Raw genomic sequence first — 56702 nt, forward strand, 5'->3', positions numbered from 1 at the left:
GAACCTGTTATGACGAAGCGAAATATTTGCTGGCTCTCGAAGCGAGACACTCGCCCTTACTGAAGCCATAAAAAGCTTGTCGAATGTCTCAGGGCGTGATATAGTCGCGCAGGCGTCTTTTTATTTTACCCGGTTCATGATCTCTTCGCCCTTCGTCCGGCGGGCAATTTCTTTGGCCGTCTCTTCAATGCCTGGGTAGATAGTGCTGGGCTTGATGTTGAGTCGGCTGAGCTCCTGCAGGATCGCCTTCTTGTTACTGACATAAATGCGATCCACTTTAAGGCCACTGTGGCCGGTATCTGGCAGGACAGCCTCATGTCCGAACAACAGAAACGCGCCGGACTGGGAGGAGATCCTCTGGTTAGCAATTCTGCCGCGAACAAACAGGATGCGGCTTAAGTCTCCCTGACAAATTGCGTTTTCGAAGTATGGTTTTTCCGCCCGGATAAAATGAATCAGCTTCTTCATCTCTGGCGTTTCTTCACCGCGTTCATCTAAAGGAACGTCAGTTTCAGAAATGAGTTTATTTTTATCTTCCATATCAAGCAGGGACAGGTTGGAGATGCAACTGACGGTGTCAGAATTATAAAATTTGATGTCATCTCCCTGGACGTAAAAAATCTTTACATCCCCGATTTTCTCTTCTTCTTCGTTTTTATCAAGCATGTCTGCGCAGCAGAAATAGAGGGCAACCAGCGGATTGGCCGTGACGTCCAGTAGGCGCGTGGGCAGACCGTAGTGCTGCATGCGAACCAGTTTATCTATCATGAACTGATCCTGATAGAACTCGGCCGGATGAGCCGTCAGGATCTCGTTGATCATGTTCCTTTCTTTATGCCTATATAGCGGCACAGCCTTTTCTTCGCGGAACAGGGAGGGCTCCAGCTTATACCGGTAGTCGCTGTGCCCCCGGTAAAATACTTCATAACCATCCTCTGCCTGAAACTCGTTAATTTTCTGCAGAAACGCCTCAACCGACGTCACGCTCTGCTCGGATTCTATCATCCCGGGTGGTGGCGGGGGGGGCGGGGGTGGGATCAGAGCAGGCCCAGGCAGGGGGGGAGCCGGAATAGTTAACCCAAAAGTAGTCATCACTTCAGCAAGGCTGACGTCTTTAATAGCCCAGTGGGTTCTCTGTGCTTCAAATTGATGAAAGAAGAAGCGTTCGGCCAGTGCTCTGTAGTTATCAACTATTACTCTTCCAAAGTCGTAGTATATGCGCGCCGCATATTCTAAATTTTTTCCTCTAACTTTAATGCTTTCAATCATGGCTACCCGGACATTAGAATAGAGGCGCGAACGCCCATCCAAGTGCTTCTCATTCTCAAACTCGGTCATCAGTACGCAGGGAATGAGTTTCAGGTCTTCGAGAACCTTCTTGTTCACTTCCCTGAAGATGACCGAGAGGCTGTCACTGGTGTATTCCAGATAACGACTCAGCGGCATCGAGCTGTAGGCAAGTTCGCCCAAGGGAACCTTCCAGTCTTCATCACTCACTTTCATTATCAGATTTATCACGGGCTTCCCTTCAGGTTCATCAATGAGTAAATGTTGAGATAACTTTATCCCTTTACCGGTATCAGATAAACATAATTTTCTTTACTGGGCTTCCTTTTACCATGAATTATATTTCTGGCCAGTGCCTTACTTTCAAGCTATGGCCAGAGCCTGTTGTAGCTCATAATAAATTCATTAAACAGCCAATAAACAATCAAAAGATAACTAAAGAGATGTTATTTTAATATTAAACTGTGAATTTGACCCTAACTCGAAAACGTCTTCTAAAGTTTGCTGTTTCAGAATAAGCTTTTACTCTGTGATACATTTCATACTTTGCATGGAATTTTATGCAAAGCACGCAAAGTACGAGAGAACCTTCTATTTGCAATCGAGTTGCCCGCCCTGTGCGGTTTTTTTTTGCCCTCGGCCCAGATTTGGGATTAAAGGGAGCTCAACGAATTACCTAGATCGCTGTCCTCCAGTCTGCTTCTGGCTCAGAGTGCACTGGCAAAGTTCCTCTAAGCATGCAGGCGCAGTGGGATCCGAAACTTGCTCGGCGGCTTGTGGAAGGTCGACAGTGTCAGCGGCATAGAGCACCACGACGCGATGTTAACACGATACCTGATACAGATTATGAGATTGCAGAAGGATTCCGGGGGTGGTGAGAGCGACAGAAGTCATGGTGCATTTAGTACGCTATGAGTGAAAATCGAACATCAATCCATTAACTATATTAAAGGTTAAAGGAGTTTGTGAAGATTAAGAGCAGTTTTATCCTATAATTTAATAACTGCTCTAAGAATTTTTTTGGTGTTTTATGATCAACTGTTGTGCATTTGTAAAGCTACTCATGCTCTTTAAGAGCTATCACAACCGGACGAAGCCAATTTCCAACATCTGCAGTAAAATCCATCCATTGTGGATGCTTAGCGGCAATGTCAATAATTCGAGTTAAACCTATAGAGCGCTTAAGCCCTAATTCAAGGATAATTTGTCCCAAATAATCATGTGAATCTTCCCTGAAATGAATGGAACGAGCTATACTTATTATCTCTAACGATTCATCATCGTGATCAGTTTCATCCGATTGTATAAGCATTGTATGTAAATATTTTTCAGGATTATCCCCTTCTGGAAGTCTAAATTGAATAATTTTCTCTAAAGCCTCTTCACGTAATCTTATAGCTGTAAGATCATCTCCAGTTAACACCTTATTAATAGCTCGAATTTTTTCTGCTGGAGTCTTTATTACATCTCCATCTAAAATAAAAATGCTATTTCTCAGATTATCTCCTCTAAGCAATGTGCCTCCTAAAATGGTAAAAGCATTCACAGCCGCACCATACTTTATAACACGGGTATGCTTTGTTGCTTTTAATGAAGCACATAATTTTTTAATTATAGCTTCAGCAACATCATCTTCTACATAAACCTCAATTGAGGTGACTCTTTCGCCTGTTAGTCTATTTATAGCGTCAGGTTTAGTGTTCTCAAAACAGAAGGTTCTTTCAGCCATGTTTAAAACATGACGGATGTTAACCTTGCCTGATAGATTTATCACGGACTCCCTATGTGTCGTGAATATTATTTGCAAATTTTTTTCGTTTGCTCGGTCATAAATAACGTTGATAAGATTTTTCAAGGCTATGTCATGAAGTAAAAGATCAAGCTCATCAATGAGGATGAGTGAGTTCTTATCAGCTTTCAATATAACCTCAAGGATCATAAAAACTTTTTGCTCGCCAGCGCTCATGCTTAATGAAGAATAGCGCACACCTGAAGCTTCAACACCGATAAAAAACTTACCATTAGGTTGCCTATGATGATTAAAAGAAGTATATGTTTTATTAAGTACGTGAGAAGCCTTGATTAATAAAAGGTTTATAAATTCACTTGAAACATTAGAAGTTTCATACTTAATGTTATTCTTTTTCTCAGACTCAATCATAGGAACGCATTTTTCTATCCCTAAATAATATATTTCCCGAAGTGGTCTGCGAGCATAAATTTGAATCCATCGTGAACCTAAAGCATCTGCTTTTCCATATAACTTTTTGTCATTCTCGATTAATTCTTGCCCTTTACGGTAAGTATGAGTTATCTCAAATTCGCTACCATTCCATTCAGCATCGGGACTACGCGGGAAAAACTCCATTAGTTTATGATCTTCACCAGGCTGTCCATCTTCTGGTTTATAGATACCTGCAATAGCATGTAAGATGGTCGATTTTCCACTTCCGTTTGGCCCTAATATTGCCGTTAGTGGATGAGGGGTGAATGTCATGGGGTTCATATGGTTAATACATTTAAGCTTGAAAATCTTTATCGAGCTTAAAATTTGTCCCGTAACGCTTTTCTCTCTAACCTGTCTAGCCATTTAATACTCCCTTTATCGAGCTTATGCTGGTAAGCCCAACAAATTTTAAGATTTATTACATATACTCTGATTGCCGAGTAAATTTAGGAAGAAATTATTGTAGATAAAACCACTTCTTCATATGAATTTTTAATTTGGCTATGTTTTAACATTATGTCTGGCGGGCATTGTGCTAACAAAGTCACATGATGTAAGCAATGTCCGCTTTTGGCACATATCGACCATTATAAGGGATTAAAAAATTAGAGTTTTTAACTGTTAAGGTTTGAATAAGTAAGCCCTATTATTGGAGGAGGTATTGAACACCGCAATATCTAAATCAAAAACAATCCGCGCAAGCCGCGCAGTCTTCAATATAACATTCTCTACACTTTCTAAAAAAAGAAATAGTTTGTTAAAATGGTCCCGATAATGTCTTCTAACAATGTATTCCATCTGTGAATAAATCCCCTCCCAAGTATCTTTGTGATACTTTAAAAAAACATCATTATTCATTAGATCATTTAAATGCTGTTGAAATTTAAGTTTCATTAAACTTATGTTATTTTCGATCAGTTTTGGATTGGAACAAAAATAAATAAGGGATGAATCTTTATTAAAGCAAATGGAGTGCTCTTCGTTGTCAGGAAGAATGCCTATCTGTTTTGGGGTGATGCAAATAGAACTCTCTCCAATTGTTGAGTTGAAATAATTATCATGAAGTTCAATGTTTGTGTGAAATTTAGGGGCTATATAAAATACTGGATTTCCAGAATTTTCAAGGTGAAGCAACAGTTCGTGCTGCATAGAATATTTTTGAGCGTGCAAATAAAATTGATAATAGGGATTATTAAAAGCCTTATAGTATTTAGAATGTGGCCGGCTCAGGAAATTTGATTTTTTAAACTGAAAGAAAAAAGGAATGCCTTGTATTTTTAACCCAGCGTCATATCCTCCACCAACTCGCCCTTCTTCAACCAGTGAAGGGAAAATTGGTACGGAAGTGAAGTTGTATTTTCGAGAAAATTCCTCGATCAGTGCATATCCATATGTAAACTCTGAAAATTGAGGTTTCATCACACACCTTTAGGTCAGTCTGAATATTCTATTTTGAGTTAATGCGTAAGTTTTTAACTTAAGCAAGTTTTATAAACGGGCTACTATGGCTTCGTATTTTAATTTATCCCCACGTATATAGAGATCGGCTTTCTAGACTTATGATTCCAACATAAAAATGAAATAATAAAATCATGCATGAAATACAGTGCTTCGTTTTAAGTGAGCTTCCTGCCATTTTATCTCGTCGGTGTAATTATACTTTTGCCTTAACTCACTAATTTTAAGAAAAAATCACCCTGCCGTAATATTTCATCCATAAATTGCCAAAACCATAGAATCGCTGTCCATCGATTCCTGACTGATCGCATGCTACATGCCATATCAGTTTTCCAGGATTTTTCATTTAGCTATTACCTGCAGGGGGAATTTTGCACATCCTTAAACTATTAAATCATAAATTTAGCTGATTGATGAGGGCCGTTTATTGTAAATCCCTGCATTTATGATAAATACAAAAAAAGTGCTTTCTTAAGATCTATTGGTGGGATTTTATAATGTTAATTGTGGCTTTATCAATTTTTAATGCTAGTCCAAGTGAGGCTAATTCATTAATGGTTATCATAGATCAAGGACATCGCCAATCAGTTTTTAAATGACAGGCAATCTCTCTATCTACTGGTCTGGGCAAAACTGGCAGGTATCTTAGCGGCGGACCTTAGGGTCAGCGAGTATGTGCTTATTGCTAGATGCATTGAGCTCCAGATCCTGCGTCCCTTAGCCAGTTACTGACGAGCTGTAGTTGAACGTATCTGTTCCGAACTTCTTTTCAAAGATGCTCACCTTAAGATGTGTTCTGGGGCGGCTTATCCTCTAAACCTGATCTACTTGACCTTAAATCTGCGCAACTCTGATTTTCTCAGGTAACCTCTATCAATGAAACGTATAATCGTTTTCCTGGATTCGGTTCAGGTAAGATGGAGACCAGATCGATGCGTGATATTCAAATGGTTCTTGAACGATGGGGTGCATGGGTTGCAAATAACCCGGAAAAAATCTCGTGGTACAGTGTTGCCGCTGGATTCACAGGGCTTTTCCCAAATAAAGTGACGACACGCCCTCAGTGTTGTGATGAGGATGGACTGATTGTCAGCCGTTGTGTCGCTAAGCTTTATTCCAAAAATGCAGACCTGCATGAGCTACTGGTGGACTACTACATTCTCGGTTATACCTTCATGTCACTGGCAAGAAAACATCACTGTTCAGATGGCCACATCGGGAAGAAACTTCAGAAGGCCGAAGGCATTATTGAAGGAATGCTTGTTATACTCGATGCGTCACTTGAAATGGACAGGTTTGTGCAACGCACACCTCACCCATATTTATGTGAAACCACTTTACGTACGTAAAAGTCTGCGTATTCTGTCAGAATCATTTTATTGGGTTCAATATATGTACCTGGCTCAATTTATAAGGCAATTGCGGACCATCATGCTGCGAGCGTCGGCACTGTCGTACCGACGTCCCATACAGCTCAGCGATGATTAACTGAGCGTTAAATACTTGAAATCTTTTCCTCGCATGTCGTTGTACTTATCTGTCATACGCTGATATTTGTGGCCCAGCAGTGTGCGAGTATCTATGCCCTGTGTTCGGTAAAGCCGCTCAGCCAGTGAACGCTGTTCACGGAACGGCGGCGCCGTACAGCCCTGCGGAACTGATAGCTCGCAGCATTCGCGACAAACTCTAAACCAGTGCGACAACGACCAGGTATGGATGCACCTCCCTGAGTCCGTTTGCAGCATCAGGCCATTTGAAGGGCAAATATCGATGACTTCAGCGAGCGAGGTGGATACAGCATCCAGGCGCAGGCTAAGCGGCAGGGCTACCCTTTCTCCCGTTTTAAACTGCGTGATGTAGAGATAACCGTCTCTCACATCGCGAGAGTGCATTCTGACTAAATCCGAGGAGCGCTGGCCGGTCACCAGTGCCAGCAGCATCGCGTTCTGAAAATAAACAGGGGCCCGGTATTTGGCGCACTTAAAAATTTGTATCCACTCGCTTAAGCTCAGTCGCGCCGCTGCAACCGCTGTTATGGGCGGCCGGGATAAAAGGGCGGGGTTATGTCCCATTGGTACAACGCCCGCTCGTTGCGCCTCTTTGAACAGATCGGACAGATTTATGCGCAGCCGGCGAGCTGCGTATGGGGTTTCCTGGGCTTTTTCATTGATGATCCGGCTGATCTCATAAGCCGAGATGCTCATCAGCTGACGATCGCCCCATACTCTGCAACAGAACCGCGCAAGCCTTATATAGTCCTGTACTGTTTTCGCTTTTATTTCGCCGCTGGCGTGTCTTGCCTGCACTGCAAGTGAATAGCTTTCAACCCATTTACCTACTGTTAATGACATGATTTTCTACTCATCTGTAATTAAGGAGCTGCCTGCGCGGCAGTGAGATGAGTGATGGAGATTATTCCTGCGCTGAATGCAGTCCTTGCATATCTCTGCGAGGACTGCAGAGCCTGTTATTAACGATGAATCTAAATAAATTGTACCTACAAAGCTCGCTTCGGCGGGCTTTTTTTATACTCAAAGTCGCCTCTGGTTCCCACCGCGCACCCTGCGCACGCCGACGCGCGGCTTTTTTCTTCTATTCCATTGTTGCCCACACCAGAAAGGGCTGAGCATGCATCGTATGGACTCTTCATCTCATCAAATGCCGTACTGGTGGTCTGCGTGTCTGGCGTTCTTCTCAACGCTCAGCCTCTATGACTACGTTTTCTGCGTCGGTGCAGCAATCTCCGCGTTCTTCACAATCAAAACCTATTACGCCTCGCGACGCGAAAGGCGACAGCAGCTGGAGGAGGAGCGCAAGCGAACAGGGATGCTCAGAGCCTATCTGGGCAGCGTCATCGCTAAGCCGGAAAGCGATCGTCCGACAGTTGCTGAGGTTGTGGCTAAGGTAACAGAAAGAGAGGAGAGGATCGATGCCGACATTTAACAGAAAAGCCAGCGCAGCGGGCGCAGTATGTGCTGTTGGCGTCATCGTGGCAATCGTGCTTTCGCATGGGCAGATACGTACAAATCAGCGTGGACTGGAACTTATCGGTAATGCAGAGGGATGCCGGCGTGAGCCATACACATGTCCAGCAGGTATTATCACCGACGGGATAGGCAATACACACGATGCTCAACCAGGTAAACGTAAGACTGACGAGCAGATAGCCGCAGACTGGCAACAAAACATTCTGGACGCCGAAGCATGCGTAAATTACTACGCCGCTGGCGCCCGACTGCCGGATAACACATTTTCCGCTGCTGTCTCGATTGCATTCAATGTTGGCTGCTCAAAAATGCAGAAATCGACGATGTTCCGCTATTTCCGTCATGGGCAGCTGGTGGAAGGATGCAATGAATTCCCCCGGTGGGTTTTCGGTGGAGGTCTAGAGCTGCCTGGACTGGTGAAACGTCGCGAGGAAGAAAGGAAGCTGTGCCTGGAGGGCGTGAAGTGATGCGGTATTTGCTGCTGTGCTTCTGCCTGGTTGCGCTGGGAGCCGGACTACTCGCCAGCCATTATCACGATAAAGCCATGGAATGGCGCGCGGCAGCACATCAGACGCAACAGCTGGCGAGGCAGCAGGAAGCTACTCTCAGCGAAATGCAGAGGCGACAGCGTGAGGTTGCCGCGCTTGATGCAAAATATACAAAGGAGTTAGCCAATGCTCAGGCGACTATTGAGCAGCTTCACCATGACGTTATTGCTGGTCGCAAGCGGCTGTACCTCAAAACCCGCCGTTCAGCCATGCCCGAGGGTAAAACCCCCGGCACCACCAGCGTGGATGATGCAGCCCGCGCCCGACCTGATAACTCCACTGAACAGGCTTATTTCACTCTCAGACGTCGAATCGAGCTCGCCGGCAAGCAAATAGCCGGCCTGCAGCAATACATCAAAGAGCAGTGTCTGAAGTGAGTATTAAAGGGCGCTGCGATTGTGCGATGAGAAGTTTATAACTCTGAATCAGCAAGCTTGATAAAATCTGGGCTACTTAATACTTCATATGCCATTTGTCGAAGAGCAACATGATTGGCATTTGTGATTGGTTTGCTGCTGATAATCCCATTACAATCATTCATTATCTTAAAAGTTCCGAGGGAGCCCTCTTCTGCAAGTGAAGCGTATAAGGGTTCAAGTGATTCATCAACATGTGCTCCGCCATCTTTATCAGCAGCCGATTTCATAATTACGAAACGGGTTATAAGCTTGCCATGTTCTAATACATAAACGCATTCATGCCACCAATCTTTCAAAGGTAAATACTTATTGTTGAAAGGAGAGCCATCGCCCAGTGAAGGTCTGTATTCTGATTCTTCACTATTAGATAACTGGAAGAGTCCCAGCCCATAATATTGAGAGAGCTTTTGCGCCTTCTCTTTAGGCATGCCTCCTGTACTAAGTAAACTGATGTTTTCTGCTTTCATGTGTTTTAAGATCGACGTGCAGTTATTATTACTTGAATAAAAAATTATACGCAAGCTAATAGCTATTCTTAGTGCTTCGTGAGTGTGGCCTTTATCGTATCTCTCGCACGAACTTTCAAGGAAAGAAATTTGCTCAATCAATTTTTTCTTGAATCTATCCATAAAATATTACTCGTGGCAGGGATAATATGGCATTCACCGACAAATAAGGAATGTTCTGTCGCGAGTACCTCTTTGGTTTTAAAAGCTGTGTTCGAAACTGTATCAGCAATGGCTAAAATGTTTCAATAAAATTTAGAAGTCTTTGGAAGTGATGAGCTCTGAATTTGCGGGTCCTCCCGGAGGGGTGCCCTGTCCACGAGGCGGCGGCCCCGCAGAAAACGGCTAGTTTTGCGATTTTCATAGGGACACCACCACGTGTCGTAACTAGTTGAATCTATGACTTAAATCGGTTTTTGAGGTGTCCATTTCGCCAAAAACAGGGACAGGTGGATAGCGGTTAATTACATGATATTAAAAAGGAAATCCGTAAATGAGCTGGTGTGTTGAGGTGAGGAATGTCAGACATCAGCAGAATCGGGGATGCCTATAACTGGAGTATTGCGAAAATTGCTGAAGCTTTCGGCATAGATCGTAAGACGGTCAGAAAGAAAATCATGAACGCTCAGGTTGCATCCGCCGGAAACATTCGTGGAAATCCGGTCTATGCCCTTAAGGACATAGGTCCTGTTCTCTTTACCCCTGACGAAGCAGCCACCCCTGAAACATTTCATGATCCCTCCCGCATGGATCCTAAATCCCGTAAGGACTGGTTTCAGTCTGAGAATGAGCGCGTAAAGCTTGAAGCTGCGCTCAGCCAGCTTGTACCTGCTAATGAAGTACATCGCGAGATGGCCATGATGGCAAAGTCTGTTTTACAGGTACTGGATACATGGCCTGACAGGCTGGAGCGCGATCGTGGGTGGCCTCCCCATCAGATTTCAGAAGCACAATGCATTGTTGATGAAATCCGAGAAGCGCTGGCTGCAGAGATCCGCAGTGCAGATATCGTCGAAGAGAGTGAGCCATGACCTACGCCTCAGCTGCTGAGATACGTCAGGACGTATCCGAACTCTTCAAGGCTCCGCATCGAATGCCAGTAACTGATGCGGTTAAACGCTACATGCGCGTGCCTTTGGGTGGTGGCAGTTCACTCCCATGGGATGCGACACTGACGCCCTATATTGTTGAACCCATGAACTGCCTGACGTCGCGCAATTATGACGCGGTGGTTTTTGTCGGCCCCGCGCGGACGGGTAAAACGCTGGGTCTGATTGATGGCTGGATAACCTATTCTGTGGTCTGCGATCCGGCAGATTTTCTGCTGATACAGATGACAGAAGAAAAGGCGCGCGAACATTCAAAAAAACGCCTTGAACGCACTTTTCGCTGCAGCCCTGAGCTTCATAGCCGTCTCAGCCCACGCGCCAGCGATAATAATGTGCATGACCGGACTTTTCGCGCTGGCAACTACCTCAAAATTGGCTGGCCATCTGTCAATATCATGTCCTCATCCGATTATCGATATGTTGCACTCACTGACTATGACCGCTGGCCCGATGATATAGACGGGGAGGGAGATGGTTTTTCCCTGGCGTCCAAACGCACCACCACCTTTATGTCAGCCGGCATGACGCTGGTGGAGAGTTCTCCGGGCCGGGATATTTGCGATACAAAATGGAAGGCTTCGACGCCACATGAAGCACCGCCAGCAACAGGGATCCTCTCGTTATATAACCGGGGCGATCGCCGCCGGTGGTACTGGCCGTGCCCGCATTGTGGAGAATATTTTCAGCCGGAAATAGCCAATATGACAGGCTATCGCGGCTATACCGACCCGGTACTGGCCAGTGAGGCTGCACGTCTGCAGTGTCCGGCCTGCTCTGAACTGATTGAACCCGATATGAAGCGTAACCTGAATAGCTGCGGCGTCTGGCTGCGTGACGGGCAGAGCATGGATTGTGAGGGGCAACTCAGCGGGAAGGCGCGCCAGTCTCGTATTGCCTCTTTCTGGATGGAAGGTCCGGCGGCGGCATATCAGACATGGACCCAGCTGATTTATAAATATCTCACTGCCGAACAGGAGTATCAGGCAACAGGCAGTGAAGAGACCCTTAAAGCCGTCTTCAATACGGATTTCGGCAGGCCTTATTTTCCCCAGACCGCCCTTGAACAACGCAAGGGAGAACATTTAGAGAGCCGCGCCGAGGATATTCCCGAGCGAACGGTTGCCGACGGGGTAAGGTTTCTTGTGGCGACTGTTGATGTGCAGGGCGGCCGGAATCGTCGTTTCGTGGTGCAGATAACCGGATACGGTTCGATGGGAGAGCGATGGGTTGTTGACCGCTACAACATCCGTCATTCGTTACGCAGCGATGACCTTGGCGAAAGCCGTCCTCTCGATCCCGGCAGTTACCCTGAGGACTGGGATCTGCTTCTCTCGGACGTGCTGTATAAAACCTGGGCGCTGGCCAGCGATCCGTCAAAACGAATGTCGCTTATGGCGATGGCTGTGGATTCCGGAGGCGAAGATGGTGTGACCGACAACGCCTATCGCTTCTGGCGAAAATGCCGTCGGGAGGGGGAAGGAAAGCGTGTTTATCTTTTCAAGGGCGACAGCCATAAGCGTGAAAAGCTGATCACCCGCACATGGCCTGACAATACCGGACGCTCAGCACGTCGGGCAAATGCCGCGGGGGATGTTCCGCTTTATCTGCTCCAGACCGATGCGCTCAAGGACCGGGTGAACAATGCGCTGTGGCGTGAAGCTCCGGGGCCCAATTACATTCATTTTCCGGCCTGGATCGGGAGCTGGTTTTATGACGAGCTCACCTATGAAGAGCGTTCGCCAGAAGGCCGGTGGCGTAAACCGGGGCGCGGAGCCAATGAAGGGTTTGACCTGCTTGTCTATGCCGATGCGCTGGTCATTCTGCATGGCTACGAAAAAATCAAATGGCCTGATGCACCTTCATGGGCTCGCCGGGAAGCCTGGATTGAAGGCCGTTATACAGATAACACTCTGGCAAGTGCGTCTCCGCCACTCGAAGCCCGTACCCGCAAATCCTCATCAGGCACGACTCCCGACATGACCAACAATCCCTGGATTACAAACGGAGGCTGGATATGAACCAGAGCGAGGTGGAAGCCATGATCCGCTATTACACCGAGGCAGAGATTGCCGTACTGAGTGGCAAAACCATCATGCTGAACGGGCAGTCCATGACGATGGAGAATCTGGCAGACATTCGAAAGGGACGGCAGGAGTGGGAGCGCCGCCTGGCCGGATACCTTAAAAAACGCTGTGGTCAGACGGGTTATCGTTTAGCGAGGTTCTGATGTCATTCCTGGATAATGCAATCGGTGTTTTTTCGCCGTCGTGGAAGGTTGCCAGGCTGCGTGCCCGCATGCAGATCCGCGCCTACGAAGCCGCGCTTCCCACCCGCACACATAAAGCCAGACGCGAAACACGCTCAGCTAACCAGCTCAGCCAGGCCGGGGCGGTTTCCCTTCGCCAGCAGGCCCGGGCGCTCGATGCGAATCATGACCTGGTGATCGGCATACTGGATAAGCTGGAAGAGCGCGTTATCGGCGCAAAAGGCATCATCGTTGACCCGCATCCGCTGCTGAAAGACGGCCGTGTGGCCACGGAGCTGGTGAAAACCATACGTAAAAAATGGGCTGAATGGTCACTACGGCCTGATGTCACCGGCGAGTTTTCCCGGCCAGTACTGGAGCGTCTGATGCTGCGCACCTGGCTCAGAGACGGAGAGGTTTTTGCTCAGCTGGTGAGTGGCCATGGCGCCGGGCTCAGTGCAGATGGCGGCGTACCTTTCTGGCTTGAAGCGCTTGAGCCAGATTTCGTGACTATGAACTCCGATCCTGCCGCCGGACTTATTCAGGGTGTCTGGCTGAACGAGTGGGGCAAGCCGCTTAAGTATCAGGTCTATAAAAATCTTCCCATCAGCGGTTTGCTGTCGGATACCAAAGAGGTGTCTTCTGACGCCATGCTGCATCTTAAATTTGCGCGACGTCTGCATCAGGTCAGAGGTAACTCCATTCTGTCCGGTGTGATGATCCGTCTGAGCGCCCTGAAAGATTATGAAGAAAGCGAAATGGTCGCCGCACGCATCGCCGCTGCTCTGGGGATGTACATCAAAAAAGGTGACGGACAGGACTATTCAGAAAGCCTGAGTGACAGCAACGAGCGTGAACTGACTATTCAGCCGGGCATGCTGTATGACGATCTTCGGCAGGGTGAAGAGATTGGCATGATCAAGTCAGACCGGCCCAACACCAGCCTTGAATCATTCCGGAACGGGCAGCTGCGCGCCGTGGCTGCCGGCACACGTCTGAGTTTTTCGAGTACGGCCCGTAATTACAACGGTACTTACAGCGCGCAGCGGCAGGAGCTGGTGGAGTCTACTGACGGGTATCTCATTCTGCAGGACTGTTTTATTGCTGCCGTCACCCGACCGGTTTATCGCGCATGGCTGAAGCAGGCGCTTGCAGCGGGCGTGATTAAGCCACCTGCCGATATCGAACTCTCCACACTTTATGACGCTATTTACTCGGGATCCGGTATGCCCTGGATCGACCCTGTGAAAGAGGCGACTGCCTGGAAAATTCAGATACGGGGTGGGGCTGCAACCGAATCCGACTGGGCACGCGCGTGCGGGCGCAACCCTGATGAGGTTAAACGTCGTCGCAAAGCGGAAGTCGATGAAAACCGAAAAGAAGGGCTGGTGTTCGACACTGACCCGGCAAACGACAAAGGAGTCAGCAGTGACCGAGAAAATAAAGCAGATAAGCCAGCGTCAGGTGACGCAGACGAAGAAGACTGAATCCTGGTTCTGGATGGCCGCACGGGGCGAAGCTGAGGCAGAGATTTATATCTATGACGAAATCGGTTTTCAGGGCGTGCCGGCAAAACAGTTTATCAGCGACCTCCAGGCTCTTGGCGAGATCAAACACATTACCCTTCATATCAACTCGCCTGGTGGCAGCATTTTTGAAGGGATCGCCATTTTCAACGCACTTAAATATCACCCTGCTGCCATTACGGTTTATGTCGACGGCGTGGCCGCGTCGATGGCCTCCGTCATCGCCATGGTCGGTAATCCGGTCATTATGCCAGCCAACAGTTTCATGATGATCCATAAGCCCTGGGCGGTCGCGGGCGGTGACGCCGATGACATGCGTGATTTCGCTGAGCTGCTGGATAAAACGGAGGCTGTGCTCATCCCGGCTTATGCCGCCAAAACAGGGCTGGCCCATGAGGTTATCGCCGACATGCTGAAAGAAGAAACCTGGATGGATGGTACCCAGTGTGTCTCGCTGGGATTTGCTGACCAGCTAACGCCCGCCGTTCAGGCAATGGCCCGCATTGATTCAAAACGTATCGAGGAGTACGAAAAAATGCCAGAAAACCTACGCAATATGCTGACGCCGCCGCAGAACAGCCTGACGCACAATCCTGCTCCACCTCAGGCAGATGTGAACGAAGCGGGTTTGCGTGAACAGTTCATTGAAGAGCAACGTGTTCGCGCACGGGCGCTCACTGACCTGTTTGGGATGTTCGGTGATAAATACAATACCCTGCAGGCAGCCTGCATTGCGGATCCGACGTGCACGCTTGAGCTGGCACGCGAGAAACTGCTGACGCAAATGGGTAAAGAGAGCACGCCTTCTAACAAATCAGCCGCACCTTATATCTATGCCGGAAACGGGAATTTTACCGGTGACGGTATCCGGCAGGCCATCATGGCGCGGGTCGGTTATGAGCCACTTCAGCCGGATAACCCTTATAACGGCATGACGCTTCGTGAACATGCGCGCCTGTCGCTGACCGAACGGGGCTTCGGTGTGGCCAGTTATAATTCGGTACAAATCGTCGGCCTGGCGTTTACGCACAGCACGTCCGATTACGGCAATATCATGCTGGATGTGACTGGCAAGTCCCTTCTTCAGGGCTGGGAAGAGGCGCCTGAAACATTCGGGGAATGGACCAAAAAGGGGCAGCTGTCCGATTTCAAAATCGCGCATCGCATGGGACTGGGCGGTTTTCCTTCGCTACGTCAGGTCCGCGAGGGGGCGGAGTACAAATACGTCACGACGTCTGATAAGCAGGCAACGATTGCCCTGGCGACCTACGGCGAATTGTTCAGCATCACCCGCCAGGCCATTATCAACGATGACCTTAGCGTGCTGACCGATGTCCCCATGAAGCTCGGCCGCGCGGCAAAAGCCACCGTGGCGGATCTGGTTTATGCCATTCTGACCACCAACCCGAACCTTTCCACCGATGACGTGCCGTTGTTTGACAGCGCGCGTCATGCCAACGTGCTGAAAGCAGCGGCAATGGATGTGGTGTCTCTGGACAAAGCCCGCCAGATGATGCGTCGCCAGAAAGAAGGCGAACGCCATCTCAACATTCGTCCGGCTTTCGTGCTGGTACCAACGGCCATGGAGTCCACTGCAAGCCAGGTCATTCGCTCAACGTCTGTTAAAGGCGCTGACATTAACGCCGGTATCATTAACCCTGTGCAGAACTTCGCGAAGGTAATTGCCGAACCGCGTCTGGACGATGCCAGCCAGAACACGTTCTACCTGGCGGCGGCAAAAGGTTCGGACACGATTGAGGTGGCTTACCTTAACGGTGTGGATACACCATTTATCGACCAGACGGAGGGCTTTACAGCTGATGGTATTACCACGAAAGTGCGCATTGATGCCGGCGTTGCGCCGATTGACTATCGTGGTCTGGTACAGTGCGTTGCCTGATATGTCGTAAAAAATCTGAATGCCCGAAAGGGCTTTTTTTATGTCTGAAATCCGGTCAGTACCGACCGGAAGGAGAGTAACGATGACAACAAATTATGTGCAGGATGGGAAAACGATCCCTGTTCGTAATTTCCTGGATAAAACGATGAAAAGTGGGGAGCTGGTTTTTGTCGGAAAAGTCGCTGCCATGGTGATTGCGGATATCCCGCCCGGCCATACCGGGGATGGATTCGCTGAAGGTGTGTTTCTTCTTCCCAAAATCAAAACGGACAGGTTTTATGCCGGCCAGATTGTCGCACTGGCTGAAGGTAACATCACCCTGGCCGGGGTGAATCAGATGCCAGTCGTGGGAACAGTCTGGGAAAACTCACTTGACGGGCAGACGTTAGCGCCCGTGAAGCTCAATGCAGTCACCGAACTCACCCGTGAACTGGCGGACAACGTTTAACGCCTGACCACGTCCTGCATTTACTCTGCGAGGCATTAATGAACGATTTCAGGTCGCTTCGTTTACGCATGGATACTGTTACCGCCCGGCGCTTTGGGCAGAACGTTGTGATCAATGGTCAGGCAATGTATGCAACAGAACATGCGTTTCCGGCTGACCTCGGGCCGTTATCGGGTGAGGGGGTTTCACTGATTGTTTTCGACGACGTTTATCAGCCGGGGCGAAGCGACAGGGTTGAATGGCAGGGAAAGGTCTGGCGGGTTGAACGCTGGCACACCTATAACAACAAGCCACAAATCTGGCTTGAGGAGGATAAAAGTGCAGGGACTGAAACAGGCACTGAATAACCTGCATGAGCTCGATCGTCAGCTGGTGCCCCGCGCGCTGGCGCAGGCGGTGAATCGTGTGGCACGCCGTGTCATTACGCACAGTACACGTCAGGTTGCGCAGGAGACAGGCGTTCCCCGGAAACTGGTCAGACAGCGTGTCCGGCTACGCCTGGCCACGCCCGGACATGCTGACCCGACCGCACGCCTGCTCGTTAACCGTGGGAATTTACCAGCCATCAGTCTGGGCATAGCCCGAATGCAGCTGTCCCGGCGAAAGACAGCATCCAGCCGGCATGGCAGCGTGCTCAAGGTGGGGCGGTTTACTTTCCGGAATGCATTTATACAGCAACTGACTAACGGCCGCTGGCATGTATTGCAGCGGACCGGCCGCAGTCGCTATCCGGTTCAGGTTGTAAAAATCCCGCTGTCCGGACCGCTGACGGAGAGTTATCAGAAACAAAGCCGGCAGCTGATGGAAACGGATATGCAGGCTGAACTGGCCGCCGCGTTCAGACAACAACTGAGGCTGTACCTGAGGAGGAGGTTATGAAAAAACACGCTGAAATCAGGCGCACCTTCACGGATGCGCTCAGGTCCCACATCAGCGGGGCGGCCTTTCATGATGGTCGCCCCGTTTTTATTGATGAAAAAGAACTGCCCGCCGTAGCTGTTTATCTGTCAGACGCACGCTACAGCGGGAACTATCTGGATGCGGAAGCCTGGCAGGCCACGCTGCATATCGAGGTATTCCTCCGGGCAACCCAACCGGATACGGCACTGGATGAGTGGGTTGAACGCCATATCCTGCCGGCGCTCAGTAACGTGCCGGCACTTTCATCCGTGATCGATACGCTCACGCCGCAGAGTTATGACTGGCAGCGGGACAGTGAAATGGCGAGCTGGGGTTCAGCCGATCTGACTTATCTCATTACTTATCAGATGTAAGGAGCCACTATGGCGACACCAAATCCTCTTGCATCAGTTAAAGGTGCAGGTACCACCTTACTGATTTTCACCGGCAGTGGTGATGCCGCAGCTAAGCCACTGGATGATAACGGCTGGACACGACTCGCCCAAATCCGGGAGCTGCAGCCTGGCGAAATAAGTGCGGAAAGTTACGACGATACCTGGCTGGACGATCCGGATGCCGACTGGAAAGCCACGGCGCAGGGCGAGAAGTCGGCGGGCGAAGCCAGTATTACGCTTGCCTGGAAACCCGGCGAGCAGGGGCAGAAAGATTTACTGAGCTGGTTTCACAGCGGGGAGGTTCGCTATTACAAAATCCGCTATCCGAACGGTACGGTCGATCTGTTCCGGGGCTGGGTCAGCAGCCTTGGCAAGACCATTCCGGCAAAAGAGGTCATTACGCGAACCATCAAGGTAACGAACAGCGGCCGTCCGGTTCTGGCTGAAGAAATTCCGCAGTCGCCTGCACCTGCGCCACATTCTGACAATAACCATGAACAAGGAGGTCACTGATGTTTCTGGAACAAACCGTATTTCATTACGGGCCCGAGCAAATAAAGTTATCTGAACTGACAGCGCTGCAGCGCGCCGAGTTTTTTGATTTTGTTGCCAGTTCTGACGCCATTGATATCAATTCTCTTACCGAAACAGCCAGCCTGGCTGCCATGGTCAGGCTCAATACGGAGTCGTATGCCTGGCTTGTCTCCCGCGCGCTCTGGAACTGTCACCGTGAGACGGACGTCAACGACATATATCAGGAGATTCTGGCCGACTGGCCCGAAAAGGCGCTGTGTCTGGCTGCTGAAAAGGTGATGGTTCTCAGCGATCTCAAGGGAGATGAAAAGCCGGGCGAACAATCCGGCCCCGGGGAGGAAGACGTGAAGGTAAAGCTGGCGAACGGGAGCTGAAATTTATCATGTTTCTGGCTCATGAGTTTCGCCGCCCTGACTGGCGCCGGATGCTCAGCGAGATGACGTCTTCTGAACTCGCGGACTGGCAGCGTTATTTCGCCGCTGTGCCGTTCAGCCATCGCCTGCTGGATGCTGAATTTGCGGCGCTCAGCAGCACAATGGTGGCGCTCGCCACAGGTGAATGCGGGCTGAATGCAGAAGAATTCAGCCTGCTTAGTCGCTCAGGAACCGGTGACCTCATGACTGATGACATGTTGATGGCCGTGGCAGAGTCCATGGGAGGAGAACGCCATGTCCCAGCAGATCGCTGATCTTGTCGTAAACCTTGGGGCTGAGACTGCCCGGTTTCACGAGCAGATGGGCCGGGTCGAACGTCAGCTGAAAAACGCGGGGCAGCAGGCCGGGCGCGCTGCGCAGCAGGTCTCCTCCGTTTCGCGCGCTGAAGTGCAGGCCACGCAGGCAAAAGCCCGCTTTCTCAGCCAGCTCAAGGCACAGCTGGCCACACAACGGCTTTCGCGTGAAGAGATGCTGAGAACGCGCGCGGCACAGCTGGGGCTGGGCGATGCGGCGGAAATCTATATCCGTAAGCTGGAGTCGGCCCGTCAGAAAACGCACTCTCTGGGCCTTGAGAGCGCGGCGGCGCGGCGCGAGCTTGGCGTGTTGTTTGGCGAAATGGCGCGGGGTAATTTTGGCGCACTTCGTGGCTCCGGCATTACGCTTGCGAATAATGCCGGATGGTTAGAAAAGCTGATGACCCTGCGCGGTCTGAGCATAGCCGGGGTGGTGGGCGGTATTGCCGCCGCCGTCTGGGGACTGGGCAGAGCCTGGTATCAGGGCAGCCAGGAGGCGGAGACCTTTAACAGGAATCTTATCCTCACCGGCCACTATGCCGCCCGGACAACCTCAGCACTACAGGCGATGAGCCGCTCTCTGGCGGGCAACGGTATTACGCAGCATGAAGCGGCTTCTGTGCTGGCGGAAGTCACCAGCTCGGGTTTATTTAACGGGCAGCACCTCCGGCAGGTCGCTGATGTTGCGGCCCGTCTTAAAGCCATAACCGGTCAGGCCACCAAAGAGACTATCCGGCAGTTTGCGCGCCTTCAGGACTCGCCCGTCGCTGCCGTCCGGGAGCTGGATAAATCCCTGCACTTTCTGACGGCTACCGAACTGGAAAACATCACCCGCCTGGCTGAACAGGGGCGTGAAGCCGATGCGGCAGCACTGGCTATGGATCGTTACGCTGAAACCCTGCGTCTTCGCAGCGCCGATGTGGCACAGCATCTGGGAACGCTGGAGAAAACCTGGAAATGGCTGGGGGAGACGGCGGCAGGTGCCTGGGACGCCATGCTGGGTATCGGGCGGGAGCGATCGCTTGAAGACCAGATCGCCGCGTTACAGAAAAAAATAGATGCTGGTGGAATGGCGCTGGGAAAAACCTGGCTGCCAGTGACGCAGCAGGACAGGGACGCGCTTTCCCGGCTGAAAGAGCAAAAATTTCAGCAGGACCTGAAAGCTGCCCGTGAGAAGGCGGAACGGGATGAGCAAATCCGTAAAAAGCGCCGTTTCGATGCTGACCAGGCCCTGAAAAAAAAGTACGAAACGGATGAGGAAAAACACCAGCGCGCGCTGTCAGTTATCCGCCATTCATGGGCATCCCGTGAGGTTAAAGAAGAGGCGATGCGCCGTGAAAAACAGCGCTATGACACGCTTGTCGCAGGCCGCCGAAAACGGCGGGACGCACATCAACCCTCCGCGGCTGCCCTCGCAGGCGAAAAGGCGCAGGCTGACATGCTGGCACTGCAGGCCCGGCTGCACGCTCTGAAGACGCATCAGGAAGCAGGTATTGTCAGTCAGCAGCGTAAAGACCTCTGGGCCTCTCAGGCGAAATTTCATGTTCTTGAGGAAGCCGCACAAAAACGCCAGCTGACCCAGGAGGAAAAATCCCTGCTTGCCGGTAAAGCCAGCGTCCTGCTTCAGCAGGAAAAACTGGCCATGCTGGGGGATGAAGTGGCGCTTCAGGAACGCATGAATCAGCTTCAGGTACAGGCTGGGAAATTTACGGAGCAGCAGCGCACGCGGCAGACGGAAATTGCGGCGCTTGAACACGGCCTGTCGGCCCGGGATGCACAGCAACATGCCAGCATTACCCGACTCGGTGCCACCTATGCAGAGGCGCCAGATATGCTTGCTGCGGTGTTAAAGGCGCAGCAAAAAACCTGGCAGGCGGAAGAAAAGCTGCGGGCTGACTGGCTGGCGGGATCAAAAAGCGCATGGGCTGAGTATCGTGATGCGGCGCTTGATGCCAACAGCCAGATAAAACAGGCTTCGTCCAGGGCACTTGACGGGTTAAGCACACAGCTGAGTGCTCTGCTGACGGACGGTAAGGCAGGTTTTCGAGACTTTACCCGAACTGTTCTGAGCATGCTCACCCAGAGCCTGGTGAAAATGACGCTGGTCAGGGGCGTGGATTTTTTTGCCGGGCTAATTAAGCAACATGCGTTGTCCTTTCATGCGCAGGGCGGTGTTTTTCATTCTCCTGAACTTCATGCCTTCAGCGGAAGCGTGATCCGGACACCTACTCTGTTTGCGTTTGCCCATGGTGCTGGCGTCATGGGCGAGGCCGGACCAGAAGGTATCTTTCCACTGCGTCGCGGTGCCGACGGTAAGCTGGGCGTGGTGGCCCGGATGACAGGAGACGGCCTGAAATACACGCCCGTCTTTAATGTCACCATTCACAATGACGGCCGTAACGGGCAGCTCGGGCCAGAGGCCGCCAGAATGATGTACGAGCTGGGGCGTCAGGGCGCGAAAGATTTCTTCCTTCAGCAGCAGCGTGACGGCGGCATGATGAGCGGAGGCCGGGTCTGATGGAATCATTTAACTGGAAGATCAGGCCGGGTATGCGTGCGGAGCGAGAACCGCGTGTGCAGACAATCCGGTTTGGTGACGGGTATGAGCAGCGGCGCACAGATGGCCTGAATGTTCTTCAAAGCCGCTACGCCATTATGCTGTCCGGACCTCACGCCTCTATGCAGGCGGTGGAGGACTTCCTTATCCGGCACAGCGGTATCAGAGCCTTTCTGTGGCAACCGCCGGGCCAGCCCGATCCCGCCGCTTTTGTCTGCCGACGCTGGTCGGCGGTGCGTCTGGCGAGGCGCACGGAAATAACCGGCGAATTTGAACAGGTTCCCGCCTGAGGTAACAGCAATGAACACCATTCCTTCTCAGATGCTGAGTGAACTGACCCGCACAGAGTCGTCTGCCCGTATTGAGCTGTGGGAAGCCGATCTGACCACAACAGGCGGTAAACGTTACTTCTTCTGCAATGAACAGAATGAACTCGGAAAAGCGGTTGTATGGCAGAAACGTCGCTACCGGCCTTATCCCGTCAGGGTGGAGGAGTGTGGCATGAGCGGCCGGGGTCCGTCTGCGCGACCGTCAATCGTTGTCTCAAACCTGTATGGCATCGTGACCGGCCTGGCTGAGGCGCACCAGAGCCTGGTGGGCGCCGCTGTGATACGGCGTACGGTCTGTGCACGCTTTCTGGATGCGGAGAATTTCAGGTGCGGTAATCCGGACGCCGATCCACAGCAGGAAGTGGTCAGCCGTTATGTTATTGAGCAGCTGGCGGAACTGACATCTCTGACGGCGAGATTTATTCTGGCCGTGCCGACTGAAACCGAGGGACTGTTGTATCCGGGCCGCATCATGCTGGCCGACCTTTGCCCGTGGGAATACCGCTCTGCAGACTGTGGGTACAAGGGGCCGGTTATTGCGGACAGCAACGGACGACCCGTGACGGATGCCGCTCAGGATCACTGTGGCAACTGTGCGGCAGGTTGCCGCCTTCGGCAGAACATCGGGCGCTTTGGCGGGTTTCTCTCGCTGAATGCGTATTCTGAAGGATGACAGACTCCTGTAGCGCAGCGACAGTCGGGCGCCTGTCAGAAGATATCTTCGCGCACGCCCGGGCATGCCATCCGCAGGAGTGCTGCGGACTGGTCATCCTGACAGGGAATGGCTGCCAGTACCGGCCCTGCATTAACGCCTCACCTGAGCCACGACGGCATTTTCTGATCACCCCTGAAGATTACCTGAGTGCCTCTGCCGCCGGCAAGGTTATCGCGCTGGTTCACAGCCACCCTGATGGGCCACCTGAACTGAGTCCTGCGGACAAAGCCGCCATGAGGTACAGCGCCTGCAGCTGGTGGCTGGTCTGCGGCGACAGCATTTATCGCTTTGGAGATGAAAATGAGTTCACCTGAACATTCCTCTGAAAGAGCCCGGCCGGTTCGGGTGTGTCTGTACGGCAACCTCGCCAGGTCTGGCAGGCGTATTGATCTGCATGTGCTGACTGCGGCAGAAGCGCTGCATGCGCTGGTGATGCAGTCCGGTGAGTTCAGGCGCCAGTTCAGCGAAGGGCTTTATCAAGTGCGCATTGCCGGCAGCGATCTTGTTACTGGCAACCTGCATGCCCGCCTGCACGAAAGGTTACCGGCTGGTGCCGTTGTCCACCTTGTTCCCCGACTGCAGGGCGCTTCCCGGCGAGGCCTGCTTCAACTGTTTGCCGGTGCCGCGCTCATCGCGGCGTCGTTTATTCCGGGCCTGAATGCTTTTGCCTGGACAGTGGGCGCGACAACACTTTCGCTGAGTGGGGCGGCTTTTTCGCTGGGGGCCAGCCTGATGCTGGGCGGGGCCGCTCAGCTGCTGGCGCCGCGACCTCCAGGCGCAGATACCAAGGATAATAAAAGCACCTGGTTTTCAGGCACAGAAAACATGATGGCTCAGGGCGCGCCGGTACCGGTCCTGTACGGGGAAATGCGGGTGGGGTCACGCGTGATTTCTCAGGAGATTTCCACCCGGGACATGAGCGGGGAAGGAAAAGTCATTGTTATCGGGCATTGAGGATCGGGGGCGCATTGCTACAGCATTGCTGAATGCTTGGGCAGGCTCGTAATAATAAAAAGTAAATTAATGTAAAAGCGATGCTTGATGACGATTGAGGGCGTTTAAAGCGGTTTTAACTATCCTGCTAGAGGATTGTAATGCAGATTGAGAGCTGGTTTACTCAGGCCAGCTCTTTCAAAATTCAACCAATGATGTTTTTTTCAGCTGGACTTTTTGTCTTTATGTTGATCTAGTGGTGGATAATCCGCCTTCATCAATATTTGCTGATAAATATTTTGTGCCAAAATTGGGCTCCGAAGCAAACTCATCTCCGCATAAACGGCTGTTGCAATAACTTCGCCATCACCTTTATTCAGCACAAGATCACCGTAATTTTTATTTAATGCCTTAAGAGTAACTTGAAATAAATCAGAGAAATACTGCTTAAAAGTCATTTCATCTTCATATCCAAAAAGAACAAAGCTACCTTGCTGAACCTCTACTTTTGGATCAAACACTATTATGCACCCTTCAGGGAAACTATAACCATCTGAACCAACCATGGATTCACCCATAATTCTCATAGCAAAGGCACTATCACTAACTTCGATGTTGCAGGGGTGAAAGGTATTTGCACATTTTAATACCTCTTCAATCCTATCTGCATACGGCCCCATAGTTACCAGAGGGATTTGGCGTACAGATGTATAGGGAATGAAATTTTTCAAGTTTGGCTCTTGGCCATCTCCAGAAGCCAGCCAACCAGCAGTAGTACCTAAAGCAGAAGCCAGTCGCACTAAGACGGCATCCCTCGGCTTAGATTCGCCAGCTTCATAAGCGGCAATTTGCCTTTGTACAATGCCTACTTGTTTAGCTAAGGCTGTCTGAGTCATACCCAAAGATTTCCTTAGGCTAGAAACACGCTCATTGAATTTGGAGTCAAAATTCACAACTTCACCTTAAACTATTTGTTGACACATGAATAATTCATACTAATATCTCTAAAAGTTCATGTGAATTTTTATGTAGAGAAGACAAGAGGAGTTCATGATGTCCGAAAGTGTTTCACCTATCAAGTCACGCCAAGTTCGTTTTGTAGGTAGGGCTGAGAGCCATATCCGAGATTCAGCTAAACGCTATCATGGCCCGATCCAGGCAGAAATATCATATCGCATGGATTTACTGAGCAAGCTAGGGGGGAGAAGCGATGTGGTTATCCAGTAAAAATAACGAAGCCCAGAAGTGCGCTAACACCCTGGGCCTCTTATCGAGCAAATCCCGCGAAGGATATATCGACATGAAAATTTTACAGAACACCGAGCTAACTTTCCACAATGTTGCATTAGTACCTATTCGTGTAGAAGACGGAATTTGGTTAACTTCTTCAGATATTGCAAAAGCCCTTGGATATGCATCTAGTAAAAGCGTTTCGACGATTTACTCACGAAACGCGAAAGAGTTTACCAGCAGGATGTCAATGGTCATCAAAATGATGACCAATGGAATAAACAATAAGTTACGTGAAAAAAGCGTCCGTGTGTTCTCACTTCGCGGCTGTCATCTGATTGCCATGTTTGCCACAACATCAGTTGCAAAAGAGTTTCGCCGCTGGGTGCTGGATATTCTTGAGCGCGAGGAAGGTAAGCCGGTTCCATCCAGACAGTTCGCGGATGAGGAACTGCGCACTCTTTGCCTGCTATGGAGTCATTCCGTGAATATGATGGGAAATATTGCAGATATTGCGCCGCTGCTCAGAGTAGCTGAACACAGACTTGCCTCTGAATTCAGCACCATGCCGCATCTTTACGTTGAGACCCTCAACAATGCCCGCGCCATGCTCGAACGTGAAACGTTGCATATTGATATTTCAGGGGAGGCTAACCGCGACTGGCAGATACTGAACAAGTTGAGATTAGGGAAGTACGCATCATTGTTTGGCGCTTAGAACAGCGCAAAAGAAAAAACCGCCAGTTGGCGCTGGCGGTCTACATCAATTAAAACGACCAGGTATCAATCAATGCTTACAGATAATTTAACAGTGCGCGGATCCGTTGTCACGGAGAAAACCATCGACAGTCAGTCCCTGCTGGCAATGGTCAATGAAGCGCGCAAGCAGTGTTGTGAGCCAGAGGTTCGCAATAACAAGTTTATCGAAAAGGTCGAAGATGAGCTTGAGGGGGAGTTTTACACAAAAAGTGCAAAACCTTCTGGCAGTAATGGTGGGCGGCCTTTTGACATCATAGAAATGACCATCAAGCAGGCGCTTCGCGTGGCTGCCCGTGAGTCAAAAGCGGTTCGTCGCTCACTGGTTGATAAACTGGAGGCAATGAGTCAGCCAGCGTTTGATCCTTTGGCTGCGCTGAATGATGCCGCGTTTCTTCGTGGCACTTTGCTGTCGTATAGTGAAAAAGTCATCGCGCTTGAACATCAGCTTGAAAACATGAAGCCTGATGTTGAGGCGCTTGACCGCATCGCAAAAGCCCACGGCAGCATGTGCATTACTGACGCTGCTAAACACCTGCAAATCCAGCCGAAATCGCTTTTCAAAATGTTGTCTGAAAACCACTGGATATACCGCCGCACTGGTGGAAAAGCATGGCTGGCGTATCAGGATCGCATCCAGGCTGGCGTGCTGGAGCACAAAGTTATCGTCATAGAACGTTCAGACGGCAGTGAAAAAGTCGTTGAGCAGGTTCTTGTTACCGCAAAAGGCCTGGCAAAGCTGTCTAAAATTCTCAGCATGAAAACTGTCGCGGCTTGAATAGCCCGGTTCATAGTCAGAAAATCAACCCGCTTCGGCGGGTTTTTTTATTTGGGGGGCATAATGAGCTTCTTCCATCACCATGATAAAACGCCGCACGACAAACCGGACAACCTTCGCTCCTCTCAGGTACTGAGCGTAATAGATGTTATCAGCGAAGGCCCCGTTGCCGGGCTCGTTGACGGTTTAAAAAGCGTGCTGATTAATGGCACGCCTGTGCTGGGGCCAGACGGTCAGGTGAACGTGCAGGGCGTCAGTATGCGCTTTCACGCAGGAACGGCGGATCAGCCACCGCTAAAGGAATTTGAGGCATCAGCCCGGGAAAAGCTGATCAATGCTGACGTGACCGCGCAATATGCCGTCACGCGCACGGTGGAAGGTAAGGAAACAGACCGGCTTCGGCTGACGCTGGGCGTGCGACAGCTTTTTTCAGTCAACAGGAAAGGCGAAACGCAGGATGCGTCAGTCACCCTGCATATTCTTATCCGGCATCCTGCAGGCTGGAAAACGGAAAAAGACATTACCGTGAAGGGATGCACGCACGAGCCGTTTGCGTTTTCGGTGATCCTTGAAGACCTGCCGGCTGCGCCCTTTGACGTTCGCGTAACGCGTAGTACGCCTGACAGCACGGGTAACCGGCTGTTCAATAAGACCTTCTGGTCATCATATACAGAAATCACCGATGTCCGGCAATGCTATCCCCATACTGCCGTGACGGGCCTGAAAATTGATTCAGATAAGTCAGGTAATCAGCGCGCGGATCGCAATTACCTGATGCGGGGGCGCCTGGTAAAGGTGCCGGCAAACTATGACCCCGTGACGCGCAGTTATGCCGGAGAGCGCTGGAATGGGGAGTTTAAAGAGTCCTGGACGGACAACCCGGCCTGGTGCCTGTATGACCTGCTGATGCACCCACGCTATGGTCTGGGTCAGAGAATGGGTATTGCAGATACAGACAAGTGGGCACTCTATAACATTGCCCGCTATTGTGATGAAAAGGTCAGTGATGGCTATGGCGGGCTGGAGCCCCGCATCCGCTGCAACGCGTGGCTGACGCTGCAGCGGAAGGCGTTCAATGTCATTGGTGATTTCTGCAGCATGATGCGCTGCATGCCCGTATGGAACGGCCAGCGTCTGACGTTTATTCAGGATGCGCCTTCAGACGTTGTCTGGACCTACACCAGTGCCAGCGTGGCCGGCGGTCAGTTTCATTACAGTTTCAGCGCGCTGAAGGACCGCCATAACGCAGTCGAGGTGCGTTTCATCGATCCACATAATAACTGGCAGCCTTCTGTAGAGCTGGTGGAAGACCGCGAGGCCATAAAGCGATACGGGCGTAACCTGCTGAAGGTCGATGCGTTTGGCTGTACCAGCCGCGGTCAGGCACACCGGACCGGCTTATGGATCATCCAGACCGAACTGCTGGAAACCCAGACCGTCGATTTTTGTGTGGGGGCAGAAGGGCTGCGTCATATCCCTGGTGATATCTTCGAAATTTGCGACAACGATTATGCCGGGACAGCGACCGGTGGCCGGATCATTGCCGCAGAGCCTGAGAGGAAACTACTCAGGCTTGACCGGCCTGTGTCTCTTCCAGAAGAGGGGCGTGCCACGCTGAATCTGATGAATGAGGCCGGGCAGCCTTTCACCGTCATCGTGACCGGCCATCCCGAACCTGACTGTGTCGAAGTAGATAACCTGCCTGAAGGCATGGTGTCGCTCAGCGTCTGGGGACTGAAACTGCCGGGGCTGCGACCGCGCCTGTTTCGCTGTGTGGCTATTCGTGAAAGCGAAAACGGCGGCTATGCCGTAACCGCGCTGCAGCACTGCCCGGAAAAACAGGCACGGGTAGACGAAGGCAAGCATTTTTCAGAACTACCGGCCAGCGGGCACGCAATTTTACCGCCCGCTGTAAGGCATCTTCGTGTCAGCGTCAGCGCCTTATCCGGCCACATTCATGCCATCGCACGGTGGGAAACTCTACGGACATCCGGTAGCGCACACTTTGACGTACGGGTCATACGCGGACATGACGCCTCAGAATTCCTGGTCTTCAGCAACACAGCTGACCGGCCTGAATGTGCGTTCATTCTGCCAGAAACGGGGTGCTATACGCTGAGCATCTGCTCAGTCAGCGAGGCCGGGCAGAAAAGCGAACCTGTCTCTGTCGACATTACTGTTGTTGCGCCTGAACCTCCCGTATCCATCGACGTTACACCCGGCTATTTCCAGGTCACGCTGGTACCGCATCAGGCCATTTATGACGCCACGACACGTTATGAATTCTGGTATGCCGTAACCCGGCTCGCTGACGCGCAACAGGCCGAATCTCAGGCGCAATACCTTGGAGAAGGAAGCTGCTGGATAAAAGATGGTCTTATGCCGGGCAATGTTCACTACTTCTATATTCGCAGCGTAAACGCGCTGGGCAAATCGGCTTTCACCGAACAGACCGCCAGTCCGAGTGATAAAGCGGAAGACTATCTGGCATTTTATAAAGGAAAAATCAGCGATACCCATCTGGGAAAAAGCCTGCTGACAAAAATGGACCAGCTGTCAGAGGGCGCAGCTAAAATCGGGAAAATTGAAAAGAGCTGGAAAGACACGGAAGGACGGCTGAATTCGCAGTGGTCCGTCAGGCTTGAGCAGATGAAAAACGGTCAGTACTGCATGGCTGGCTTTGGCATGGGGGTTGAGGAAAAACCGGAGGGGATGCAGAGTCAGATCCTGATGGCCGCCGATCGCGTGGCGTTTGTGAACCCGGAAAACGGAAACACCGTGCCCGCACTGGTTATTGAACACGACCAGATCTATTTCCGTGAAGCGCTCATCAGATACCTGCGTGCAGTCAGCATTACCAGCAGCGGCAATCCGCCAGCTTTTGCACTCACGCCTGATGGCAAACTGACGGCAAGGGATGCTGATATCAGTGGGACCATAACGGCAGTCAGGGGTGAGCTGGATAATGTCGTCATAAAAGACAGCTGCATCATTGAAGGTGTACTGGATGCCAGACAGATCACAGGTGACATTTTTAATGTTCAGTCTGGCGGGGTTGATTTGCCCGAAGGCGCCTTTAGCTGGTCAGATAAAAAGGGAGGACATGTTCTGTTCAGAATTGCTGGCGAGTCATTTGACCGTATTCTGGATACAAATCTGACACTGATTGCGCGGGCTCTGAATCAACGGCAGCAGTTTAAGTTAATTATCCGGCATTATTATACCGGTGAGTTATACACAAATGTTGAGCTCAGTTATGCAGATACCGGTAATAATGGACATGCTCCTGGCATGAGTTACAAAATAAACGGAATAAACCTGCCGGCGATCGGCCGGTCGCATGTGCACGAGTTAATCATGTTCGTAGGTAACAGTAACCGGTCTGGCCGTGTTTACTGTTATATTCCTCCTGGCGAGGCACCAAAATTTACGGCCTATCGCGCTGGCCGATCGTTTGTTACCAGCGGAGAAATATAATAAACCGTGCTGAGCGATCACTCTGAATAGCCGGGCAGGCTATGCAGCCAGACCCTGAAACAATAAGAGGAGACTGAATACCAGCAAAGCCGGATGCTCTTCACCCGTTGAGTTCACCAGTCTCTCATAAAACAGCGAGCGGCAGACAAATCCCCTGTCAGACTGGCCGGTAGTCTGTGCGACAAGCCTCAAATCCAGTTCAGATATAAGGCGGCACCGATAACAAGCGCAACGGATGAAATAACATTGAGTGCAATAACAGTGCGGGGTGATACGTCCATTTCTGAATCTCCTTAAGTGAAGACTCAAAGGTCAGCACCTGTGGCAATTTACTCCAGGTTGTCATCAAGCCAGTCTGCCCACCACTGCATCATTTCGCGCCGTTTTTCCAGATACTGAGCGTGATTGTAGACCGTGCGCATCTTGTTGTGGTCAAGGTGCGCCAGCTGACGTTCAATCGCATCTGCCGGCCACTGATATTCATTCATCACCGTACTGAACTGGTGTCGGAAACCGTGCCCGGTTGTCTGACCTTCATAGCCAATACGGCGGATAACGCCAAGGATGGTGTTATCACTGATAGGCTTATTCTTGTTTATTCTGCCCGGAAAGCACAGCGCACCATGGCCGGTGATCTTCTTCATTGAAATCATCAGCGCATGAACCTGATCTGACATCGGCACAACATGAAGGCGTCGGTTTTTCATTATCTCCGCGTCAATAACAATAAGGCGGTTTTCAAAGTCGACGTTTTCCCACCTCATAGAGCGAAGTTCTGCCGTTCTCAGCACTGTATAATGAAGAATGAGGGCGGCATTTTTTGCCACCACGCCGCCGGCATAGCTTTCCAGAGAACGATGAAACGCCTGTATGCGGTTCATCGGCAGAAAGGCATGGTTCCTCTTTTTGTATCCTTTGAGAGCCTTGAGCAGGTCGGGCGCCGGATTGTATGTGGCCCGGCCGGTGACAATTGCATACCTGAACACCTCTCCGCACCGTTTCCTTGCCTTGTCTGCCCGCTCCATTGCGCCGCGATCTTCGTACAGGCGGATCACCTTCAGCACCTCCAGCGGCTCAATCTCGTCCATCTGCATATGACCCATGAGCGGCAGAATGTCATTCTCAAACATGCGGCGCAGTTCGGCTGCATATCTTTCCGACCAAACGACAGATTTGTGGGCATACCACTCTTTAAAGATGCCGGCAAAGGTCCAGGCATCCGGTGCCCTCTCTTTCTTCTTCCTGGCCTGTTTCTGCTGAGCAGGATCCACGCCAGCCAGCAGTTTCATTTTCGCTTCCGACTGGCGCGCGCGCGCTTCTGTCAGGGATATCTGCGGCCATGGGCCAATGACCAGCGTTTTCTCTTTGCCGTCAAACCGGTAGCGGAGGCGCCACACCTTTTTTCCGGTGGGCGGGACAAACAGAAACAGGCCTCCTGCGTCAGCCAGGCGATATGACTTATCCTTAGGTTTAGCGGCGTTGATCTGCTTTACCGTAAGCATGTGGGCATAACTCCGGGTGTGGTTACGTTATGCCCACAATATGCCCGCAAAAAACCGGCGTAGTCAATGCCTGAGGGTTCGTGTCAGTTGTGCTCAGAAAGGCCTGAAATCAAGGCGGGCAGGGGGTTTGTTCGTGTCGGTGGAGGCGGGTTCAGGTCACAATGGTGTCCCCTGCAGGAATCGAACCTGCAACTAGCCCTTAGGAGGGGCTCGTTATATCCATTTAACTAAGGGGACGGCGGCGCGCAGTATAGCGTAAATGCGCCGCAAGAATAACCCAACAGCGGCGCGTTTGCTCATTTTCTCAACAGCTTAGCGCTGCTCTTCCTGCTGCTTCGCTTCACGCTGCTTCGATTTTGCTTCTTCTTTCGCCGCCTCGCTCATATCGTTACGGATTTGCGCATGGCTAATCAGCGCGAAAATCAGCGTGCCGCCGGTAAGGTTGCCGAGCAGCGTCGGCAGCGCGAACGGCCAGATAAACGCCTGCCAGCTAACCTGCCCGGTAAAGACCAGATAAAGGACCTCCACCGAACCCACCACGATATGCGCCAGATCGCCTAGCCCTACCAGCCAGGTCATCATTACGATCACGATAAGCTTGGTGGCGCCCGCCTGCGGCATCATCCAGACCATCGTGGCGATAATCCAGCCGGAGATCACCGCATTGGCAAACATCTCGCCGGGCGTATTTTCCATCACCTTCAGGCTGATGGTGCTAAACGCGTGGCGCGTGGCGTCGTCAAAAATCGGCATCTCCGCAAAGGCAAGCGAGGCGAGCGCGGTGCCGATCAGGTTGCCCAGCAGCACCAGCGCCCACAGCCGCAGCAGCAGGCCGATATTGCCCAGCGTCGGTTTGTGCATCACCGGCAATACCGCCGTCACCGTGTTTTCGGTAAAGAGCTGCTGGCGCGCCATAATGACAATGACGAAGCCAAAGGTGTAGCCGAGGTTTTCCAGCAGAAAAGCGCCGGGCAGGCCGTCGAGATGCACGTGGAAAATCCCTTTCGCCATCAGCGAGGCACCCATCGACAGGCCAGCGGCAATCGCTGACCAGAGCAGCGCCATGCCGTCACGCTCCAGCTCCTTTTCACCATCCTGGCGGATCTCTTCATGTATCGCCGCCGCGCGCGAGGGCAGGGCGTCTTCATTTACCTCGATTTCAGTGCCTTGTTCTTTCTCTTCGCTGTCGACATCATTTTCATCCTGGTGAACAGATGGGGAAGGTTTCATGTTTACTCCTTGTTATTATTGCTGCGCGCAATAAGCGTAGTCTGTTTTGGCGGGGGCGAAATGTAACTGGCTTTCCGATGAAGCGTTACAAAGTTTTAACGCTGGCTATTTATTAGGCATATTCGCTGCGGAAGAGGCATAACCATCAAGCCTGGCGCGCCGCGCCGCACGGCATGGGCTTCGGACCATAACAACCTTGTGCTATTATCCTGGCCTCTTTTTACCAGGCGCGACACCTCCTGCATGTTCGAAGTCATTAATCTCTCTTGCGTTCGCGATGAACGCATCCTGTTTCAGGGTTTGTCGTTCGAAGTGGCGGCAGGCGATATCGTGCAGGTCGAAGGGCCGAACGGCGCGGGAAAAACCTCGCTGCTGCGCCTGCTGGCCGGGCTGAGCCGGCCGGAAGAGGGTGAGGTGCGCTGGCAAAACCAGCCTGTACGGCAACAGCGCGAACAGTGGCATCAAAGCCTGCTTTTTCTTGGTCATCAGCCGGGCGTAAAAGCGGTACTATCGCCGCTGGAAAATCTGCGCTTTTATCATCCGGACCGCGCCGAATCGCAGATATTTGATGCCCTTGAGTGCGTCGATCTGCTGGGCTATGAAGAGGTGCCGGTGGCGCAACTTTCGGCGGGACAGCAGCGGCGTGTGGCGCTGGCCCGGCTCTGGCTCAGCGACGCCGCGCTCTGGATTCTGGATGAGCCGCTGACGGCGATAGATAAAGAGGGTGTGGAAAAATTAATGAGGCGTTTTACGCAACATGCCGATAAGGGCGGAGCGGTTATTCTCACCACGCATCAGGATCTGCCAAAAAGCCATGCGCAGGTGCGTAAAATACGGCTTACTGGCACGGAGCTAATCTGATGACCCTGCGCGTTATTCAGCGCGAGTTGCGCATCGCCTTTCGCAGCGGTGCGGAGGTGGTTAACCCGCTCTGGTTCTTTCTGATTGTGATAACGCTGTTTCCGCTCGGTATCGGACCGGAGCCGCAGCAGCTGGCGCGCATCGCGCCGGGTGTGGTCTGGGTTGCCGCCTTGCTATCATCACTGCTGGCGCTGGAGCGGCTGTTTCGCGACGATTTTCTCGACGGTTCGCTGGAGCAGCTGTTGCTGCTGCCGACGCCGCTGCCGGTCACCGTGCTGGGTAAAGTGATCGCCCACTGGCTGGTGACGGGGCTGCCGCTGATCCTGCTGTCGCCGCTGGCGGCGCTGCTGCTGTCGCTCGATTTCAACAGCTGGCTGGCGATGGCGCTGACGCTGTTGCTTGGCACGCCGACCTTCAGCTTTCTCGGCGCGATAGGCGTCGCGCTGACGGTTGGGCTGCGGCGCGGCGGCGTGCTGCTGAGCCTGCTGGTCCTGCCGCTGGCGGTGCCGGTGCTGATTTTCGCCAGCGCGGCGATCGACGCGGCGGGGCAGGGCTTGCCGATCGGCGGTTATCTGGCGATCCTCGGCGCAATGCTGGCAGCCAGCGCGACGCTGGCGCCGTTCGCCACCGCCGCCGCGCTGCGTATCGCGCTGCACTGAACCGCACATGCATCAGACATGTCGGGAATGCTAATTTTTTAACCTGTGAGCAATGCAACATGTGGAAATGGTTACATCAGCTGGCGAGGCCGGAGCGGCTTTATCAGCTCTGCGGACGTTTAATTCCCTGGTTTGCCGTGGCGAGCGCGGCGACGCTGCTGCTTGGCTGGGTGTGGGGCTTCGGTTTCGCGCCGGCTGATTACCAGCAGGGCGATAGCTTCCGTATTATGTATATTCACGTTCCGGCGGCAATGTGGTCGATGGGCGTTTACGCAGCGATGGCGGTCGCCGCCTTTACCGGGCTGGTGTGGCAGATGAAGATGGCCGACCTGGTGTCGACCGCGATGGCACCGGTCGGCGCGGTCTTTACCTTTATCGCGCTTATCACCGGTTCCGCCTGGGGCAAGCCGATGTGGGGCACCTGGTGGATCTGGGACGCGCGCCTTACGTCGGAGCTGGTGTTGCTCTTCCTTTATATGGGCGTGATGGCGCTCTATCAGTCGTTTGACGATCGCCGCACGGCGGGACGCGCCGCAGGCATTCTGATCCTGGTCGGCGTTATCAATCTGCCGATTATTCACTTCTCGGTGCAGTGGTGGAATACCCTGCATCAGGGATCGTCGGGCATTCTGCAGCAGGCGATCGCGCCGAGCATGCGCACGCCGCTGCGCTGGGCGATCCTCGGCTATCTGATGCTGTTCATCACGCTGACGCTGATGCGTCTGCGCAATCTCATTCTCTACACCGAACGTCACCGCCCCTGGGTCGCGGAGATCGCTAACGGAGGTCGTAAAGCATGACGCCCGCTTTCTCTTCCCTTTCTGCCTTTTTTGCGATGGGCGGCTACGCCTTTTACGTCTGGCTGGCGGTGATCTGCACCCTTATTTCGCTTGGCGCGCTGCTGCTGCATACGCTGCTGCAGCGTCGCCGCTTGCTGGCCGAGATCCGCCAGCGTCAGTCCAGGGAGCGCCGCATCCGTTCGGCGAAAATGAAACAGGCCGCCGGTGAAGCGGCAGGAGATCCAATGTGAATACCCGTCGTCGTCAGCGCCTGTACGTTGTCATCGCGATACTGGTGGGGCTGGGCCTCGCCACGTCACTGGTCATGTATGCGCTGCGTTCCAATATCGACCTGTTCTACACCCCAAGTGAAATTCTTTACGGCAAAGGGGAAGATCATCAGAAGCCGGAGGCGGGGCAGCGCCTGCGCGTCGGCGGCATGGTGATGCCGGGCAGCGTGAAGCGCGACCCGAATACGCTTGCGGTCTCCTTTAAGCTTTACGACGCCAACGGCGTGGTGAGCGTCAGCTTCGAAGGCATTCTGCCGGACCTGTTCCGCGAAGGGCAGGGCGTCGTCGCCCAGGGCGTGCTGGAAGAGGGCAATCTGATCAACGCCAAAGAGGTGCTGGCGAAGCATGACGAGAAATATACGCCGCCGGAAATCGAGGATGCGATGAAGAAGAACCACAAGAGCCCGCAGGCGCTGGCGGAACAGGCGAGAACGCAGTCATGATGCCTGAGATTGGAAGTTTTCTGCTCTGCCTGGCGATGGGCATCGCGCTGCTGTTAAGCGTCTATCCGCTGTGGGGCGCGCTACGCCAGGATGGCCGCCTGATGGGGCTGGCGCGTCCGCTGGCGAGCGGGCTGTTTCTTTGCATCGCTGCCGCTTTCCTGGTGCTGGTGCACGCCTTTGTGGTCAACGACTTTACCGTCGCCTATGTCGCCGCCAACTCTAATACGCTGCTGCCGGTCTATTACCGCATCGCCGCGACCTGGGGCGCGCATGAAGGTTCGCTGCTGTTGTGGGTGCTGCTGCTCAGTACCTGGACGCTGGCGGTAGCGATTTTCAGCCGCGGCATGCCGCAGGATGCGCTGGCGCGCGTGCTGGCGGTTATGGGGATGATCAATCTCGGTTTTCTGCTGTTTATTATCCTTACCTCAAATCCCTTTACCCGCACGCTGCCAGACTTTCCCATCGACGGGCGCGATCTCAACCCGATGCTGCAGGATATCGGCCTGATCTTCCATCCGCCACTGCTCTATATGGGCTATGTCGGCTTCTCGGTCGCCTTCGCCTTCGCCATCGCCTCGCTGATGGCAGGACGGCTGGATACCGCCTGGGCGCGCTGGTCGCGGCCCTGGACCACCGCGGCCTGGGTGTTTCTCACCATCGGCATCGTGCTGGGATCGGCATGGGCCTATTATGAGCTCGGCTGGGGCGGCTGGTGGTTCTGGGACCCGGTTGAGAACGCCTCCTTTATGCCGTGGCTGGCGGGCACCGCGCTGATGCACTCGCTGGCGGTCACGGAAAAACGCGGCACCTTTAAGGCCTGGACAGTGCTGCTGGCGATTACCGCCTTTTCCCTCAGCCTGCTCGGGACTTTTCTGGTGCGCTCCGGCGTGCTGGTGTCGGTGCACTCCTTCGCTTCCGACCCGGCGCGCGGCATGTTTATCCTCGCTTTCCTGGTGATCGTTATCGGCAGCTCGCTGTTGCTCTACGCCATTAAGGGCGGACAAGTGCGCAGTCGGGTGCAGAACGAAACCTGGTCGCGTGAATCTTTTCTGCTCGGCAACAACGTGCTGCTGATCGCCGCCATGCTGGTGGTGCTGCTCGGGACGCTGCTGCCGCTGGTGCATAAGCAGCTCGGCCTCGGCAGCATCTCCGTGGGCGAACCTTTCTTTAACACCATGTTCAGCTGGCTGATGGCGCCGTTCGCGCTGATGCTCGGCATCGGGCCGCTGGTGCGCTGGCGTCGTGACGAGCCGCAGAAGCTGTGGCGTCGGCTGGCGCTGGCGCTGGCAGTGACCCTGGCCTGTTCGATTCTGCTCCCCTGGCTGCTGCAGGATCGCATTGAGGCGATGACGGTGGTTGGGCTGCTGATGTCGGTGTGGATTATCGTGCTGACGCTGATGGAACTGCACGAGCGCGCCACCCATCGTCACTCCTTGCTGCGCGGCCTGCGTCATCTGTCGCGCAGCCACTGGGGCATGGTGCTGGGCCATCTCGGCGTCGGCGTGACGGTGATCGGCATCGCCTTCAGCACGCAGTACAGCGTCGAGCGCGACGTGCGCATGAAAGCGGGCGACAGCGTCGATATTCACAGCTATCACTTTGTGTTCCGCGACGTGCATAACCTGCAGGGCCCGAACTACAGCGGCGGCGTTGGCATTATCGACGTCAGCCGCAACGGTAAGCCTGAAGCGGTGCTGCACGCCGAAAAACGCTTCTACACCGCTGCGCGCATCATGATGACCGAAGCGGCGATCGACGGCGGCTTTACCCGCGATCTCTACGCCGCGCTGGGCGAAGAGCTGGATAACGGCTCTTGGGCGGTGCGTATCTACTACAAACCCTTTGTGCGCTGGATCTGGTTCGGCGGCGTGTTTATGGCGGTCGGCGGCCTGCTCTGTCTGCTCGATCCGCGTTACCGCTCGCGGAAAAAAGCTGCGCGGGAGGAACGGGCATGAACAAAAAAATCCTCTTTATTCCGCTGATTCTCTTTTTACTGCTGGCGGCGGCGCTGCTCTGGCAGCTGTCGCGTAACGCCAGCGGTGACGATCCGACGCGTCTTGAATCGGCGCTGATCGGCAAGCCGGTGCCGCTGTTTAAGCTGGAAGCGCTCGATCGGCCCGGCAAGATCTACGACCAGAAGATCCTGAACGACGGCAAACCGATTCTGCTGAACGTCTGGGCGACATGGTGCCCGACCTGTCGCGCGGAGCATCAGTATCTGAACACGCTGGCGGAGCAGGGCATCCGCGTGGTGGGGCTGAACTATAAAGACGATCGCACTAAAGCGGTCACCTGGCTTAACTCGCTGGGTAATCCTTACGCGCTCAGCCTTTATGACGGCGACGGCATGCTGGGGCTGGATCTCGGCGTTTATGGCGCGCCGGAAACCTTTCTCATCGACGGCAACGGCATTATCCGCTATCGCCACGCGGGCGACCTGAACGCGCGCGTCTGGCAGCAGGAAGTGCTGCCGCTGTGGCGGAAATACAGCAAGGAGGGCGTATGAAACGCGTTCTTCTTATTCTCTGCGGTCTGCTGTTTAGCTTCAGCCTGTGGGCGGCGATCGATACTTACCAGTTCGACTCCGTGGCGCAGGAAGAGCAGTATCGCGATTTGACCGGCTCGCTGCGCTGCCCGAAATGCCAGAACAACAGCATCGCCGACTCGAACGCGATGATCGCAGCGGATATGCGCCTCAAGGTCTATGAGCTGATGAAGCAGGGCCAGAGCCGCCAGCAGATTATCGACTATATGGTGGCGCGCTACGGCAATTTCGTCACCTATGAGCCACCGGTGACGCCGTCGACGCTGATCCTCTGGGTCGGCCCGGCGCTGTTCGCGCTGCTGGGCGGCCTGACTATTATCCTGCGCAGCCGCCAGCGTAAAACGCGCAGCGAGCTGGACGATACCGATCAACAGCGCCTTGCGGCGATACTTAAACGCGACGGGAAGCTGAAATGACCGCTTTGTGGCTAAGCATTATTATTCTGCTGGCGGCCGCCAGCGCCCTGTTTCTCGGCGCCGGATGGCGTCAGCGTCAGTCGAGCGAGGCCGATCGCGATCGCCTTAATACCGATTTTTATCATCAGCGCCTGCGCGAGCTGGAAGAGGATGAGGCGCAGGGCGTTATCGGCGAGCGCGCCACGATGGTCAGCGAGCTGCAGCAGACGCTGCTGACCGATATTCCGCAGCAGGGGGCCGCGCCGTCGCGCGCCAGCAGCCGTCTGGCGCTGCTGCCCGGCGTCGTGGTGCTTATCGCCGTGTCGCTCGGCATGTATCTGAAAAGCGGCGGGCTGGCGCAGGTTGCTGGCTGGATGCAGGTGCAGCAGGATTATCCGGCGCTGCGTGCGCGGGTGATGGATCCGCAGGCGAAACCGCTGACCATGGAGGAGCTGGCGCGTCTGCAGCTCGGCCTGCGTACCGCGCTGCAGTCGCAGCCGGATAACCTTAACGACTGGACCATGCTGGGACGTCTCGGCATGGTGCTGAACAACGCCGCCAGCGCCAGCCAGGCGTTTGAGCATGCGCTGCAGCTCGCACCCAACAACCTTACGCTGAAACAGGACTATGCTGAAGTACTGACGCGCTCCAGCGATCCGCAGGATAACCGTCAGGCTGGCCTGATGCTGCGCGATATGCTGAAAGATGACGGCAACAATCTGCGTACGCTCGGCCTGCTGGCCTTTAACGCCTATGAACAGCAGCAGTATGATCAGGCTATCAGCGCCTGGCAGGCTATGCTGAAACAGATCCCGGCAGAGGATCAACGCCGCGCGATGATCGAGCGCAGCATTGAACAAGCAAAAACCGACGCGGGCCAGCAGAATACGCAGCTGGCGCTGACGGTGACGTTGACGCCGGAGGCAGAAAAAATGTTACCGCCGGGCGGAGTAATGTATATTTCTGTTTCTGACGGTGTTTCACCGGTGCCCGTGGCCGTTAAGCGCTTGCCGCTGAGCCACTTTCCGTTATCGCTTACGCTGGATGACAGCAACGCCATGATGCCGGAGCGCCTGCTTTCGGCGCAGCATCAGGTACAGGTTCGGGTGCGTATCTCCCGCGACGGCAGCGCCAGTCCGCAATCGGGCGACTGGTTTGGTCTGAGCGCGTTAACGCCCTGGGACGGTCATCAGCACATGGCTGTGGAGATTAATCAACAGCAGCCCTGAAGCGATACATCATTAAACCGCACAGGGAGATAACAATGGCTTACCGCCTGACCAGCCTGGTCCTGGCCAGTGTCATGCTGGCTGGATGCGCCAGCTCAAAGCCGGACAGCGAGGCGCCTGCGCAGCGCAGCGATCCGCTTGAAGGCTTTAACCGCACGATGTTTAACTTTAACTACAACGTGCTGGATCCATATGTGCTGCGCCCTGTCGCGGTGGCGTGGCGCGATTACGTGCCGGTACCGGCGCGTACCGGTTTAAGCAATTTCCTCGGCAACCTGGAAGAGCCGGCTAGTATGGTGAACTCGATTCTGGTAGGCGAGCCGCGCCAGGCGGGCATTCACTTCACCCGTTTCTTCCTGAACTCCATACTGGGTCTGGGCGGTTTTATCGATGTCGCGGGCAAGGCGAACCCGGAGCTGGCGCGTGAAGTGCCGCACCGTTTCGGCAGCACGCTCGGCCACTACGGCGTCGGCTATGGACCTTACGTCGAGCTGCCAGCCTACGGCAGCTTCACCATTCGCGAAGATGGCGGCGACTATGTGGATACGCTCTATCCGGTGCTCGGCTGGCTGACTTGGCCGATGTCTATCGCTAAGTGGACGCTGGAAGGGGTGGAGACGCGCGCGCAGCTGCTCGACTCCGATGCGCTGCTGAAGCAGCAGTCGGATCCCTATGCCTTTATTCGCAACGCCTATTTCCAGCGTCATGATTTCCTGGCGAACGGCGGTCGGCTGAAGCCGGAAGAGAATCCGAACGCCAGCGCGATTCAGGACGATTTAAAAGATATCGACGCGCAGTAACGGCGGCAACAGATGCAATGGCGACCTCAGGGTCGCCATTTTTTTGCGTGCACCGAACGTAAAACGCGAGTGGCATGGGCAGAAGAGCAAAGCGTCCCGCGCCAGGGAAGGCCCGGGCCGAGCTGGCATGGATGCCGCTTTTTGCGTCTTTGCGATCGGCCCATGCCACTCGCATCGGCTCCCTGCCTGAACAAAAATGGCGACCCTGAGGTCGCCATTTTCACTCACTTCAGCTATCAGAACTTATAGTTGAAGTTCGCGCCGTACAGCCAGGCTTTACCTACAGAGTTAAAGGTATAAGGGCCTTCCTGCACCGTGACGTGCTGGCCATGCATATAAGAGACGCCCACATCCACTGAGGCATCCTGCGTAAAGGCGTAAGAGGCGCCCGCGCTCAGCCAGAGACGATCCTGGTCCGGAATAGAGATAGAACGCTTGTCAGCCGGAACCGGGCTGTCATCAAAGGCGATACCGGTGCGGAAGGTCCAGTTATCGTCATAGTAATAGGTGGTGCCCAGTGCGATGCGGTAGGCATCCTTAAAGCTCTCATCTTTATAGAACAGCGTCTGACCGCTTGAACCGGTGGCTTTCAGCTCCTGGAACTGGCTCCAGCTGGTATAGGCCAGGCTGTAGTGTACCGCCCACTGCGGCGCCACTTTATGCCAGCCGGACACTTCCCACATCTCAGGCAGGTTTAGCGTCAGCGCGCCCGGAATGGTCGAGCCGCCGGTGGCGTAAGGCAGCCCTAAGTTGGCCGCCTGATTGATGCGGTTAACGGCGGTGGGCAGGCTGCTTTTATAGTCGCCGTCGAAATCGACTTTAACTTCCGAACGATAGGTAAAGCCAAAGCGGTTGTTTTTATCCACTTCATACAGAATGCCTGCGTTCCAGCCGTAGCCCCACTCGTCGCCCTTCAGATGAGCGACCTGAGTATCGGCGGGGAAGCCCAGCGCCGTGCCCGCCTCGCCCGCGTAGCGCTCAATCTTGGCGCGCGCATAAACGGCGTCAAAACCGACGCCGAAGCTGAAATGCTCGTTAAGACGGTAAGCGGTGCTGAGGTTAAAGTTGGCGGTCATCAGGTCGGTTTTGCCGCCGTAACCGCCCGCCGTATAGTCATCGCTGAATTCCGTCGCCAGCCCATAGTTTGAGGTTGCGGATGCGCCGACCCACCACTGATCGTTAATCGGCTGCACATAGTGAAGATTGGGGATCCACTGCGTCGGCGCGATATTACTGGCGTTGAGGCTGCGGCCGGTCGGACTGTTGCCGGTAATATCGACATCGGGATCGATAAAAACCGCGCCGATGGAAAACATCGGGCGATCCATCAGCGCCATCGTCGCCGGGTTGCGGCTGGCCGATGCGGCAGTGTCGCCCATCGCACCTTCGCCGGAATAGGCACGACCCAGCCCAGCAGAGGAGAATTCGTTAAGCTGAAAGCCCGCTGCGTATACGTGTGAAGAGACAAGCGCCACTGCAGCCGCCACGGCTGACTTTGCGAACAGGTTTTTATGGCTCATGACCACAACCTCATATGAATTATTATTTAACTGTAATTGTTACATGGCGTAACAAGGGTCGGCGGATTGTAGGGACTGACCAGAAGCTGACAAATCAGACCAGTGCGGCAAGTATAGGTCTGACCTGTGTAGATGTTGCAATATTGTTTTTAAAATATTTCTGAATTGATCTGCAAAATTTCGATCTGCTTAACAAAACGGGCGGGACTAAGAGCAGCATAGCGACTCTAATTTGTTTTGGATCAAATTTTATTGTGATATTCGTCACTTAGCGAGACTCTCATGGCGCATTTTTAGCGGGAGGCGTAAAATTTCGGCCGTTAATCCAGATCGCTAACCGGTTTATTCCCAGGAGAAAACAATGACCAATACCATGAATAAATGCAGCGCTAATGAAACTGCTGCCTGCTGTTGCGTGGATGTCGGCACCGTGATGGATAACAGCGACTGTACCGCCACCTGGTCAGAATGGTTTGCGCAGCGTAGCGAAGCCGAAGCGAAACTGGCGAGCCTGACGAAAAAAGCGCGGCAGGTTGAATCTGACCCCTGCCAGATCGACGCCCGCTTCGATGAGCGCGACAACGGTGTGCAGCTTGATATCAGTTTCACCTTCGCCTGCCAGGCCGAAACCCTGATTTTTCAGCTGGGCCTGCGCTAAGCCTCTGAACGCCGTTGCTAAACGGCGTTTTTCATTTTCGTGTTTCCCCTCGCACTTTTTTTCTTTCCTGATTGGCGGCACGCCCGCTTGTCGTTAACACTGTGGATCAGGTCAGACCTCTCAGGGCGATGATGCCCGGTCAACTTTCACAGGTGAAAAAGATGAGCAAAGCGCAGCCGTTGCTGACGCGTGCGGGCGATCGTATCGCCATCACTCATGGACTTCGCACGCCGTTCCTGCGCCAGGCAACAGGTTTTCATGGCATTCCCGCCGTGGAGCTCGGCCGGATGGTAGTAAGCGAACTGATGGCGCGCAGCGAACTGCCGGTCGAGGTAATAGAACAGATGGTATTCGGGCAGGTTATCCAGATGCCGGAAGCGCCCAATATCGCGCGGGAGATTGTTCTCAGTAGCGGGCTGAGCGTGCACACCGACGCCTACAGCGTCAGCCGCGCCTGTGCCACCAGCTTTCAGGCGGTCGCCAACGTGGCGGAAAGCCTGATGGCGGGCACTATCAGAGCGGGTATTGCAGGCGGCGCGGACTCCTCATCGGTACTGCCGATCGGCGTCAGCAAAACCCTGGCGCGTGCGCTGCTCGACCTCAGCAAAGCGCGCAGCGTCGGCCAGAAGATGCAGATCCTGCGTCGGCTGCGGCCGCGCGATCTGCTGCCGGTGCCGCCCGCCGTCGCCGAGTACTCCACCGGTTTGCGCATGGGCGATACGGCGGAGCAGATGGCGAAAACGCACGGCATTACCCGCGCCGCGCAGGACGCGCTGGCGCTACGGTCGCACCAGCGCGCCGCCAGCGCCTGGCAGTCCGGCGTACTGCAGCAGGAGGTGATGCCCGCCTTCGCGCCGCCGTGGAAAGCGCCGATTGAGCAGGACAATAACGTGCGCATGGCGGCGAAAATCGAAGACTATACGCGACTGCGTCCGGCATTTGACCGCCAGCACGGCAGCGTTACGGCGGCCAACAGTACGCCGCTTACCGACGGCGCGGCGGCGGTAGTGCTGATGAGCGAAGGACGCGCGCGTGAACTGGGCCTCTCGCCGCTGGGCTACCTGCGCAGCTACGCTTTTACTGCCACTGACGTTCAACAGGACATGCTGCTCGGTCCTGCCTACGCCTCGCCGCTGGCGCTGGCTCGCGCTGGCGTCGCGCTTGGCGATTTAACGCTGATCGATATGCATGAAGCCTTTGCCGCTCAGACGCTTTGCAATCTGCGCTGTTTCAGTGACGAACGCTTCGCGCGCGAAAAACTCAACCGCCCGCACGCGCTGGGCGAGGTCAATGAAGAGCGTTTTAACGTTCTCGGCGGCTCAATCGCCTACGGCCATCCTTTCGCCGCCACCGGCGCGCGTATGATCACCCAAACACTGCATGAACTGCGGCGGCGCGGCGGCGGGCTGGGGCTGGTTACCGCCTGCGCCGCAGGCGGCTTAGGCGCGGCAATGGTTCTGGAGGCGGAATAATGGAGCAGAGCGCTTTCTCTTTACAGATGCGGCAGGATCAGGTCGGCGTCATCGTTATCGACGTCCCGGGCGAAAAAATGAATACGCTGCGCGCGGCTTTTGCGCAGCAGCTGGCGGCGGTAATTGACGAGGCGCGGCGCAATACGCAACTGGCCGGCCTGGTGCTCATCTCCGGCAAGCCGGATAACTTTATCGCCGGCGCCGATATCAGCATGATCGCCGACTGCCGCAGTGCGCAGGAGGCTGAGGCCCTGGCGCGCCAGGGACAGGAGGCGATGGCGGCGATCGCGGCGCTGCCGTTTCCGGTGGTGGCGGCGATTCACGGCGCCTGCCTGGGCGGCGGGCTGGAGCTGGCGCTCGCCTGCGATGCGCGTATCTGTACGCTGGACGATAAAACCCGGCTCGGCCTGCCGGAAGTGCAGCTGGGGCTGCTGCCCGGATCGGGCGGCACGCAGCGTCTGCCGCGGCTGGTGGGGCTGCAACAGGCGCTGCCGCTGATGCTGACCGGCAAAACCCTGCGGGCAAAACAGGCGCGCAGACTGGGGCTGGTGGATGATGCTGTGCCTCAGGCCATTCTGCTGGAAACGGCGGTGGCGCGTGTGCTGAAGGGCAGGCATACCGCCCGCGAACTACCGCTGCGTGACCGCGTCATGCAGGCGCCGCTGGCGCGCCATGCGTTCTTCGCGCTGGCGCAGCGCGAAACCGCCCGTAAAACGCACGGCAACTATCCGGCTGCGCAGCGCATTATCGACGTGGTGCGCACCGGCATTGAGCAGGGCAGCGAGGCGGGACACCGGGCTGAGGCGCGCGCGTTCGGCGAACTGGCGATGACGCCGGAATCCGCGGCGCTGCGCAGTCTGTTCTTCGCCAGCACGGCGATGAAAAAAGAGCGGGGGGCGGATGCCGAACCGCGCGCGCTAAGAGAGATCGGCGTGCTGGGCGGCGGCCTGATGGGCGGCGGTATCGCCAGCGTAACGGCGATTAATGCCGGTCTGCCGGTACGCATCAAGGATATCAACCTGCAGGGCGTCAACCATGCGCTGAAAGCCAGCTGGGATGGACTGAGTGAAAAGGTAAAACGGCGGCATATCAGCGCGGCGCAGCGCCAGCAGCAGATGGCGCGCATCACTGGCGGCATCGATTATCAGGGCTTTGCGCAGCGCGATCTGGTGATTGAAGCGGTATTCGAAGATCTGCCGCTCAAACAGCAGATGGTGCGCGAGGTAGAAACGCACTGCGCGCCGCATACCATTTTCGCCTCTAATACCTCGTCGCTGCCCATTGCGGATATCGCCGCGCAGGCGCAGCGGCCGGAAAACGTTATCGGGCTGCACTATTTTAGTCCGGTGGAAAAAATGGTGCTGGTGGAGGTGATCCCGCACAGCGGCACCTCGCAGCAGACGCTGGCCACCACCGTTGCGCTGGCGAAAAAGCAGGGTAAAACGCCCATCGTCGTAGCGGATCGCGCCGGATTCTATGTAAACCGCATCCTCGCGCCCTACATAAATGAAGCGATGCGCTGTCTGCTGGAAGGCGAGCCCATTGAGCATATCGATCGCGCGCTGGTAAAAGCGGGTTTCCCCATCGGCCCGATTCAGCTGCTGGACGAGGTAGGCATTGACGTCGGCAGTAAGATCACGCCGGTTCTGCATCAGGCGTATGGCGAACGCTTCGCCGCGCCCGCCGCGTTTGAAGCGGTGCTGAAGGACGATCGCAAAGGGCGGAAAAACGGTAAAGGCTTCTATCTGTATGGCGGCAGGCAGCGCGGCAAAAAGCCCGATCCCTCGCTCTATCAGCTGCTGGGGCTGCAGCCTGCGGCGAAACAGAATGAACAGCAGATCGCCGAGCGCTGCATGATGATGATGCTTAACGAGGCGGCGCGTTGCCTGGATGAAGGGGTGATCCGCAGCGCGCGCGACGGCGACGTCGGCGCGGTATTCGGCATCGGCTTTCCGCCTTTTCTCGGCGGCCCGTTCCGCTATATGGACCGGCGCGGTGCGGCAAATATTGTACAAACCTTACGCGCGTTAATGGGTCAGTATGGCGACCACTTCGCCCCCTGCGAGGGGCTGCTGCAGATGGAACAGCAGGAAAGGAAATTTTACATTTCCTGACTGAATGGAATAACCGTACCGATTCAGCGGGTTAGAAAAGCGCCGCCGAAGCAGGCGGCGCGGCGCCAATCTGAGAAGCGCTTATTTAATAAACAACCGGTTGACTATACTCAAGTCATTGGGGTACAACACAGCGTTCATTCGCAGAATGAAGAGTCAGGCGCCTCCGCGCCGGGCGATATCGACAAACAACAGCGGTGCTTTATGCAAGTTTTTATCATGCGTCACGGCGATGCTGCTCTTGAAGCCGCCAGTGATTCGGTGCGACCTCTTACCCATTGCGGCTGTGATGAATCACGCCAGATGGCGAGCTGGCTTAACAGCCAGACGGTTGACGTAGAACGTGTGCTGGTCAGTCCCTATCTTCGTGCTCAGCAGACGCTGGCGACGGTACGCGAAGCGTTAAATCTGCCGGAGGGGCAGGATATTTTGCCGGAACTGACGCCCGGCGGCGATCCCGGCCTGGTGGCCTGCTATCTGCAGGCGCTGGGGAATGAAGGGGTGAAGTCGGCCATCGTGATCTCGCACCTGCCGCTGGTCGGCTATCTGGTGTCGGAACTCTGCCCGCAGGAAGCGCCGCCGATGTTCGCCACTTCCGCCATCGCCTGCGTGGATTTCGATCCCGCCAGCTGCGAAGGCAAGCTGTTGTGGCAGGTCAGCCCCTCTAAACTGGCGAAAGCCATATAATGCCCGCGGGCCGCGAGACGGCCCATCCCTTCTTAAGGCAGCTCGGGCGGTTGCCACTCCTCAACCTCAATCAGCACCAGCAATGCCGCGTCGCCGCCAAACATTTTCGGCGCCTGATGAAAGGCCATGACGTAAGGGTGCTGCGCCAGCCAGAGCGGCGTCTGCTGCTTGAGTATATGTTTGCCGTGGCCGGTCATGACGCTGGCGCAGAACAGATGTTCGCGCCGACAGGCGGCGATCAGCGCGCCCAGCTCCTGTTTGGCCTGCTGCTGCGTTAAGCCGTGCAGGTCGAGAAAAATTTCCGGCGTATAGTCGCCGCGCCGCAGCTTTTTCAGCTCGTAATGACTGACGTCGGCGCGTACATAGCGCGTCGCGCCTTCGGTTGCCAGCAACGGCTGAAACTCGTCGGAAAAGTAGTGACTGTTATCCACCTGTTCGGAAATTAATCGCTTTAGCGGCAGCTCGCGGCTTTTCACCGCGGGTTTATGCACCACGGTATCCTGCTTTATTTTGCGCGTGCCGCTCATTAGCTGGCGAAACAACGCTTTGTCGTCGTCATTCAGAGGGTTTTTTTTACTCATTTCAGGCGAATCTTGTCTGATAAGGCTGGAAAACAGCGAATGGCGTTACCTTACCGCCCGATCCGCTAATTGTCAGCTTTTTCACCTTGCTGCGCTGAATTCTCCCCGGCTTCATGGCACACTATCGGCCGATTTAGCAATTGGGCCTGCGGAGGGCTACGTGGACAAAATTTTCGTCGATGAGGCAGTCAACGAACTGCACACCATTCAGGATATGTTGCGCTGGGCGGTCAGCCGTTTTTCCGCCGCCGGGATCTGGTACGGTCACGGCACCGACAATCCCTGGGACGAAGCGGTGCAACTGGTCCTGCCCACGCTCTGGCTGCCGCTGGATATTCCGGAAGATATGCGCAGCGCGCGCCTTACCGCCAGCGAGCGTCATCGTATCGTTGAGCGCGTGATCCGCCGCGTCAACGAACGTATTCCCGTGGCCTATCTCACCAATAAAGCCTGGTTTTGCGGCCACGAGTTTTTTGTCGATGAACGCGTGCTGGTACCGCGCTCGCCCATCGGCGAGCTGATTGAAAACCGCTTTGCCGGATTAATCTCCGAAGCGCCGCGTCATATCCTCGATATGTGTACCGGCAGTGGCTGTATCGCTATCGCCTGCGCATACGCCTTCCCGGAAGCGGAAGTCGACGCGGTGGATATCTCTTATGACGCGCTGGCGGTGGCCGAGCAGAATATCGACGAGCATGGCCTGACTCAACAGGTGACGCCGATCCGCGCCGATCTGTTCCGCGAACTGCCGCCGTTGAAATATGATCTGATCGTCTCCAATCCGCCCTATGTCGATGCGGAAGATATGGAAGATCTGCCGAACGAATATCGCCACGAGCCGGAACTGGGCCTGGCGGCGGGCAGCGACGGCCTGAAGCTGGTGCGCCGCATTCTCGCCTGCGCGCCTGGCTATCTGAGCGACAACGGCGTGCTGATCTGCGAAGTAGGCAACAGCATGGTGCATATGATCGATCAGTATCCCGACGTGCCCTTTACCTGGCTGGAGTTCGATAACGGCGGCGACGGCGTCTTTATGCTGACGCGCCAGCAGATCGTCGACGCACAACATCACTTTTCTATTTATAAAGACTGAGCGAACGCTTCGTAACAAGGAATCACCATGGCCGGAAACAGCATCGGACAACTTTTTCGCGTAACTACCTTTGGCGAGTCACACGGTCTCGCGCTGGGCTGCATCGTTGACGGCGTGCCGCCTGGCATTCCGCTGACCGAAGCGGATATCCAGCACGATCTCGACCGCCGCCGTCCCGGCACCTCGCGCTATACCACGCAGCGCCGCGAGCCGGATCAGGTGAAAATTTTGTCCGGCGTTTTCGAGGGTGTCACCACCGGCACCTCGATCGGCCTGCTGATTGAAAATACCGACCAGCGTTCCCAGGACTACGGCGCGATTAAAGATCTGTTTCGTCCCGGCCATGCCGATTACACCTATGAGCAAAAGTATGGCCTGCGCGACTATCGCGGCGGCGGTCGCTCATCGGCGCGTGAAACCGCGATGCGTGTCGCGGCGGGCGCAATTGCCAAAAAATATCTGCAGATGAAGCATGGCATCCTGGTTCGCGGCTATCTGGCGCAGATTGGCGACGTGGCGTGCGAGCTGAAAGAGTGGAGCATCGTCGAAGAGAATCCCTTTTTCTGCCCGGACGCCAGCAAGCTGGAGGCGCTGGACGAGCTGATGCGCGCCCTGAAGAAAGAGGGCGACTCTATCGGCGCCAAAGTCACGGTGATGGCGGAAAACGTGCCGCCGGGCCTCGGCGAGCCGGTTTTTGATCGCCTTGACGCCGACCTGGCGCATGCGCTGATGAGCATCAACGCGGTGAAAGGGGTGGAGATCGGCGACGGCTTTGCAGTAGTGAACCAGCGCGGCAGCCAGCATCGCGACGAGATCCGCGCCAGCGGTTTCCAGAGCAACCATGCGGGCGGCATCCTCGGCGGCATCAGCAGCGGCCAGACCATCAGCGCCAACCTGGCGATGAAGCCGACCTCCAGCATCACCGTGCCGGGCAACACCATTACGCGCAGCGGCGAAGAGGTAGAGATGATCACCAAAGGGCGTCACGATCCCTGCGTGGGGATCCGGGCCGTGCCGATCGCCGAAGCGATGATGGCGATCGTGCTGATGGATCATCTGCTGCGCCACCGTGCGCAGAACGCCGACGTCAACAGCACCGTACCGCGCTGGTGACGCCATGAAATCACTGTTTATTCTCTTATCGGCGCTGATCTTCAGCGCCTCAGGGCTGGCCGCGACGCCGTGGCAGCGTATTCAGCAGCCGATCCCGGGAAGCGCGCAGTCTATCGGCTCCTTCGCCAACGGCTGCATCGTCGGCGCGCAGGCGCTGCCGCTGAACGCGCCTGCCTATCAGGTGATGCGCCAGGATCAGCGACGTTACTTCGGCCATCCCGATCTTATCCTGTTTATTCAGCGTCTCAGCACGCAGGCGCACAACCTGCAGCTCGGCAACGTGCTGATAGGCGATATGGGCATGGCGGCGGGCGGGCGCTTCAGCAGCGGGCACGCCAGCCATCAGACCGGACTCGACGTCGATATCTGGCTGCAGTTGCCCAAAACCCGCTGGAGCGCGCAGCAGCTGCTGAAGCCGCAGCCGCTCGACCTGGTGACGGCGGATGACAAAAGCGTGGTGGCGCGTCACTGGCAGCCGGAGATCGATAGCCTGATCAAACTGGCGGCGAAAGATAACGATGTTACGCGCATCTTCGTCAATCCGGCGATTAAAAAGCAGCTTTGCGCCGACGCTGGCGCCGACCGCGACTGGCTGCGCAAGGTGCGTCCGTGGTTCGCTCATCGCGCGCATATGCATGTGCGCCTGCGCTGCCCGCCCAACAGTATCGGCTGTGAAGATCAGCCTGCGCCGCCGCCGGGCGACGGCTGCGGCGCCGAGCTGGAGAGCTGGTTCCTGCCGAAAAAACCGGGTAGCGGCGCGCCTGTGAAGCGCGAGCCGCCGCCACTGCCGCAGGCGTGTCAGGCGCTGCTGGATAAACATCTGTTATAAGGGATCTCCATGGAGTGGTTTGTCGTCAGCCCGATGGTCGTCGGGATTCTGTTTCTGGTCGCCGTGCTGGCGGCCTTTATTGACTCCATCGCCGGCGGCGGCGGGCTGCTCACCGTGCCCGCGCTGCTGGCGGCCGGTCTCTCTCCTGCGCAGGCGCTGGCGACCAATAAGCTGCAGTCAGTGGGCGGCTCTTTCTCCGCAAGCCTCTATTTCGTGCGCCGCGGCGCGGTAAAGCTGAACGAACAGCGGCTCAATATCGCCATGACCTTTATCGGCGCGGTGCTGGGCACCATCCTGATCCAGCACCTTAACGCTGATGCGCTGCGTCAGGTCTTGCCGCTGCTGCTGATCGCTATCGGCCTGTGGTTTCTGCTGATGCCGCGTCTCGGCGAAGAAGATCGCGCGCGCCGCCTCTATGGACTGCCCTATGCGCTGATTGGCGGCGGTTGCGTCGGCTTTTACGACGGCTTTTTCGGGCCTGGCGCGGGCTCTTTCTATGCGCTCGCTTTTGTTACCCTGTGCGGCTTTAACCTCGCCAAAGCCACCGCGCATGCCAAAATTCTGAATTTCACCTCTAACTTCGCCAGCCTGCTGTTTTTTATGTTCGGCGGTAAAGTGATCTGGGGAACCGGCTTTATTATGCTGCTCGGCGCCTTCTGCGGCGCGCGGCTTGGGGCGCGGCTGGTCCTGAGCCGCGGACAGAAGCTGATCCGCCCGATGGTGGTGATCGTTTCTGCGGTAATGAGCGCGAAGCTGCTGTGGGACGCTCACGGCAGCGCGCTGCTGGCGTGGATCGCCGCGCTGTAATACATTCATTCCCGGCGCCGCGATAATGACGCCGTTTTTACGATGACACCATGAATACGACGCACCATTACGAACAACTGATTACGATTTTCGATAGCTGCTTTCGCGACGAGTTTCAGACCCGTCTAATTAAAGGCGACGACGAACCCATCTATCTTCCGGCAGACGAGAGTTCGCCGTGGAACCGCGTCGTGTTCGCGCACGGCTTTTACGCCAGCGCGCTGCACGAAATTTCTCACTGGTGTATCGCCGGTGAGGCGCGGCGCAAGCTGGTGGATTTCGGCTACTGGTACTGCCCGGATGGACGCGACGCTCAGACGCAAAATCAGTTTGAATCCGTGGAGATCAAGCCGCAGGCGCTGGAGTGGATGTTCTGCGTCGCGGCGGGCTTTCCGTTCAATGTCAGCTGTGACAATCTCGACGGAGATTGTGAACCCGATCGCATCGCGTTTCAGCGCAAGGTCCATGCTCAGGTTATCTCTTATCTGGAGAATGGCATTCCTGCGCGGCCCGGGCGTTTTATCACCGCTCTGGCGGACTTTTATGGCACGCCTGCACTGACGTCAGCACAGTTTCCCTGGCCAGACGATCTGTGATGAGTGCAGACATTATTAAAGAGGAATTGAGATGATCGCAGAATTTGAAGCGCGTATTCTGGCCCTGATTGACGATATGGTCGATCACGCCAGCGATGACGAGCTGTTCGCCAGCGGCTATCTGCGCGGTCACCTGACCCTCGCGGTCGCGGAAATCGAACAGTCGGGCGAGCATACGCCGGAAGCGTTGCAGACCCAGGTTGCCAACAGCCTGCAAAACGCCATTGCCGCCGGCGAGCTGTCGCCGCGCGATCAGGTGCTGGTGGTCGGCATGTGGGACAACCTGTTCCAGCAGGCGCGCCAGACCGCCTGAGACAGCGGGGCGGCGCAATGCCGCCCCGGTACTATTTCCCCGCTTTTTTCCCTTTCAGCAGCTTTCTCACCCAGTAGCGGTTCGGGCTGAGCGCGGCCAGCGTCGCGCGATCCAGCGGCTGCGGTTCGCCGCTCATCTGCGCCGCCAGCACTTCGGCGGCAAGCGGGGCGCTGCACAGGCCGCGCGATCCCAGCGCGCCCAGCAGAAAAAGCCCGGCATAGTGCGGCGCCGCGGCGATGACTTCGCCACGCGCGCGCTGCTCAGGAAGATCCGCATAGCTTGCCAGCGTCGCATCGTAGTCGGGCACGGCGCCCGCCATCGGCAGATGGTCGCGCGTGGCGCAGCGCACGCCGATGCGCGCTTCACCCGCGCTGACGTCCACCTTTTCCGCCCAGCCGCAGCCGGGCAGAGAGTGGAGCAGCCGCGTGCGGTTCTGCTGCTGATCCTCTTCGCGATAGACGGTCGCGGTATCGCCGCGATGGTAACTGGCGCCGATGCAGTGGGTGCCGAACTGCGGGCTGACCGGCGTCAGATAGCCGTCGTAGCAGAGCACGGTGTTCAGCGCCTTCAGACCCGGCGTGCTGGGAATATGGCTCACCTGGCCGGAAACCGCATAGGTCGGCAGCTGCGCGCTTTGCGGCAGGGCGCTGAGCTGGTGGCCGGTCGCCAGCGCCACATTCTGGTGCCGCGCCTCTTTACCGTCGGCGAAGCACAGCGTCCAGCCTTTATCCGTTTGCGAAAGCTGCGTCAGGCGGTGCAGCCAGTGAATGCGCAGCCCCTGCGTTTCGCCATGCGCCAGCAGGCCGCTGGTAAGTTCGGCGGGGGAGAGCCAGCCGCCGAGCGGATAGAAAATACCGCCGACACCCAGTTCAACCTGCGCCAGCGCCTCCGCCTCTTCCGGGCTCACCCCGCGCGCGATTGTCTCTGGCAGCCCCATCGCCAGCATCTGCGTAATTTTGTCGGCGCTTTTCTCATCCCAGCCGAGCTGCAGTACGCCGCTCCAGTGATGTTCATAGCTTACCGGCGCGGCGTCATACAGCCGACGCGCAAAGCTAAAAGCGGCGGGAAAGAAGCGCGCCAGTGCCGGGTCGTGCTGATTCAGCAGCGGATAGAGTGCGCCCTGGCGATTGCCCGACGCGCCCAGCGCGGCAGCTTCATCGGCGCAGTAGAGCGTGACGCGCCAGCCGCGGCGCAGCAGGGCAAGCGCCAGCACCGCGCTCGCTACGCCGCCGCCGACGATCGCCGCCTCGTTTTCTTGCGCGGCGGGACGCGCATACCAGGGCTGCACGGCGGGAAGATCCGGCGCCTGCCTCAGCACGCCGCACAACATCTCGCGTTTGTGGCCGAAGCCTTTGCGGCGTGTGACTTCAAAGCCCGCCTCCTGCAAACCGCGACGCACGAAGCCGGCGGCGGTGAAGGTGGCGAAAGTGGCGTCGGGCCGCGCCAGCTTAGCCATGGCGCTGAACAGCTGCGGCGTCCACATATCGGGATTTTTCGCCGGTGCGAAGCCGTCGAGAAACCAGGCGTCTACCTGGCGAAAGAGGCTGTCATCAAAGGTTTCAATAAGGGGATTAATATCGCCGAGCCAGAGATCGAGCGTGACGCGGCCACCGTCGAACAGCAGGCGCTGGCAGCCGGGCAGGGCGACGGGCCACTCCCGCTGCAGCTGACTGGCCCAGGGCTGCAGTTCCGGCCAGCGCTGATGCGCCGCCGCTAAGTCAGCCTGCGTCAGCGGGTATTTTTCAAAGCTGATAAAGTGCAGCCGCTGCAGGGCGGCGTCAGGCTGCGCCTGCTGAAAAGCGTCAAACGCCTGCCACAGCGTCAGAAAATTAAGGCCGGTGCCGAAGCCGCTTTCCGCCACGATAAAGAGATCGCGCGTATGCCGCGTGAAACGCTCCGGCAGATCGTTGCCGCCCAGAAAGACGTAACGCGTCTCTTCCAGACCGTTGTCATTGGAAAAATAGACGTCGTCAAAGGCTCGGGAAACAGGTGTACCCTGTTCATTCCAGCTTAGCTGGGCGTGTTCAACCGGGGAGAATTTCACGGTAAAGGCTCATTTTTCAGGCAATGGCGCGATTTTAGCGACCAGGGTCACATGACGCAAATTTACAAAAGGAAATGGCTGATCGGACTTGTTCGGCGTACAAGTGTAAGCTAGAGTGCACGTCAATCCAAAAAGAAGTGGAATGAGGACAACTGAATGAAACGTGCAGTGATTACTGGCCTGGGGATTGTTTCCAGCATTGGTAATAACCAGCAGGAAGTGCTGGCTTCTCTGCGTGAAGGCCGTTCCGGCATCACCTTCTCTCAGGAGATGAAGGATTCCGGCATGCGTAGTCACGTCTGGGGTAACGTCAAACTGGATACCACCGGCCTTATCGATCGCAAAGTTGTGCGTTTTATGAGTGATGCGTCTATCTATGCTTACCTCTCTATGGAAGAAGCGATCAAAGATTCTGGCCTGACCGACGAGCAGTATCAGAGCAACCCGCGTGTGGGTCTGATTGCCGGTTCCGGCGGCGGTTCGCCGCGCTTCCAGGTATTCGGCGCTGACGCTATGCGTAGCCCGCGCGGTCTGAAAGCGGTCGGCCCTTATGTGGTAACCAAAGCGATGGCATCTGGCGTCTCCGCCTGTCTCGCCACACCGTTTAAAATCCACGGCGTGAACTACTCGATCAGCTCTGCCTGCGCGACTTCCGCGCACTGTATCGGCAACGCGGTCGAGCAGATCCAGCTGGGCAAACAGGACATCGTGTTTGCCGGCGGCGGCGAAGAGCTGTGCTGGGAAATGGCGTGCGAGTTCGACGCGATGGGCGCGCTCTCCACCAAATATAACGACTCGCCGGAAAAAGCGTCTCGTACCTATGACAGCGAGCGCGACGGCTTCGTTATCGCTGGTGGCGGCGGTATGGTCGTGGTTGAAGAGCTGGAGCACGCGCTGGCGCGCGGCGCGCATATCTACGCAGAGATCGTCGGCTACGGCGCGACCTCTGACGGCGCGGATATGGTTGCGCCATCAGGCGAAGGCGCGGTGCGCTGCATGAAGATGGCGATGCAAGGCGTTGATACGCCGATCGACTACCTGAACAGCCACGGCACCTCAACGCCGGTGGGCGACGTGAAAGAGCTGGGCGCAATCCGTGAAGTCTTCGGTGACAACACCCCGGCTATCTCCGCTACCAAAGCGATGACCGGCCACTCGCTGGGCGCGGCGGGCGTGCAGGAAGCGATCTATAGCCTGCTGATGCTGGAGCACGGCTTTATCGCGCCGAGCATCAATATCGAAACGCCAGATCCGGCGGCGGAAGGGATGAACATCATCACCAAACCGACGGAAAAAGCGCTCACCACCGTGATGTCCAATAGCTTCGGCTTCGGTGGCACCAACGCGACCCTGACAATGCGTAAGTTCCAGGCGTAATCGCTAAAAATGTTTTATAAAGGGCCGGTCTGACCGGCCCTTTTTCTTTTGTGGGGCAGGAGCAGAGACGTTTATAACAAGGAGCTACGTCCGTTATGACCACAACCGCAACCGAGCCGCAGTCGGCTTCCACCTTGCCGCTGGCCTGCTCTTCGCTGGCCGTCTTTATTACCTATCTTACCGCCGGACTGGCGCTGCCGGTTATTCCGCTCTACGTGCATCAGGAACTGGGCATGAATAACGTGATGGTCGGCGTCGCGGTCGGCATTCAGTTTTTCGCCACGCTGCTGACGCGCGGCTTTGCCGGGCGCCGCGCCGATCGGCACGGCGCGAAGCGCACCACGCAGCAGGGGATGCTGGCGATTATGCTGGTGGGCGTCGCCTACCTTGCCGCCGCGCTGCTGCCGGTTCCGGCACTGATTAAGTTCGCGCTGCTGGCGCTGGGGCGTCTGCTGCTCGGTTTCGGCGAAAGTTTTCTGCTTACCGGCAACCTGACCTGGGGGCTGGGACTGGTCGGCGCGAAGCGATCCGGGCTGGTAATGTCATGGAACGGCATGGCGATTTACGGCGCGCTGGCTGCCGGGGCGCCGCTCGGCCTGCTGCTGCACCAGCACGGCGGCTTTGCGCTGCTGGGTGCGGTCGCAACGGCCCTGCCGCTGGCGGCGCTGGCGCTCAACAGCGGCATCCGCCCGGTGCCGGTGATGGGTGGCGAGCGGCCTTCGCTGTTCAGCGTGATCCGCGCTGTGCTCCAGCCCGGTCTGGCGCTGGCGCTGC

Annotated in this window: 55 protein-coding genes, 1 tRNA gene and 3 pseudogenes (1 of these 59 running past the window's edge); 46 read left to right on the plus strand and 13 right to left on the minus strand. The window is 55.2% G+C overall.

The genetic code is table 11. From position 1 onward, the window contains the following. Positions 1–120 precede the first annotated feature (120 nt). From D7S44_RS05805 to D7S44_RS24085, 4 genes and pseudogenes are all read right to left on the minus strand, one after another. Positions 121–1503 carry an FRG domain-containing protein gene (locus tag D7S44_RS05805; RefSeq protein WP_147402082.1) on the minus strand — a complete coding sequence of 461 codons (1383 nt, stop codon included), beginning with the start codon at positions 1501–1503 and terminating at the stop codon, positions 121–123. An 841-nt stretch (positions 1504–2344) separates the two neighbouring features. Next, entirely contained in the window at positions 2345–3877 is a 1533-nt protein-coding gene (locus tag D7S44_RS05810; protein WP_120452922.1) for an AAA family ATPase, read from the minus strand. A 258-nt stretch (positions 3878–4135) separates the two neighbouring features. Further along, on the minus strand, positions 4136–4933 hold the full coding sequence (locus D7S44_RS05815; RefSeq protein WP_120452924.1) for a hypothetical protein: 798 nt from the start codon (positions 4931–4933) through the stop codon (positions 4136–4138). Positions 4934–5110: 177 nt separating this feature from the next. Beyond that, a pseudogene (locus D7S44_RS24085) lies at positions 5111–5318 on the minus strand (DUF3800 domain-containing protein); the annotation flags it as partial. 586 nt (positions 5319–5904) lie between these two features. Here D7S44_RS24085 and D7S44_RS05825 point away from each other — a divergent pair. Further along, entirely contained in the window at positions 5905–6321 is a 417-nt protein-coding gene (locus tag D7S44_RS05825; protein ID WP_120452926.1) for an antiterminator Q family protein, read from the plus strand. A gap of 135 nt (positions 6322–6456) precedes the next feature. On the opposite strand, the gene D7S44_RS05830 is transcribed toward D7S44_RS05825, so the two are convergent. Beyond that, a complete protein-coding gene (locus D7S44_RS05830; RefSeq protein WP_120452928.1) occupies positions 6457–7323 on the minus strand; it encodes a tyrosine-type recombinase/integrase in 867 nt (288 codons plus the stop codon). 277 nt (positions 7324–7600) lie between these two features. Between D7S44_RS05830 and D7S44_RS05835 the strand changes: the two genes are divergently transcribed. Genes D7S44_RS05835 through D7S44_RS05845 form a run of 3 tightly spaced genes read left to right on the plus strand, consistent with a single transcriptional unit; the run spans position 7601 to position 8884 of the window. Then, complete coding sequence (locus D7S44_RS05835) at positions 7601–7915, plus strand: hypothetical protein (protein WP_120452930.1); 315 nt, start codon at positions 7601–7603, stop codon at positions 7913–7915. Continuing rightward, a complete protein-coding gene (locus D7S44_RS05840) occupies positions 7902–8426 on the plus strand; it encodes a lysozyme (RefSeq protein ID WP_120452932.1) in 525 nt (174 codons plus the stop codon). Before D7S44_RS05835 ends, D7S44_RS05840 begins: the two co-directional genes overlap by 14 nt. Then, positions 8426–8884, plus strand: coding sequence for a lysis protein (locus D7S44_RS05845; protein WP_120452934.1), 459 nt, complete (start codon positions 8426–8428; stop codon positions 8882–8884). The genes D7S44_RS05840 and D7S44_RS05845 overlap by 1 nt, the downstream gene beginning before the upstream one ends. Before the next feature lie 35 nt (positions 8885–8919). Here D7S44_RS05845 and D7S44_RS05850 read toward each other — a convergent pair whose 3' ends face one another. Continuing rightward, complete coding sequence (locus D7S44_RS05850) at positions 8920–9555, minus strand: hypothetical protein (protein ID WP_147402083.1); 636 nt, start codon at positions 9553–9555, stop codon at positions 8920–8922. A gap of 395 nt (positions 9556–9950) precedes the next feature. Here D7S44_RS05850 and D7S44_RS05855 point away from each other — a divergent pair, with 395 nt between their 5' ends. The 17 genes and pseudogenes from D7S44_RS05855 (at position 9951) to D7S44_RS05935 (ending at position 23771) form a co-directional block, all read left to right on the plus strand. After that, positions 9951–10463, plus strand: a complete 513-nt coding sequence (locus D7S44_RS05855) for a DUF1441 family protein (protein WP_120452938.1) — start codon at positions 9951–9953, stop codon at positions 10461–10463. Further along, on the plus strand, positions 10460–12559 hold the full coding sequence (locus D7S44_RS05860; RefSeq protein WP_120452941.1) for a phage terminase large subunit family protein: 2100 nt from the start codon (positions 10460–10462) through the stop codon (positions 12557–12559). Before D7S44_RS05855 ends, D7S44_RS05860 begins: the two co-directional genes overlap by 4 nt. Continuing rightward, positions 12556–12768: a DUF6148 family protein gene (locus D7S44_RS05865; RefSeq protein ID WP_120452943.1), complete on the plus strand. Its 213-nt coding sequence runs from the start codon at positions 12556–12558 to the stop codon at positions 12766–12768. The genes D7S44_RS05860 and D7S44_RS05865 overlap by 4 nt, the downstream gene beginning before the upstream one ends. Further along, positions 12768–14273 carry a phage portal protein gene (locus tag D7S44_RS05870; RefSeq protein WP_120452945.1) on the plus strand — a complete coding sequence of 502 codons (1506 nt, stop codon included), beginning with the start codon at positions 12768–12770 and terminating at the stop codon, positions 14271–14273. Before D7S44_RS05865 ends, D7S44_RS05870 begins: the two co-directional genes overlap by 1 nt. Positions 14274–14286: 13 nt before the next feature. Then, positions 14287–16212, plus strand: a complete 1926-nt coding sequence (locus tag D7S44_RS05875; protein ID WP_120454170.1) for a ClpP-like prohead protease/major capsid protein fusion protein — start codon at positions 14287–14289, stop codon at positions 16210–16212. An 82-nt stretch (positions 16213–16294) separates the two neighbouring features. Next, the gene (locus D7S44_RS05880; protein WP_120452947.1) at positions 16295–16660 is read left to right on the plus strand and encodes a capsid cement protein; all 366 of its coding nucleotides are present in this window, start codon (positions 16295–16297) and stop codon (positions 16658–16660) included. Positions 16661–16698: 38 nt separating this feature from the next. Beyond that, positions 16699–17007, plus strand: a complete 309-nt coding sequence (locus D7S44_RS05885) for an ATP-binding protein (protein ID WP_120452948.1) — start codon at positions 16699–16701, stop codon at positions 17005–17007. After that, positions 16973–17539: a phage tail protein gene (locus D7S44_RS05890; protein ID WP_179256394.1), complete on the plus strand. Its 567-nt coding sequence runs from the start codon at positions 16973–16975 to the stop codon at positions 17537–17539. Before D7S44_RS05885 ends, D7S44_RS05890 begins: the two co-directional genes overlap by 35 nt. Then, positions 17536–17934, plus strand: coding sequence for a phage minor tail U family protein (locus D7S44_RS05895; protein ID WP_120452952.1), 399 nt, complete (start codon positions 17536–17538; stop codon positions 17932–17934). The genes D7S44_RS05890 and D7S44_RS05895 overlap by 4 nt, the downstream gene beginning before the upstream one ends. Positions 17935–17943: 9 nt before the next feature. Further along, positions 17944–18420 (plus strand): annotated as a pseudogene (locus D7S44_RS05900) (phage tail tube protein); the annotation flags it as partial. Between the two features lie 47 nt (positions 18421–18467). Further along, positions 18468–18863, plus strand: coding sequence for a phage minor tail protein domain-containing protein (locus D7S44_RS05905; protein WP_120452956.1), 396 nt, complete (start codon positions 18468–18470; stop codon positions 18861–18863). Between the two features lie 8 nt (positions 18864–18871). Further along, complete coding sequence (locus D7S44_RS05910) at positions 18872–19177, plus strand: phage tail assembly protein T (RefSeq protein WP_120452958.1); 306 nt, start codon at positions 18872–18874, stop codon at positions 19175–19177. A gap of 118 nt (positions 19178–19295) precedes the next feature. Next, a pseudogene (locus D7S44_RS05915) lies at positions 19296–21599 on the plus strand (phage tail tape measure protein); the annotation flags it as partial. A gap of 134 nt (positions 21600–21733) precedes the next feature. Further along, positions 21734–22063: a phage tail protein gene (locus D7S44_RS05920; protein WP_120452962.1), complete on the plus strand. Its 330-nt coding sequence runs from the start codon at positions 21734–21736 to the stop codon at positions 22061–22063. A 10-nt stretch (positions 22064–22073) separates the two neighbouring features. Further along, the gene (locus D7S44_RS05925; protein ID WP_120452964.1) at positions 22074–22775 is read left to right on the plus strand and encodes a phage minor tail protein L; all 702 of its coding nucleotides are present in this window, start codon (positions 22074–22076) and stop codon (positions 22773–22775) included. Continuing rightward, positions 22772–23131 carry a C40 family peptidase gene (locus tag D7S44_RS24090; protein ID WP_120452966.1) on the plus strand — a complete coding sequence of 120 codons (360 nt, stop codon included), beginning with the start codon at positions 22772–22774 and terminating at the stop codon, positions 23129–23131. The genes D7S44_RS05925 and D7S44_RS24090 overlap by 4 nt, the downstream gene beginning before the upstream one ends. Continuing rightward, positions 23118–23771: a tail assembly protein gene (locus tag D7S44_RS05935; protein WP_120452968.1), complete on the plus strand. Its 654-nt coding sequence runs from the start codon at positions 23118–23120 to the stop codon at positions 23769–23771. The genes D7S44_RS24090 and D7S44_RS05935 overlap by 14 nt, the downstream gene beginning before the upstream one ends. A 203-nt stretch (positions 23772–23974) precedes the next feature. Here D7S44_RS05935 and D7S44_RS05940 read toward each other — a convergent pair whose 3' ends face one another. Beyond that, positions 23975–24703 carry a LexA family protein gene (locus D7S44_RS05940; RefSeq protein ID WP_272867888.1) on the minus strand — a complete coding sequence of 243 codons (729 nt, stop codon included), beginning with the start codon at positions 24701–24703 and terminating at the stop codon, positions 23975–23977. A 257-nt stretch (positions 24704–24960) separates the two neighbouring features. On the opposite strand from D7S44_RS05940, the gene D7S44_RS05945 reads away from it, so the two are divergent. From D7S44_RS05945 to D7S44_RS05955, 3 genes are all read left to right on the plus strand, one after another. After that, entirely contained in the window at positions 24961–25698 is a 738-nt protein-coding gene (locus D7S44_RS05945; RefSeq protein ID WP_120452972.1) for a BRO-N domain-containing protein, read from the plus strand. 72 nt (positions 25699–25770) lie between these two features. Further along, a complete protein-coding gene (locus D7S44_RS05950) occupies positions 25771–26514 on the plus strand; it encodes a phage antirepressor KilAC domain-containing protein (RefSeq protein ID WP_120452974.1) in 744 nt (247 codons plus the stop codon). 63 nt (positions 26515–26577) lie between these two features. After that, positions 26578–29991 carry a TipJ family phage tail tip protein gene (locus D7S44_RS05955; RefSeq protein WP_120452976.1) on the plus strand — a complete coding sequence of 1138 codons (3414 nt, stop codon included), beginning with the start codon at positions 26578–26580 and terminating at the stop codon, positions 29989–29991. A gap of 329 nt (positions 29992–30320) precedes the next feature. On the opposite strand, the gene D7S44_RS05960 is transcribed toward D7S44_RS05955, so the two are convergent. The 3 genes from D7S44_RS05960 to D7S44_RS05970 all read right to left on the minus strand — a co-directional run bounded on the left by D7S44_RS05960 (position 30321) and on the right by D7S44_RS05970 (position 32723). Then, positions 30321–31493, minus strand: a complete 1173-nt coding sequence (locus D7S44_RS05960; RefSeq protein ID WP_120452978.1) for a tyrosine-type recombinase/integrase — start codon at positions 31491–31493, stop codon at positions 30321–30323. Positions 31494–31655: 162 nt separating this feature from the next. Next, positions 31656–31730: transfer RNA gene (locus tag D7S44_RS05965), tRNA-Arg, on the minus strand. A 75-nt stretch (positions 31731–31805) separates the two neighbouring features. Next, on the minus strand, positions 31806–32723 hold the full coding sequence (locus D7S44_RS05970; protein WP_120452980.1) for a formate/nitrite transporter family protein: 918 nt from the start codon (positions 32721–32723) through the stop codon (positions 31806–31808). A 243-nt stretch (positions 32724–32966) separates the two neighbouring features. Here D7S44_RS05970 and ccmA point away from each other — a divergent pair, with 243 nt between their 5' ends. From ccmA to mlaA, 10 genes are read left to right on the plus strand one after another with little or no spacing between them, the layout of a single operon-like run. Continuing rightward, a complete protein-coding gene (gene ccmA, locus D7S44_RS05975) occupies positions 32967–33584 on the plus strand; it encodes a cytochrome c biogenesis heme-transporting ATPase CcmA (protein ID WP_120452982.1) in 618 nt (205 codons plus the stop codon). Beyond that, positions 33584–34243, plus strand: a complete 660-nt coding sequence (ccmB, locus tag D7S44_RS05980) for a heme exporter protein CcmB (protein ID WP_120452984.1) — start codon at positions 33584–33586, stop codon at positions 34241–34243. Before ccmA ends, ccmB begins: the two co-directional genes overlap by 1 nt. 59 nt (positions 34244–34302) lie before the next feature. Then, positions 34303–35043, plus strand: coding sequence for a heme ABC transporter permease (locus D7S44_RS05985; protein ID WP_120452986.1), 741 nt, complete (start codon positions 34303–34305; stop codon positions 35041–35043). After that, entirely contained in the window at positions 35040–35273 is a 234-nt protein-coding gene (gene ccmD / locus D7S44_RS05990; RefSeq protein ID WP_120452988.1) for a heme exporter protein CcmD, read from the plus strand. The genes D7S44_RS05985 and ccmD overlap by 4 nt, the downstream gene beginning before the upstream one ends. After that, entirely contained in the window at positions 35270–35755 is a 486-nt protein-coding gene (ccmE, locus tag D7S44_RS05995) for a cytochrome c maturation protein CcmE (RefSeq protein ID WP_120452990.1), read from the plus strand. The genes ccmD and ccmE overlap by 4 nt, the downstream gene beginning before the upstream one ends. After that, on the plus strand, positions 35752–37710 hold the full coding sequence (locus D7S44_RS06000; RefSeq protein ID WP_120452992.1) for a heme lyase CcmF/NrfE family subunit: 1959 nt from the start codon (positions 35752–35754) through the stop codon (positions 37708–37710). Before ccmE ends, D7S44_RS06000 begins: the two co-directional genes overlap by 4 nt. Then, positions 37707–38261 (plus strand): DsbE family thiol:disulfide interchange protein, encoded by a 555-nt coding sequence (locus tag D7S44_RS06005; RefSeq protein ID WP_120452994.1) that lies wholly within the window; start codon positions 37707–37709, stop codon positions 38259–38261. The genes D7S44_RS06000 and D7S44_RS06005 overlap by 4 nt, the downstream gene beginning before the upstream one ends. Further along, positions 38258–38716, plus strand: a complete 459-nt coding sequence (locus D7S44_RS06010; protein WP_120452996.1) for a cytochrome c-type biogenesis protein — start codon at positions 38258–38260, stop codon at positions 38714–38716. Before D7S44_RS06005 ends, D7S44_RS06010 begins: the two co-directional genes overlap by 4 nt. Further along, entirely contained in the window at positions 38713–39924 is a 1212-nt protein-coding gene (ccmI, locus tag D7S44_RS06015) for a c-type cytochrome biogenesis protein CcmI (RefSeq protein ID WP_120452998.1), read from the plus strand. Before D7S44_RS06010 ends, ccmI begins: the two co-directional genes overlap by 4 nt. Before the next feature lie 35 nt (positions 39925–39959). Next, complete coding sequence (mlaA, locus tag D7S44_RS06020) at positions 39960–40724, plus strand: phospholipid-binding lipoprotein MlaA (RefSeq protein WP_120453000.1); 765 nt, start codon at positions 39960–39962, stop codon at positions 40722–40724. A 236-nt stretch (positions 40725–40960) separates the two neighbouring features. Here mlaA and fadL read toward each other — a convergent pair whose 3' ends face one another. After that, positions 40961–42244 (minus strand): long-chain fatty acid transporter FadL, encoded by a 1284-nt coding sequence (gene fadL, locus D7S44_RS06025; protein ID WP_120453002.1) that lies wholly within the window; start codon positions 42242–42244, stop codon positions 40961–40963. Positions 42245–42605: 361 nt separating this feature from the next. Here fadL and D7S44_RS06030 point away from each other — a divergent pair, with 361 nt between their 5' ends. The 4 genes from D7S44_RS06030 to sixA all read left to right on the plus strand — a co-directional run bounded on the left by D7S44_RS06030 (position 42606) and on the right by sixA (position 47175). Further along, positions 42606–42902, plus strand: coding sequence for a YfcZ/YiiS family protein (locus D7S44_RS06030; RefSeq protein ID WP_120453004.1), 297 nt, complete (start codon positions 42606–42608; stop codon positions 42900–42902). A gap of 161 nt (positions 42903–43063) precedes the next feature. Continuing rightward, complete coding sequence (gene fadI / locus D7S44_RS06035) at positions 43064–44374, plus strand: acetyl-CoA C-acyltransferase FadI (protein WP_120453006.1); 1311 nt, start codon at positions 43064–43066, stop codon at positions 44372–44374. After that, a complete protein-coding gene (gene fadJ, locus D7S44_RS06040; protein ID WP_120453008.1) occupies positions 44374–46488 on the plus strand; it encodes a fatty acid oxidation complex subunit alpha FadJ in 2115 nt (704 codons plus the stop codon). The genes fadI and fadJ overlap by 1 nt, the downstream gene beginning before the upstream one ends. A gap of 204 nt (positions 46489–46692) precedes the next feature. Next, complete coding sequence (sixA, locus tag D7S44_RS06045) at positions 46693–47175, plus strand: phosphohistidine phosphatase SixA (protein WP_120453009.1); 483 nt, start codon at positions 46693–46695, stop codon at positions 47173–47175. A gap of 32 nt (positions 47176–47207) precedes the next feature. Here the strand turns inward: sixA and smrB are convergent, their stop codons facing one another. After that, a complete protein-coding gene (smrB, locus tag D7S44_RS06050; protein ID WP_081140321.1) occupies positions 47208–47756 on the minus strand; it encodes an endonuclease SmrB in 549 nt (182 codons plus the stop codon). A 160-nt stretch (positions 47757–47916) separates the two neighbouring features. Here smrB and prmB point away from each other — a divergent pair, with 160 nt between their 5' ends. From prmB to D7S44_RS06080, 6 genes are read left to right on the plus strand one after another with little or no spacing between them, the layout of a single operon-like run. After that, positions 47917–48849: a 50S ribosomal protein L3 N(5)-glutamine methyltransferase gene (gene prmB / locus D7S44_RS06055; RefSeq protein ID WP_120453011.1), complete on the plus strand. Its 933-nt coding sequence runs from the start codon at positions 47917–47919 to the stop codon at positions 48847–48849. Positions 48850–48876: 27 nt separating this feature from the next. Next, positions 48877–49962, plus strand: a complete 1086-nt coding sequence (aroC, locus tag D7S44_RS06060) for a chorismate synthase (RefSeq protein WP_120453013.1) — start codon at positions 48877–48879, stop codon at positions 49960–49962. A 4-nt stretch (positions 49963–49966) separates the two neighbouring features. Continuing rightward, entirely contained in the window at positions 49967–50791 is an 825-nt protein-coding gene (gene mepA / locus D7S44_RS06065) for a penicillin-insensitive murein endopeptidase (RefSeq protein ID WP_120453015.1), read from the plus strand. A 9-nt stretch (positions 50792–50800) separates the two neighbouring features. Beyond that, positions 50801–51598, plus strand: a complete 798-nt coding sequence (locus D7S44_RS06070) for a sulfite exporter TauE/SafE family protein (protein WP_120453017.1) — start codon at positions 50801–50803, stop codon at positions 51596–51598. A gap of 50 nt (positions 51599–51648) precedes the next feature. Then, positions 51649–52194 carry an elongation factor P hydroxylase gene (locus tag D7S44_RS06075; RefSeq protein ID WP_120453019.1) on the plus strand — a complete coding sequence of 182 codons (546 nt, stop codon included), beginning with the start codon at positions 51649–51651 and terminating at the stop codon, positions 52192–52194. Between the two features lie 31 nt (positions 52195–52225). Next, positions 52226–52507, plus strand: coding sequence for a YfcL family protein (locus tag D7S44_RS06080; protein ID WP_120453021.1), 282 nt, complete (start codon positions 52226–52228; stop codon positions 52505–52507). 31 nt (positions 52508–52538) lie between these two features. On the opposite strand, the gene mnmC is transcribed toward D7S44_RS06080, so the two are convergent. Further along, a complete protein-coding gene (gene mnmC / locus D7S44_RS06085; protein ID WP_120453023.1) occupies positions 52539–54551 on the minus strand; it encodes a bifunctional tRNA (5-methylaminomethyl-2-thiouridine)(34)-methyltransferase MnmC2/FAD-dependent 5-carboxymethylaminomethyl-2-thiouridine(34) oxidoreductase MnmC1 in 2013 nt (670 codons plus the stop codon). A gap of 156 nt (positions 54552–54707) precedes the next feature. Here mnmC and fabB point away from each other — a divergent pair, with 156 nt between their 5' ends. After that, complete coding sequence (gene fabB, locus D7S44_RS06090) at positions 54708–55928, plus strand: beta-ketoacyl-ACP synthase I (RefSeq protein ID WP_120453025.1); 1221 nt, start codon at positions 54708–54710, stop codon at positions 55926–55928. Between the two features lie 95 nt (positions 55929–56023). After that, a protein-coding gene (locus tag D7S44_RS06095; RefSeq protein ID WP_120453027.1) for an arabinose transporter crosses the window boundary here: on the plus strand, positions 56024–56702 show its 5' portion. 497 nt of this gene lie beyond the right edge of the window; only the first 679 of its 1176 coding nucleotides appear in the window; it begins with the start codon at positions 56024–56026; the stop codon falls past the right edge of the window.

This window comes from Pantoea piersonii, from assembly GCF_003612015.1.
In the GTDB taxonomy this organism is placed as follows: Bacteria; Pseudomonadota; Gammaproteobacteria; order Enterobacterales; family Enterobacteriaceae; genus Pantoea; species Pantoea piersonii.

Excerpts from the sequence above, each read along its gene's own strand:
- D7S44_RS05955 (WP_120452976.1), top strand. The coding sequence starts at position 26,578 with ATGAGCTTCTTCCATCACCATGATAAAACGCCGCACGACAAACCGGAC.
- fadL (WP_120453002.1), bottom strand. The coding sequence starts at position 42,244 with ATGAGCCATAAAAACCTGTTCGCAAAGTCAGCCGTGGCGGCTGCAGTG.
- D7S44_RS05905 (WP_120452956.1), top strand. The coding sequence starts at position 18,468 with ATGTTTCTGGAACAAACCGTATTTCATTACGGGCCCGAGCAAATAAAG.
- D7S44_RS05895 (WP_120452952.1), top strand. The coding sequence starts at position 17,536 with ATGAAAAAACACGCTGAAATCAGGCGCACCTTCACGGATGCGCTCAGG.
- mepA (WP_120453015.1), top strand. The coding sequence starts at position 49,967 with ATGAAATCACTGTTTATTCTCTTATCGGCGCTGATCTTCAGCGCCTCA.
- ccmI (WP_120452998.1), top strand. The coding sequence starts at position 38,713 with ATGACCGCTTTGTGGCTAAGCATTATTATTCTGCTGGCGGCCGCCAGC.
- D7S44_RS05855 (WP_120452938.1), top strand. The coding sequence starts at position 9,951 with ATGTCAGACATCAGCAGAATCGGGGATGCCTATAACTGGAGTATTGCG.
- D7S44_RS05920 (WP_120452962.1), top strand. The coding sequence starts at position 21,734 with ATGGAATCATTTAACTGGAAGATCAGGCCGGGTATGCGTGCGGAGCGA.
- D7S44_RS05985 (WP_120452986.1), top strand. The coding sequence starts at position 34,303 with ATGTGGAAATGGTTACATCAGCTGGCGAGGCCGGAGCGGCTTTATCAG.
- D7S44_RS05860 (WP_120452941.1), top strand. The coding sequence starts at position 10,460 with ATGACCTACGCCTCAGCTGCTGAGATACGTCAGGACGTATCCGAACTC.
- aroC (WP_120453013.1), top strand. The coding sequence starts at position 48,877 with ATGGCCGGAAACAGCATCGGACAACTTTTTCGCGTAACTACCTTTGGC.
- D7S44_RS06000 (WP_120452992.1), top strand. The coding sequence starts at position 35,752 with ATGATGCCTGAGATTGGAAGTTTTCTGCTCTGCCTGGCGATGGGCATC.
- D7S44_RS06070 (WP_120453017.1), top strand. The coding sequence starts at position 50,801 with ATGGAGTGGTTTGTCGTCAGCCCGATGGTCGTCGGGATTCTGTTTCTG.
- fadJ (WP_120453008.1), top strand. The coding sequence starts at position 44,374 with ATGGAGCAGAGCGCTTTCTCTTTACAGATGCGGCAGGATCAGGTCGGC.
- D7S44_RS05815 (WP_120452924.1), bottom strand. The coding sequence starts at position 4,933 with ATGAAACCTCAATTTTCAGAGTTTACATATGGATATGCACTGATCGAG.
- fadI (WP_120453006.1), top strand. The coding sequence starts at position 43,064 with ATGAGCAAAGCGCAGCCGTTGCTGACGCGTGCGGGCGATCGTATCGCC.
- mlaA (WP_120453000.1), top strand. The coding sequence starts at position 39,960 with ATGGCTTACCGCCTGACCAGCCTGGTCCTGGCCAGTGTCATGCTGGCT.
- D7S44_RS05875 (WP_120454170.1), top strand. The coding sequence starts at position 14,287 with ATGGCCGCACGGGGCGAAGCTGAGGCAGAGATTTATATCTATGACGAA.
- D7S44_RS05885 (WP_120452948.1), top strand. The coding sequence starts at position 16,699 with ATGAACGATTTCAGGTCGCTTCGTTTACGCATGGATACTGTTACCGCC.
- D7S44_RS05925 (WP_120452964.1), top strand. The coding sequence starts at position 22,074 with ATGAACACCATTCCTTCTCAGATGCTGAGTGAACTGACCCGCACAGAG.
- D7S44_RS06005 (WP_120452994.1), top strand. The coding sequence starts at position 37,707 with ATGAACAAAAAAATCCTCTTTATTCCGCTGATTCTCTTTTTACTGCTG.
- D7S44_RS05835 (WP_120452930.1), top strand. The coding sequence starts at position 7,601 with ATGCATCGTATGGACTCTTCATCTCATCAAATGCCGTACTGGTGGTCT.
- D7S44_RS05950 (WP_120452974.1), top strand. The coding sequence starts at position 25,771 with ATGCTTACAGATAATTTAACAGTGCGCGGATCCGTTGTCACGGAGAAA.
- D7S44_RS05935 (WP_120452968.1), top strand. The coding sequence starts at position 23,118 with ATGAGTTCACCTGAACATTCCTCTGAAAGAGCCCGGCCGGTTCGGGTG.
- D7S44_RS24090 (WP_120452966.1), top strand. The coding sequence starts at position 22,772 with ATGACAGACTCCTGTAGCGCAGCGACAGTCGGGCGCCTGTCAGAAGAT.
- D7S44_RS06080 (WP_120453021.1), top strand. The coding sequence starts at position 52,226 with ATGATCGCAGAATTTGAAGCGCGTATTCTGGCCCTGATTGACGATATG.
- D7S44_RS06030 (WP_120453004.1), top strand. The coding sequence starts at position 42,606 with ATGACCAATACCATGAATAAATGCAGCGCTAATGAAACTGCTGCCTGC.
- ccmA (WP_120452982.1), top strand. The coding sequence starts at position 32,967 with ATGTTCGAAGTCATTAATCTCTCTTGCGTTCGCGATGAACGCATCCTG.
- ccmB (WP_120452984.1), top strand. The coding sequence starts at position 33,584 with ATGACCCTGCGCGTTATTCAGCGCGAGTTGCGCATCGCCTTTCGCAGC.
- D7S44_RS05865 (WP_120452943.1), top strand. The coding sequence starts at position 12,556 with ATGAACCAGAGCGAGGTGGAAGCCATGATCCGCTATTACACCGAGGCA.
- smrB (WP_081140321.1), bottom strand. The coding sequence starts at position 47,756 with ATGAGTAAAAAAAACCCTCTGAATGACGACGACAAAGCGTTGTTTCGC.
- D7S44_RS05945 (WP_120452972.1), top strand. The coding sequence starts at position 24,961 with ATGTGGTTATCCAGTAAAAATAACGAAGCCCAGAAGTGCGCTAACACC.
- D7S44_RS05845 (WP_120452934.1), top strand. The coding sequence starts at position 8,426 with ATGCGGTATTTGCTGCTGTGCTTCTGCCTGGTTGCGCTGGGAGCCGGA.
- D7S44_RS06010 (WP_120452996.1), top strand. The coding sequence starts at position 38,258 with ATGAAACGCGTTCTTCTTATTCTCTGCGGTCTGCTGTTTAGCTTCAGC.
- D7S44_RS05825 (WP_120452926.1), top strand. The coding sequence starts at position 5,905 with ATGCGTGATATTCAAATGGTTCTTGAACGATGGGGTGCATGGGTTGCA.
- D7S44_RS05830 (WP_120452928.1), bottom strand. The coding sequence starts at position 7,323 with ATGTCATTAACAGTAGGTAAATGGGTTGAAAGCTATTCACTTGCAGTG.
- fabB (WP_120453025.1), top strand. The coding sequence starts at position 54,708 with ATGAAACGTGCAGTGATTACTGGCCTGGGGATTGTTTCCAGCATTGGT.
- D7S44_RS05970 (WP_120452980.1), bottom strand. The coding sequence starts at position 32,723 with ATGAAACCTTCCCCATCTGTTCACCAGGATGAAAATGATGTCGACAGC.
- D7S44_RS06075 (WP_120453019.1), top strand. The coding sequence starts at position 51,649 with ATGAATACGACGCACCATTACGAACAACTGATTACGATTTTCGATAGC.
- D7S44_RS05910 (WP_120452958.1), top strand. The coding sequence starts at position 18,872 with ATGTTTCTGGCTCATGAGTTTCGCCGCCCTGACTGGCGCCGGATGCTC.
- D7S44_RS05840 (WP_120452932.1), top strand. The coding sequence starts at position 7,902 with ATGCCGACATTTAACAGAAAAGCCAGCGCAGCGGGCGCAGTATGTGCT.
- D7S44_RS05870 (WP_120452945.1), top strand. The coding sequence starts at position 12,768 with ATGTCATTCCTGGATAATGCAATCGGTGTTTTTTCGCCGTCGTGGAAG.
- D7S44_RS05960 (WP_120452978.1), bottom strand. The coding sequence starts at position 31,493 with ATGCTTACGGTAAAGCAGATCAACGCCGCTAAACCTAAGGATAAGTCA.
- D7S44_RS05880 (WP_120452947.1), top strand. The coding sequence starts at position 16,295 with ATGACAACAAATTATGTGCAGGATGGGAAAACGATCCCTGTTCGTAAT.
- D7S44_RS05850 (WP_147402083.1), bottom strand. The coding sequence starts at position 9,555 with ATGGATAGATTCAAGAAAAAATTGATTGAGCAAATTTCTTTCCTTGAA.
- sixA (WP_120453009.1), top strand. The coding sequence starts at position 46,693 with ATGCAAGTTTTTATCATGCGTCACGGCGATGCTGCTCTTGAAGCCGCC.
- ccmD (WP_120452988.1), top strand. The coding sequence starts at position 35,040 with ATGACGCCCGCTTTCTCTTCCCTTTCTGCCTTTTTTGCGATGGGCGGC.
- D7S44_RS05805 (WP_147402082.1), bottom strand. The coding sequence starts at position 1,503 with ATGAAAGTGAGTGATGAAGACTGGAAGGTTCCCTTGGGCGAACTTGCC.
- D7S44_RS05810 (WP_120452922.1), bottom strand. The coding sequence starts at position 3,877 with ATGGCTAGACAGGTTAGAGAGAAAAGCGTTACGGGACAAATTTTAAGC.